At 33.9% G+C, this 57,157-nt stretch carries 63 protein-coding genes, 1 pseudogene and 1 other annotated feature (2 of these 65 running past the window's edge); of the genes and pseudogenes, 37 read left to right on the top strand and 27 right to left on the bottom strand.

The features are described 5' to 3' along the window. From FHY60_RS09195 to FHY60_RS09180, 4 genes are all read left to right on the top strand, one after another. A protein-coding gene (locus FHY60_RS09195; RefSeq protein WP_139904694.1) for a DUF2179 domain-containing protein crosses the window boundary here: on the top strand, positions 1-500 show its 3' portion. 10 nt of this gene lie to the left of the window's left edge; 500 of the gene's 510 nt are visible here — the last part of the coding sequence; its start codon lies off the left edge, out of view; the stop codon is at positions 498-500. Between the two features lie 21 nt (positions 501-521). After that, positions 522-863, top strand: coding sequence for a DUF434 domain-containing protein (locus FHY60_RS09190; protein ID WP_139904693.1), 342 nt, complete (start codon positions 522-524; stop codon positions 861-863). Positions 864-956: 93 nt separating this feature from the next. Beyond that, positions 957-1,601, top strand: a complete 645-nt coding sequence (locus FHY60_RS09185; RefSeq protein WP_139904692.1) for a hypothetical protein — start codon at positions 957-959, stop codon at positions 1,599-1,601. A 127-nt stretch (positions 1,602-1,728) separates the two neighbouring features. Then, complete coding sequence (locus FHY60_RS09180) at positions 1,729-2,898, top strand: DUF4317 domain-containing protein (RefSeq protein ID WP_139904691.1); 1,170 nt, start codon at positions 1,729-1,731, stop codon at positions 2,896-2,898. Between the two features lie 20 nt (positions 2,899-2,918). Here FHY60_RS09180 and FHY60_RS09175 read toward each other — a convergent pair. After that, a pseudogene (locus FHY60_RS09175) lies at positions 2,919-3,514 on the bottom strand (flavin reductase family protein). Positions 3,515-3,566: 52 nt separating this feature from the next. Further along, positions 3,567-4,427 carry a nitroreductase family protein gene (locus tag FHY60_RS09170; RefSeq protein WP_139904690.1) on the bottom strand — a complete coding sequence of 287 codons (861 nt, stop codon included), beginning with the start codon at positions 4,425-4,427 and terminating at the stop codon, positions 3,567-3,569. A gap of 92 nt (positions 4,428-4,519) precedes the next feature. Between FHY60_RS09170 and FHY60_RS09165 the strand changes: the two genes are divergently transcribed. Together FHY60_RS09165 and FHY60_RS09160 are read left to right on the top strand one after the other, a co-directional pair. Then, positions 4,520-4,831: a hypothetical protein gene (locus tag FHY60_RS09165; RefSeq protein WP_139904689.1), complete on the top strand. Its 312-nt coding sequence runs from the start codon at positions 4,520-4,522 to the stop codon at positions 4,829-4,831. Positions 4,832-4,939: 108 nt separating this feature from the next. Further along, a complete protein-coding gene (locus tag FHY60_RS09160) occupies positions 4,940-5,266 on the top strand; it encodes a hypothetical protein (RefSeq protein ID WP_139904688.1) in 327 nt (108 codons plus the stop codon). Between the two features lie 104 nt (positions 5,267-5,370). Here FHY60_RS09160 and FHY60_RS09155 read toward each other — a convergent pair whose 3' ends face one another. Together FHY60_RS09155 and FHY60_RS09150 are read right to left on the bottom strand one after the other, a co-directional pair. After that, the gene (locus tag FHY60_RS09155) at positions 5,371-6,399 is read right to left on the bottom strand and encodes a 3-deoxy-7-phosphoheptulonate synthase (RefSeq protein WP_139904687.1); all 1,029 of its coding nucleotides are present in this window, start codon (positions 6,397-6,399) and stop codon (positions 5,371-5,373) included. Positions 6,400-6,641: 242 nt separating this feature from the next. Continuing rightward, positions 6,642-6,833, bottom strand: a complete 192-nt coding sequence (locus tag FHY60_RS09150; RefSeq protein WP_139904686.1) for an H-type small acid-soluble spore protein — start codon at positions 6,831-6,833, stop codon at positions 6,642-6,644. A 235-nt stretch (positions 6,834-7,068) separates the two neighbouring features. Between FHY60_RS09150 and FHY60_RS09145 the strand changes: the two genes are divergently transcribed. The 5 genes from FHY60_RS09145 (at position 7,069) to FHY60_RS09125 (ending at position 12,640) form a co-directional block, all read left to right on the top strand. Continuing rightward, positions 7,069-8,016: a VgrG-related protein gene (locus FHY60_RS09145; protein ID WP_139904685.1), complete on the top strand. Its 948-nt coding sequence runs from the start codon at positions 7,069-7,071 to the stop codon at positions 8,014-8,016. After that, positions 8,003-8,329: a hypothetical protein gene (locus FHY60_RS09140; protein WP_180375383.1), complete on the top strand. Its 327-nt coding sequence runs from the start codon at positions 8,003-8,005 to the stop codon at positions 8,327-8,329. Before FHY60_RS09145 ends, FHY60_RS09140 begins: the two co-directional genes overlap by 14 nt. 209 nt (positions 8,330-8,538) lie before the next feature. Then, a complete protein-coding gene (nuoE, locus tag FHY60_RS09135) occupies positions 8,539-9,003 on the top strand; it encodes an NADH-quinone oxidoreductase subunit NuoE (protein WP_139904683.1) in 465 nt (154 codons plus the stop codon). A 13-nt stretch (positions 9,004-9,016) separates the two neighbouring features. Next, positions 9,017-10,897, top strand: coding sequence for an NADH-quinone oxidoreductase subunit NuoF (gene nuoF / locus FHY60_RS09130; protein WP_139904682.1), 1,881 nt, complete (start codon positions 9,017-9,019; stop codon positions 10,895-10,897). 12 nt (positions 10,898-10,909) lie between these two features. Continuing rightward, positions 10,910-12,640 (top strand): NADH-dependent [FeFe] hydrogenase, group A6, encoded by a 1,731-nt coding sequence (locus tag FHY60_RS09125; protein WP_139904681.1) that lies wholly within the window; start codon positions 10,910-10,912, stop codon positions 12,638-12,640. A 236-nt stretch (positions 12,641-12,876) separates the two neighbouring features. Here the strand turns inward: FHY60_RS09125 and FHY60_RS09120 are convergent, their stop codons facing one another. Continuing rightward, positions 12,877-13,794: a 2-oxo acid dehydrogenase subunit E2 gene (locus FHY60_RS09120; protein WP_139904680.1), complete on the bottom strand. Its 918-nt coding sequence runs from the start codon at positions 13,792-13,794 to the stop codon at positions 12,877-12,879. Between the two features lie 151 nt (positions 13,795-13,945). Further along, positions 13,946-14,971 (bottom strand): branched-chain amino acid aminotransferase, encoded by a 1,026-nt coding sequence (locus tag FHY60_RS09115; protein ID WP_139904679.1) that lies wholly within the window; start codon positions 14,969-14,971, stop codon positions 13,946-13,948. Positions 14,972-15,156: 185 nt separating this feature from the next. Between FHY60_RS09115 and FHY60_RS09110 the strand changes: the two genes are divergently transcribed. Beyond that, on the top strand, positions 15,157-15,654 hold the full coding sequence (locus FHY60_RS09110) for a TspO/MBR family protein (protein ID WP_139904678.1): 498 nt from the start codon (positions 15,157-15,159) through the stop codon (positions 15,652-15,654). A gap of 46 nt (positions 15,655-15,700) precedes the next feature. Here FHY60_RS09110 and FHY60_RS18310 read toward each other — a convergent pair whose 3' ends face one another. Next, entirely contained in the window at positions 15,701-16,153 is a 453-nt protein-coding gene (locus FHY60_RS18310) for a hypothetical protein (RefSeq protein WP_243122122.1), read from the bottom strand. A gap of 134 nt (positions 16,154-16,287) precedes the next feature. Here FHY60_RS18310 and FHY60_RS09100 point away from each other — a divergent pair, with 134 nt between their 5' ends. Then, complete coding sequence (locus FHY60_RS09100; protein ID WP_180375382.1) at positions 16,288-16,554, top strand: hypothetical protein; 267 nt, start codon at positions 16,288-16,290, stop codon at positions 16,552-16,554. Here FHY60_RS09100 and FHY60_RS09095 read toward each other — a convergent pair whose 3' ends face one another. Further along, a complete protein-coding gene (locus tag FHY60_RS09095; RefSeq protein WP_139904676.1) occupies positions 16,555-16,923 on the bottom strand; it encodes a L,D-transpeptidase in 369 nt (122 codons plus the stop codon). A gap of 122 nt (positions 16,924-17,045) precedes the next feature. Here FHY60_RS09095 and mnmA point away from each other — a divergent pair, with 122 nt between their 5' ends. Beyond that, positions 17,046-18,140: a tRNA 2-thiouridine(34) synthase MnmA gene (mnmA, locus tag FHY60_RS09090; protein ID WP_139904675.1), complete on the top strand. Its 1,095-nt coding sequence runs from the start codon at positions 17,046-17,048 to the stop codon at positions 18,138-18,140. A 16-nt stretch (positions 18,141-18,156) separates the two neighbouring features. Then, positions 18,157-19,851: a M3 family oligoendopeptidase gene (locus tag FHY60_RS09085; protein WP_139904674.1), complete on the top strand. Its 1,695-nt coding sequence runs from the start codon at positions 18,157-18,159 to the stop codon at positions 19,849-19,851. 134 nt (positions 19,852-19,985) lie between these two features. Here FHY60_RS09085 and FHY60_RS09080 read toward each other — a convergent pair whose 3' ends face one another. The 5 genes from FHY60_RS09080 to FHY60_RS09060 all read right to left on the bottom strand — a co-directional run bounded on the left by FHY60_RS09080 (position 19,986) and on the right by FHY60_RS09060 (position 26,306). After that, entirely contained in the window at positions 19,986-21,062 is a 1,077-nt protein-coding gene (locus tag FHY60_RS09080) for a S1C family serine protease (protein WP_163215908.1), read from the bottom strand. Between the two features lie 123 nt (positions 21,063-21,185). Further along, a complete protein-coding gene (thrS, locus tag FHY60_RS09075) occupies positions 21,186-23,123 on the bottom strand; it encodes a threonine--tRNA ligase (RefSeq protein ID WP_139906351.1) in 1,938 nt (645 codons plus the stop codon). A 65-nt stretch (positions 23,124-23,188) separates the two neighbouring features. Further along, positions 23,189-23,429, bottom strand: a binding site (T-box leader). Positions 23,430-23,499: 70 nt separating this feature from the next. After that, a complete protein-coding gene (locus FHY60_RS09070) occupies positions 23,500-24,837 on the bottom strand; it encodes an aspartate kinase (protein ID WP_139904672.1) in 1,338 nt (445 codons plus the stop codon). A gap of 80 nt (positions 24,838-24,917) precedes the next feature. Continuing rightward, complete coding sequence (locus FHY60_RS09065) at positions 24,918-25,628, bottom strand: HAD family hydrolase (protein ID WP_139904671.1); 711 nt, start codon at positions 25,626-25,628, stop codon at positions 24,918-24,920. A 126-nt stretch (positions 25,629-25,754) separates the two neighbouring features. Next, positions 25,755-26,306, bottom strand: coding sequence for a hypothetical protein (locus tag FHY60_RS09060; protein WP_139904670.1), 552 nt, complete (start codon positions 26,304-26,306; stop codon positions 25,755-25,757). 157 nt (positions 26,307-26,463) lie between these two features. On the opposite strand from FHY60_RS09060, the gene FHY60_RS17880 reads away from it, so the two are divergent. Beyond that, positions 26,464-26,640 (top strand): hypothetical protein, encoded by a 177-nt coding sequence (locus tag FHY60_RS17880; RefSeq protein ID WP_163215906.1) that lies wholly within the window; start codon positions 26,464-26,466, stop codon positions 26,638-26,640. 172 nt (positions 26,641-26,812) lie between these two features. Further along, complete coding sequence (locus FHY60_RS17875; RefSeq protein ID WP_180375381.1) at positions 26,813-26,968, top strand: hypothetical protein; 156 nt, start codon at positions 26,813-26,815, stop codon at positions 26,966-26,968. An 89-nt stretch (positions 26,969-27,057) separates the two neighbouring features. On the opposite strand, the gene asd is transcribed toward FHY60_RS17875, so the two are convergent. From asd to FHY60_RS18700, 3 genes are all read right to left on the bottom strand, one after another. Continuing rightward, positions 27,058-28,143, bottom strand: coding sequence for an aspartate-semialdehyde dehydrogenase (gene asd / locus FHY60_RS09055; RefSeq protein WP_139904669.1), 1,086 nt, complete (start codon positions 28,141-28,143; stop codon positions 27,058-27,060). Between the two features lie 155 nt (positions 28,144-28,298). Continuing rightward, the gene (locus FHY60_RS09050) at positions 28,299-29,255 is read right to left on the bottom strand and encodes a glycosyltransferase family 2 protein (protein ID WP_139904668.1); all 957 of its coding nucleotides are present in this window, start codon (positions 29,253-29,255) and stop codon (positions 28,299-28,301) included. Beyond that, the gene (locus FHY60_RS18700; RefSeq protein WP_423243588.1) at positions 29,252-29,608 is read right to left on the bottom strand and encodes a GtrA family protein; all 357 of its coding nucleotides are present in this window, start codon (positions 29,606-29,608) and stop codon (positions 29,252-29,254) included. Before FHY60_RS18700 ends, FHY60_RS09050 begins: the two co-directional genes overlap by 4 nt. Positions 29,609-29,915: 307 nt before the next feature. On the opposite strand from FHY60_RS18700, the gene FHY60_RS09040 reads away from it, so the two are divergent. Beyond that, entirely contained in the window at positions 29,916-30,167 is a 252-nt protein-coding gene (locus tag FHY60_RS09040; protein WP_139904666.1) for a hypothetical protein, read from the top strand. A gap of 97 nt (positions 30,168-30,264) precedes the next feature. On the opposite strand, the gene FHY60_RS09035 is transcribed toward FHY60_RS09040, so the two are convergent. Further along, complete coding sequence (locus tag FHY60_RS09035; RefSeq protein ID WP_139904665.1) at positions 30,265-30,882, bottom strand: superoxide dismutase; 618 nt, start codon at positions 30,880-30,882, stop codon at positions 30,265-30,267. Positions 30,883-31,420: 538 nt separating this feature from the next. Here FHY60_RS09035 and spoVAD point away from each other — a divergent pair. The 3 genes from spoVAD (at position 31,421) to FHY60_RS09020 (ending at position 33,364) form a co-directional block, all read left to right on the top strand. After that, positions 31,421-32,422, top strand: coding sequence for a stage V sporulation protein AD (gene spoVAD / locus FHY60_RS09030; protein ID WP_139904664.1), 1,002 nt, complete (start codon positions 31,421-31,423; stop codon positions 32,420-32,422). Between the two features lie 13 nt (positions 32,423-32,435). Continuing rightward, the gene (spoVAE, locus tag FHY60_RS09025) at positions 32,436-32,789 is read left to right on the top strand and encodes a stage V sporulation protein AE (RefSeq protein WP_139904663.1); all 354 of its coding nucleotides are present in this window, start codon (positions 32,436-32,438) and stop codon (positions 32,787-32,789) included. A 131-nt stretch (positions 32,790-32,920) separates the two neighbouring features. Next, positions 32,921-33,364, top strand: a complete 444-nt coding sequence (locus tag FHY60_RS09020; RefSeq protein WP_139904662.1) for a hypothetical protein — start codon at positions 32,921-32,923, stop codon at positions 33,362-33,364. A 48-nt stretch (positions 33,365-33,412) separates the two neighbouring features. Here FHY60_RS09020 and FHY60_RS09015 read toward each other — a convergent pair whose 3' ends face one another. From FHY60_RS09015 to pflB, 3 genes are all read right to left on the bottom strand, one after another. Further along, on the bottom strand, positions 33,413-33,613 hold the full coding sequence (locus tag FHY60_RS09015; protein WP_139904661.1) for an asparagine synthase: 201 nt from the start codon (positions 33,611-33,613) through the stop codon (positions 33,413-33,415). Between the two features lie 80 nt (positions 33,614-33,693). Next, positions 33,694-34,440, bottom strand: coding sequence for a pyruvate formate-lyase-activating protein (gene pflA / locus FHY60_RS09010; protein WP_139904660.1), 747 nt, complete (start codon positions 34,438-34,440; stop codon positions 33,694-33,696). 116 nt (positions 34,441-34,556) lie between these two features. After that, positions 34,557-36,782: a formate C-acetyltransferase gene (gene pflB / locus FHY60_RS09005; RefSeq protein WP_139904659.1), complete on the bottom strand. Its 2,226-nt coding sequence runs from the start codon at positions 36,780-36,782 to the stop codon at positions 34,557-34,559. 286 nt (positions 36,783-37,068) lie between these two features. On the opposite strand from pflB, the gene FHY60_RS09000 reads away from it, so the two are divergent. From FHY60_RS09000 to FHY60_RS08990, 3 genes are all read left to right on the top strand, one after another. Beyond that, positions 37,069-37,929, top strand: coding sequence for a formate/nitrite transporter family protein (locus FHY60_RS09000; protein ID WP_139904658.1), 861 nt, complete (start codon positions 37,069-37,071; stop codon positions 37,927-37,929). A gap of 108 nt (positions 37,930-38,037) precedes the next feature. Next, complete coding sequence (locus FHY60_RS08995) at positions 38,038-38,970, top strand: DUF6414 family protein (RefSeq protein WP_180375380.1); 933 nt, start codon at positions 38,038-38,040, stop codon at positions 38,968-38,970. A 98-nt stretch (positions 38,971-39,068) separates the two neighbouring features. After that, positions 39,069-39,479: a CBS domain-containing protein gene (locus tag FHY60_RS08990; RefSeq protein WP_139904656.1), complete on the top strand. Its 411-nt coding sequence runs from the start codon at positions 39,069-39,071 to the stop codon at positions 39,477-39,479. A gap of 73 nt (positions 39,480-39,552) precedes the next feature. Here the strand turns inward: FHY60_RS08990 and FHY60_RS08985 are convergent, their stop codons facing one another. Both FHY60_RS08985 and FHY60_RS08980 read right to left on the bottom strand, forming a co-directional pair. Further along, entirely contained in the window at positions 39,553-40,518 is a 966-nt protein-coding gene (locus FHY60_RS08985; RefSeq protein WP_139904655.1) for a polyprenyl synthetase family protein, read from the bottom strand. Between the two features lie 116 nt (positions 40,519-40,634). Further along, positions 40,635-42,536 carry an FAD-dependent oxidoreductase gene (locus FHY60_RS08980; RefSeq protein ID WP_139904654.1) on the bottom strand — a complete coding sequence of 634 codons (1,902 nt, stop codon included), beginning with the start codon at positions 42,534-42,536 and terminating at the stop codon, positions 40,635-40,637. A gap of 517 nt (positions 42,537-43,053) precedes the next feature. Between FHY60_RS08980 and FHY60_RS08975 the strand changes: the two genes are divergently transcribed. Next, positions 43,054-43,293, top strand: a complete 240-nt coding sequence (locus FHY60_RS08975) for a hypothetical protein (protein ID WP_139904653.1) — start codon at positions 43,054-43,056, stop codon at positions 43,291-43,293. 58 nt (positions 43,294-43,351) lie between these two features. Here the strand turns inward: FHY60_RS08975 and FHY60_RS08970 are convergent, their stop codons facing one another. Continuing rightward, positions 43,352-43,903 carry a PH domain-containing protein gene (locus tag FHY60_RS08970; protein WP_139904652.1) on the bottom strand — a complete coding sequence of 184 codons (552 nt, stop codon included), beginning with the start codon at positions 43,901-43,903 and terminating at the stop codon, positions 43,352-43,354. A gap of 192 nt (positions 43,904-44,095) precedes the next feature. On the opposite strand from FHY60_RS08970, the gene FHY60_RS17870 reads away from it, so the two are divergent. Further along, positions 44,096-44,251 (top strand): hypothetical protein, encoded by a 156-nt coding sequence (locus FHY60_RS17870; RefSeq protein WP_180375379.1) that lies wholly within the window; start codon positions 44,096-44,098, stop codon positions 44,249-44,251. 105 nt (positions 44,252-44,356) lie between these two features. Then, positions 44,357-45,598 (top strand): EAL domain-containing protein, encoded by a 1,242-nt coding sequence (locus FHY60_RS08965; protein WP_139904651.1) that lies wholly within the window; start codon positions 44,357-44,359, stop codon positions 45,596-45,598. Between the two features lie 245 nt (positions 45,599-45,843). On the opposite strand, the gene FHY60_RS08960 is transcribed toward FHY60_RS08965, so the two are convergent. Further along, positions 45,844-46,164, bottom strand: a complete 321-nt coding sequence (locus tag FHY60_RS08960; RefSeq protein ID WP_180375378.1) for a 2'-5' RNA ligase family protein — start codon at positions 46,162-46,164, stop codon at positions 45,844-45,846. A gap of 129 nt (positions 46,165-46,293) precedes the next feature. Between FHY60_RS08960 and FHY60_RS17865 the strand changes: the two genes are divergently transcribed. Together FHY60_RS17865 and FHY60_RS18480 are read left to right on the top strand one after the other, a co-directional pair. Then, positions 46,294-46,458: a hypothetical protein gene (locus FHY60_RS17865; protein WP_163215904.1), complete on the top strand. Its 165-nt coding sequence runs from the start codon at positions 46,294-46,296 to the stop codon at positions 46,456-46,458. Between the two features lie 19 nt (positions 46,459-46,477). Then, entirely contained in the window at positions 46,478-46,612 is a 135-nt protein-coding gene (locus FHY60_RS18480) for a hypothetical protein (protein WP_279230373.1), read from the top strand. A gap of 34 nt (positions 46,613-46,646) precedes the next feature. Here the strand turns inward: FHY60_RS18480 and FHY60_RS08955 are convergent, their stop codons facing one another. Further along, positions 46,647-47,960, bottom strand: coding sequence for a hypothetical protein (locus FHY60_RS08955; RefSeq protein WP_139904649.1), 1,314 nt, complete (start codon positions 47,958-47,960; stop codon positions 46,647-46,649). A gap of 301 nt (positions 47,961-48,261) precedes the next feature. Here FHY60_RS08955 and argS point away from each other — a divergent pair, with 301 nt between their 5' ends. The 6 genes from argS (at position 48,262) to FHY60_RS08925 (ending at position 54,078) form a co-directional block, all read left to right on the top strand. Then, entirely contained in the window at positions 48,262-49,953 is a 1,692-nt protein-coding gene (argS, locus tag FHY60_RS08950; RefSeq protein ID WP_139904648.1) for an arginine--tRNA ligase, read from the top strand. Positions 49,954-50,078: 125 nt separating this feature from the next. Then, positions 50,079-50,804, top strand: a complete 726-nt coding sequence (locus FHY60_RS08945) for an HAD-IB family hydrolase (RefSeq protein WP_139904647.1) — start codon at positions 50,079-50,081, stop codon at positions 50,802-50,804. Positions 50,805-50,818: 14 nt separating this feature from the next. Continuing rightward, the gene (locus FHY60_RS08940; protein WP_243122121.1) at positions 50,819-51,484 is read left to right on the top strand and encodes a ribonuclease H-like domain-containing protein; all 666 of its coding nucleotides are present in this window, start codon (positions 50,819-50,821) and stop codon (positions 51,482-51,484) included. A 213-nt stretch (positions 51,485-51,697) separates the two neighbouring features. After that, positions 51,698-52,585 carry a transporter substrate-binding domain-containing protein gene (locus tag FHY60_RS08935; protein ID WP_139904646.1) on the top strand — a complete coding sequence of 296 codons (888 nt, stop codon included), beginning with the start codon at positions 51,698-51,700 and terminating at the stop codon, positions 52,583-52,585. Positions 52,586-52,655: 70 nt separating this feature from the next. After that, entirely contained in the window at positions 52,656-53,363 is a 708-nt protein-coding gene (locus tag FHY60_RS08930) for an amino acid ABC transporter permease (protein WP_341472528.1), read from the top strand. Next, positions 53,356-54,078 (top strand): amino acid ABC transporter ATP-binding protein, encoded by a 723-nt coding sequence (locus tag FHY60_RS08925; RefSeq protein ID WP_139904645.1) that lies wholly within the window; start codon positions 53,356-53,358, stop codon positions 54,076-54,078. Before FHY60_RS08930 ends, FHY60_RS08925 begins: the two co-directional genes overlap by 8 nt. 21 nt (positions 54,079-54,099) lie before the next feature. Here the strand turns inward: FHY60_RS08925 and FHY60_RS08920 are convergent, their stop codons facing one another. After that, positions 54,100-54,987 (bottom strand): ComEC/Rec2 family competence protein, encoded by an 888-nt coding sequence (locus FHY60_RS08920; RefSeq protein WP_139904644.1) that lies wholly within the window; start codon positions 54,985-54,987, stop codon positions 54,100-54,102. A 93-nt stretch (positions 54,988-55,080) separates the two neighbouring features. On the opposite strand from FHY60_RS08920, the gene FHY60_RS08915 reads away from it, so the two are divergent. After that, positions 55,081-55,776, top strand: a complete 696-nt coding sequence (locus FHY60_RS08915) for a lysophospholipid acyltransferase family protein (protein ID WP_139904643.1) — start codon at positions 55,081-55,083, stop codon at positions 55,774-55,776. Positions 55,777-55,820: 44 nt separating this feature from the next. Here the strand turns inward: FHY60_RS08915 and FHY60_RS08910 are convergent, their stop codons facing one another. Further along, the gene (locus tag FHY60_RS08910) at positions 55,821-56,030 is read right to left on the bottom strand and encodes a DUF378 domain-containing protein (protein ID WP_139904642.1); all 210 of its coding nucleotides are present in this window, start codon (positions 56,028-56,030) and stop codon (positions 55,821-55,823) included. A 234-nt stretch (positions 56,031-56,264) separates the two neighbouring features. Between FHY60_RS08910 and FHY60_RS08905 the strand changes: the two genes are divergently transcribed. After that, a protein-coding gene (locus tag FHY60_RS08905) for a helix-turn-helix domain-containing protein (RefSeq protein ID WP_139904641.1) crosses the window boundary here: on the top strand, positions 56,265-57,157 show its 5' portion. Its footprint extends 379 nt past the window's final position; the window shows 893 of its 1,272 coding nt (coding positions 1-893); it begins with the start codon at positions 56,265-56,267; the stop codon falls past the right edge of the window.

Genomic DNA, 57,157 nt, shown 5'->3' with positions numbered 1-57,157 from the left:
ATTTATTGATATTTATCTCCAAAATATTAGAAGTGTCCCTTGGGACAATAAGAACAGTGCTGCTGACAAGGGGAGTAAAACTATGGGCTGCCATCATAGGTTTCTTCGAAGTGCTTATCTGGCTATTGGTAGTAGGTAATGTTTTGGATGGTATTAAGGAAGATCCCTTTAGGATGTTTATGTATGCACTTGGCTTTGCCAGTGGAAATTATATAGGCTCAACTATAGAGGAAAAGTTAGCCATTGGTATTGTTACAATAAACATTACCGTGCAGGAAAAAGACTCTGCTAAATTGCTTGAAATGCTGAGAGGCGCAGGTTTAGGTGTTACAACATTAGAAGCAGGTGGCATTAATGATGACAAGATGATCTTAATCACTCATACTAAAAGGAAAAGAAAAAACGAAATAATAAAAATGATTAGGAAAAGTGGTATTGACGCAATGATATCAATCAGTGATACTAGCTCCGTATATGGTGGATATGGCATAAAAAAATAATTGTAATTAAGGGGTGCTGTGATGGGAGAAGAAAGTAGATTCATTGCTAGACGAGGTTTTGCTGAAGATGACGTAAGGTGGTTTTCGCCAGAGGCAGTTACAATACTAAAAAATGTTCAAACAGATATACCATGGCTAATGGATAGGGGATATAAGCAGTCATCGGTAATTGAACTTGTAGGAGGGCATTATCAACTCTCTGCCAGACAAAGAAATGCTTTGCAGCGAGCCACTTCTTCTACCTTGGAATGTAAAATTAGAAAAGAAAAGCTGCTTTCAATGGACAAGTTACATGATTACTGCATTTATATAGATGGGTTTAACCTCATAATGATCTGGATTAAATATGCTTATGGTAACTAATGATACAGTTTTATTTTTTTCAGAATGATATAATTGTTTTGTAGAAAAATAAAAATACATTTATAGTTATTTCAGTATCTAAGGAGGACAAAGATGAGTGCATATTTGGGAAAGATACATTATTGGCTTTTTAATAAGATAAGATATTCAGAAGAATTAGAACATAAAATTGAGAGATGGGCTTTTGAAGAGGGGCTTATCTCTGCTGCGGAATGGAAGTCAGAAATTTTGGCTGAATTTGGACCAACTACCGGATCAGAGCCCCTGGAGAATATAATAGATCAAACTGATATCCATGGTTGGCTTCAGGATAAAATCAATAGATCAGAGTCCAGAATAGCTGCTTGGATTACAAATATACTTACATTATCCCGAGATTATAAAAAGCAGTTAATTGATATATTCAGTAGCGATGGATTTGAGAAGGGAACTGGGGCAAAGGATATCTATGAAATAAATTCTCCTTTTGATGCCTATAAAGTAATAAATGATTATATTTTGGAAGGAATGCCCTGTGATTCTGTAGACAGACCTTTAGTTAAAGAAGATGATAAATACAGCTGGATGTCTACAGTATGCATACATAGCCCTAACTGGCAGATTGTAGGCGGAGATATACAGCACTTCTATGATCTAAGAAAGGAATGGTTAGCTTCCTTTATTAAGGCTTTAGATAAAGGTTACAGCTTTAATGTGGAATATATTGAAGGCACTAGAATAAATACTATATCAAAATAAAAACAGCTTAAAGCTGTTTTTATTTTTTGTAAAATTGTATTAAAGTTTAAATTATGATAAATTATTATTGTACAATTTTTTATTGCGTAATTTTTGATGGAATAAATATTAAAAGGAGATAAGAGAGATGATAAAAAAAGATTTAGCTGATATGAGAAAACATATGAAACCAGAGAGTACCATGCTCCAATTTGGTGAAATCTATAATATTTATTTAAAAAAAGACAATTTAGAGATAATTCATAAAGAGGTAAAACATTTCAATGCTCTGGATGAAGAAACACAGGAACTTTACATAAAGAATTTCAAGAAGCTCTTAAGTGGTGCCTTGGACACAAAACTCTTTGAGCTTGACTTTAAAGACGTAGAAATAGAAAATCATTCCCAAGGGCTTCTTTATTCTGCTTTAGAAAGTAAGTCCAAAGAAGAGGAATTGCTATATCTAGATGAAATAGTTAATAAATTGGCTGCAAATTATAAATATGATAGCGACATTGTCATAACTTTCGTACGCGGTCAATATTGGAAGGGGGCAAAGAAAAGAAGCATTGAAGCTGATGAAGCTGTAGATGATAATGTTTTTGCCTTTAACTTTTTTATAGGCAGTATAAATAAGATTGAATATCCTAAAAAAGCATTGCAATTTGATTACATAAATAGGGAGTTTAGAACAAATTCAACTCTTGACGCAGTGATAAATTTAAAATCCCCATTGGATGGATTTATGTTCCCGTGTTTTAATAATAACTGTACAGATGTAAATCACATATTGTACTATACCGGCAGAACAAATGAGGTTAATATGGATTTTATCGAAGAAGTATTGAATTGCTCCTTAAAAATAACTGCGGCTGAAGAAAAAAGTTCCTTTAATGCCATAATCAAAGAAGTTGTCGGAGACGCTATTGCTCCAGAAACTATGCAGTCTATATATGAAAAAATCGCCTCCAAGGCGGAACAGGTAGAAGAGGGGGAAGTGCCGCTAGTTACAATAAAAGATGTTCAAAATGTTCTAGAGTATAGTGGTATAGAAGAAAAAGATATAGAAAAGCTGGAAAAAGTCTATGAAGAAACTATAGGAAGTACTAGTTTTGACTTTAAGATAGATAATATTTTACCGGATCTGAAAAGTAAGTCTGTTAAAATAGAAAGTGAAACTGCTAATATCAGTATTGCACCAAATGCACTAAGTAAAATTAAGCAAGTTAGGGACAAGCACGGCAGAAAGTGTCTTTTAATTGAATTGAATGAGGACATCGAAATCAATGGTATTAAGATAAAGGTAACTGATTTTTAAAGAAAAGAGGTAAACGAAATTTATCGTTTACCTTTTTTTGCTTTTTTAGATAACTTTTTTTGCACTGAATACCCAAATTTACCGATAGCCTTAGGCAGCAGGGGAAAGTACTCACCATGGGAATAGACAACTAAATCTGCCTGTTCCAAGTGGATTTTACCCGCCACATCAATTAAATCTTCTTCAACTCTAACACCTAAAACCTCTGCCAGGAACAAATCATGAGAACCCAGGGGTATTATGTTTTTAACTTTACACTCCATTGATACTGGACACTCTTTTATTCCTGGGGTAGCAATATTATCAGAAGGTTCTAAAGTGAAGCCCAGTTCCTCTATTTTATTAACTGTTTTTCCGGATCTAACACCACAATAGTCAACCATTTTTGTCAAGCTCCTGGAAGGGAGGTTAGCTACGAATTCACCGCTTCTTTTATGTTATTATAGGATAATCGTTCCGGTCTTATAGCTACTGAAATCATAGGTGGTCTTGTGCAAGCAGTGCCAATCCAACCTACTGTAAAGACATTAACGCATTCATTTTCATCTTTTGAGGTTATCAACACTACAGGCACAGGATTTAACATTGCACTTCCTTTAAAGCTTCTCTTTGGCATTTAACTTTTCTCCTTCTATTATATAAAATTTTTACTTGTCCTTTGTAAAAAACTATTCTTGATTCCAGCTTATGATATATTCAAAGTTATCACTGGGCAAGGACAGATTAGGATTTTTACATACCCATGAACCACATAGCCCCATCTCTGCAGCCGACAACTCAAAGTGACACATGGCGATACCCATATCAACTCTTTGTATGTCGTAACCCAATGCTTTAGAATATTCCATATCATGTTTCAAATAAAAGTGAACTTGGTTTCCTTTCTTTACTAACCTCCATGGCTGCTTATTAGAGGCAGATGGTGCAAGCCTTACCATTTCAAGTGGAATTTTAAACATTTCTGCCTTAGATTCTGAAAGAGGCCTATCAAAGCTTTCACAAAAAAATAATTCATCCCATTTCTTTCTGTTTTTTGACCCTGCTACCGCCCTAATTATAGAACCGAGAATGTGCATGGAATCATCAATATATCCTATAGGTGAAATTATTGGAATCATCTCATCCTCTCTTAAGTCTATAGCTTTAGCAAAATCACTTTTTTTAAAGGTTCCTCCTAACCAGCATGTCCCAAGGTCCAGAGAGGTAGCATATAGAATGATGGTTTCAAATTTGTAACCTAGATCTTCTAAACACATACATTCTTTATTTACAGCAGCTACAATGAAGTTTGTTGCACCTTTAATGACACCATATGTGCCAAGCTTTACATTATCATCTTTGGCAGCGGTTTGAGATTCCAAAAGCATAAAGCGAATCTCTGAATTAAAAGGCCCTTTAACTTGCTGCATAAAATTTTGTATTCTATTTCTATCCTCACTCGTTAATTGGGTCTTTTTATATGACCTAATAGATTTTCTTTTTTTAATCACATCTATTATAGGTTCTGAAAAATTAATTTTTCCATTCATTAATATAATTACCTCCCACACAAATTGGATAAAAAATCATTTACATGAAATAATATATCATATATAAACAGATTTAGAAAGGAAGTATTAGGATGGATTTATCTGAAAAACTAACCTGTCCAAAGTGTAACAGCAATAACTTAGAAGTTAAAAGAAAAGTTACATATATTTATACATATAAGATAAATAATGAAAACAGAGAATCTGGTATTGAAAGAAAGGAAGAGTTGCCCTTTCTTTTTGACAATCGGGAGAAATCAGGATCTGATGAATATGTTTTATGCGTAAACTGTGGCACAAAATATCCTATCGACTTAGAACATCAAGATGCAAAAATAAACTTTACAATTCTGAAAAAGGCCATCAGGGCAGATCATATAGAAAACCCACAGTTTCTTGTATAACATAATTTAAGTATCAAAAGCAAATTTAGAAAACTATACTACCATTACAATGAATATAATACATAGTACAGTTTAAACTATAAATATATAAAGAAAAGAGGTGGTATAGTGAAGGCTTTCGATACTCTAATAAGTGAAACACTGGAGGCAGAAAATTTAGAGGAATTAGAGGCAGCGGCGGATTTGTTTCAGTTTGGTGTGGAGAAAGGACACTATAGCAAATGGCAAGCCACAGAATTTAATAATGCCTATTGGGAAGTGAAAAACAGATGTTTAGCCTTAGAGATTTCATCTGTAATTAAGGGAAATAAATTAGATATAATAGATATTGTTTCTAAAGCACCCATGGAAGTAAAGGACGACAAGGAAAAATTAATAAATTATGTAAATGGCAGAATTAAAGCCCTTAAAGGAAAAATAAAAGGACTAAAATAGAATGAAGAAAGTGCCTTGCACTTTCTTCATTCTATTAGTGAATAATTATTAAATTACTTGTTCTATCCGGATAAATTCCGTGTATTCAGCATCTTCTGTGATGGTTATACATTCTCAGCAATATAATAAATAAGTTTTTCAGAATCTTCCCATCCTAAGCAAGGGTCTGTAATAGACTTACCATAAACCCCTCCATAAATATCCTGTTTACCTTCTACTAGGTAGCTTTCTATCATCAGGCCTTTTATCATGGTTTTAAGCTTGGAATCCCACTTTCTGCTGAAAAGCACTTCTTTGGCTATTCTTGGCTGCTCATAGTACTTCTTCATAGAATTTGAATGATTGGTATCAACAAGTATTGCTGGATTAGCTAGTCCTCTTTCTTCGTAAGCATTAACTAACTCCTGAAGATTTTCATAATGATAATTTGGTATATTTCTGCCATAAAAATCTACTGCACCTCTTAATATGGTGTGTGTTAACGGGTTACCCTTTGTAGAAACTTCATAGCCATTGTATACAAAATTGTGAGACAGTTGGGCTGCCATTACAGAATTAAGCATTACGGTGATGTCTCCAGAAGTAGGATTTTTCATACCAACAGGAATATCCATACCACTTACTGTCAACCTATGCTGTTGATTTTCCACTGATCTAGCACCTATTGCAACATAGCTTAATAAGTCCGCTAGATATGAGTAGTTCTCAGGGTATAGCATTTCATCAGCAGTTACTAAATGACCTTCTGACAAAGCTTTGATATGAAGCTTTCTTATGGCTTTAATACCCTCTTCAATATTTGGCTCCTTATTGGGGTCCGGCTGATGGACCATTCCCTTATAACCTTCTCCTGTGGTTCTTGGCTTATTAGTATAAACTCTTGGAATTATTATTAAGGTGTCCTTAACTTTTTCTTGAACCTTAGCCAGCCTTGAGATATATTCTAATACGGAGTCTTCTCTATCTGCGGAACAGGGGCCTATCACCAATATAAATTTACTGCTTTCACCAATGAATACCTGTCTTATTTCATCATCAATTTCATTCTTAATCTTTTTTAGTTCAGCACTGAGGGGTAATTCATTAATTATTTCCTCAGGAGTGGGGAGTTTTTTTATAAACTTTATATTCATAGTTCTGCCTGCCTTTCTTATAACATTTGTTGGTGTATTTATTAAATATTTGAACAATATTGACAATTTAAAATATCTTAGTAAACAGAATACTATAAAGTGCCATTATTTTCAATGATAAATATAAATGAAAATTGTATAATTATAAAGCAAAATGGACCTAATACATAGATTAGATCCATTTTGCTTATATTGAAACCTGTATATTACTGAATACTATTCTCTGCGTAATACCTATATTTTTATTTATTTGCAGACTTATTCTCAACTAGCATGTAAATAGGAACTTCCTCTTTACGATGATTTTCAATAAATGATACCACTGCTGTGTTAGTATCCTTAATGTTTTCAAGCCAAACTGGAGATCCTTGATAAAGTACCTGTATGGTATCACCGGTATTTTCTAGAATTTCTTTAGCTCGCTTAATATCCATGCATCAACACCTCCTATTTTTTTCTTATTATTTCTCATACTCGAAAACCTTATCCAACGATAATCAAAAAATTTTTTACCATAAAAATAAAGTAGTTTTTATAAGGTACATGATTTAAAAAAGGCTCCATCTTCTGCACTTTTTTATAATAATTATTGCTTTATTAGGGGATATAAATGTGCTATAATTTATTTAATTGTACACAAGAATACAAATTTCGCCAAGGAGAGTTGAAATGAACATATCTTCTTTATATAATAAATTAGCAATGTTAAGTTTAGAAAACTTAACTCCGGATAATTCTGAAAGTTCAGTGGCTGCAGAAGAAAAGCTTGCAATTTTGGCCTTTCAACAAGTTTATGAAATGATGCTTAATGGCAGCAGCAATAGCTCCTTATCAGATATGCAGAGTGAGCTTATGAATGAACTGATCAGCCAACAAGCTGATGGTAATGTACTATCCTTAGAATCTTCATTAAGTATGTTGGGTGACTTTAATATCAGTTCTAGATCTTATACAGATAGTTATATAAATTATGATATAAAAAGTAATTATTCATACAGTGCTTTTGATATCAGTAAATTGTCATCAAAGTATGAATCAAACGGAAATCCTGGTGTAATTGCAAATAATCCGGGAGACTATGGCGGTAAATCCTATGGTGCTTGGCAGTTTTCTTCCCGTACTGGATCCTTGAATTCCTTCGTAAATTATTTAAAGGATAAAAACGAAGGATATTACTATCAGTTAATCTCTGCAAGGGCTGCAGATGGAAATAGCTATGGAGTTCAGTTCGACAAAGTATGGACAACATTTGCAAAAGAAGATAGAGAAACTTTCTTAAATCTCCAAGAGTCTTTCATCAAAGAAAACTTCTATGATGCTGCGGCAGAAGGCTTAAGAGAAAAATACAATTTTGATATTTCTAACAGGTCCACAGCATTGAAGAATGTACTTTGGTCTACTGTGGTCCAACATGGAGTTAAGGGTGCTATAGGCATATTTTCCAAAACAGATTTAACTGCCGGTGACGATACTATAATATCTCAAGTTTATGATGAAAGACAAAGAGTAAATGTGCATTTCAAAAGCAGTTCAGCAAGTATAAGGAAAAGTGTTTATAATAGATTTGAAAAAGAAAGGGCAGAAGCACTAGCATTGCTTCAAAATGAAAAGGTATAAATTGCGCAGAAAGGAAAAAAAGATGAGTTTAAAGTTTTCGAGGGAATTTAAAAGAATAATAGATGAGTTGACAGAAGGTATATTGAAAATAGAAAGTTTTTATGAATTATTTGAAATGTCAGAAGAACAATGGTCTGGGTTAAATGATACAGAGCAAAAGGAATGCGCAAGAACTTTAGCAGATGACATATTTTTTGCTCTTGGAATGGACCCAATTGTTGAAGTAGCGCAAGGTTCAGTTCAATATGTTAAGGAGGAAAATGTAATAAAAGTTTCATCTAATAATAACATACTTGAGATAATACAATTATAGAGAATATTAAGCTTGCTAATACTTATGGTTTTAGCAGGCTTTTTGTTTTTTTTTGCAAATATCTTAAAATATTATAATCACCAAAATTAGCTTGTACTAAAAATATAAGTATTATTTGTTAAAATATATAAATTCATCTTGTTAAAATATTAACGCTTTGATATACTTTTATTACGTGTAAAATATAGTAGAGCAAAGGGTGAGGGAGTATGTGTAATAATTCAAAATTCAAGGAATTAGATGAATTTATACACCAGCAGGAAAACAAAGAGAGCGCTCTCATTGCGGTACTTCATAAGGCACAGGAGTTGTTTGGCTATCTAGGAGAAGAAGTACAGAATTATGTAGCGGAAAAGCTTTCTATACCTGTGTCAAAGGTGTATGGAGTAATTAGCTTTTATTCCTATTTTACAACTGAGCCAAAAGGGAAGTATGTTATCAGCATTTGTACAGGAACTGCATGCTTTGTTAAAGGATCAGGAGAAATAGTAGAGGAATTTAAGAGAAAATTGAATATCAAAGAAGGCGAGACCACAAAAGATGGATTATATACCATTGACACATTGAGATGTGTAGGAGCATGTGGCTTGGCACCAGTAATTATGGTAAACAATAGAGTGTATGGACATTTCACAAAGAAAGATATCAATAAAGTACTAGAAGAGTATAAATGATGGGGGGGATCTTATGGAAAGAGTTAATTCTTTAACAGAGTTAAATAATTTGTCGCAAAAATTTAGGGAATTTGTTGAAGCCAGAAAAAGTTCTACAGAAAATGATAACGTTTTAAACAGACATATACTGGTTTGTCAGGGTACCGGATGCAAGTCTTCGGATTCTGACAGTATAATGCATAAATTAATAGAAAATATCGAAATGGTCGGCTTATCAGATTCAGTAAAAGTTGTAATGACTGGCTGTTTTGGTTTCTGCGCCAAGGGGCCTATAGTTCATATTCTTCCAGACAATACCTTCTATGTTCAAGTCACTCCTGAGGATGCTGAAGACATTGTAAATATGCATTTAGTAAAGGGAGAAGTAGTTGACAGACTGCTATATGACGAGCCCACCTTAAATAAGAAAGTTTGCACCCAGGCTGAAATGTCCTTTTACAAAAAGCAGTCAAGGATAGCCTTAAGGAATTGTGGATTTATAAATCCTGAGGATATAAGAGAATATATAGCCTCAGACGGTTACAAGGCATTAGGAAAGGTGCTTACAACTATGAAGCCAGATGAGGTAATCAATGAAATCATCGAATCAGGCCTGAGAGGTAGAGGGGGCGGTGGCTTTCCTACGGGTACAAAGTGGTCTTTTGCAAGAGCTTATGAAAGTGATGATAAATATATTATCTGCAACGCAGATGAAGGAGACCCTGGTGCATTTATGGATAGGTCTATACTGGAGGGAGATCCTCACAGTGTAGTGGAGGCTATGGCAATTGCCGGTTATGCCATTGGAGCTCAAAAGGGGTTTGTTTATATCAGAGCGGAATATCCTCTAGCCATACACCGTTTGAAAATAGCTATTGCAGAAGCTAAAGAATATGGCTTGCTGGGTAATAATTTATTCGGAACTAATTTTAATTTTGATATAGAAATAAAATATGGCGCCGGTGCCTTTGTTTGCGGTGAAGAAACGGCGTTGATTCACTCTGTTGAAGGATGTAGGGGAGAGCCCACAAACAAACCTCCGTTCCCGGCTGAAAAAGGATTATGGAATAAGCCTACTTGCGTAAACAATGTTGAAACCTTAGCCAATATTCCTAAGATTATTATTGAAGGTGCTTCCTGGTTCAACAAATTAGGAACAGACAAATCAAAGGGAACAAAGGTATTCGCTTTGGCTGGAAAGATAAACAATGTTGGTTTAGTTGAAGTGCCAATGGGCATCACCTTGCGAGAGATAATCTATGAAATCGGCGGCGGAATCAAAGATGGTAAGAAGATTAAAGCTGTGCAAACCGGTGGCCCTTCAGGTGGGTGTATACCTGAATCTCTGCTTGATGTACCTATCGATTATGATTCTTTGACAAATATCGGCTCTATGATGGGTTCCGGTGGAATGATTGTAATGGATGAAGATAACTGTATGGTAGATATAGCTAAATTCTATATGGAATTCATTGTAGATGAATCTTGTGGAAAATGCACTCCGTGTAGAGTGGGAAGCAAGCGACTATTGGAGATATTGACCAAGATCACAGAGGGTAAGGCAACTATGATGGATTTAAAGAGACTTGAGGTACTTGCAGAAACAATTAAAGATACAGCGCTTTGTGGACTAGGTCAAACAGCAGCCAACCCAGTGCTGAGTACTATGAAGTATTTTATGGATGAGTATGAAGCACATATAAAAGAAAAGAGATGCCCTGCAGGCCAGTGTAAGCCACTGCTGAGCTATGAGATTACAGATAAGTGTGTCGGATGTACAAAGTGTTCACGTAGTTGTCCCGTTGAAGCCATTAAAGGCAAAGTAAAAGAAAAACATGTAATTATAAAAGATAAATGTATAAAATGCGGCGCATGTCTTAATGCATGTCCTGTAAAAGCAATTGTTATGGGTTAGGGAGGTGAGCGTATGATTACTGTTACAATCAATGCTAGAAAAGTTCAGATGGAAGAGGGGCAAACAATTTTAGAAGCAGCACAAAAACTGAATATTGAAATACCTACTCTATGTCATATGTATATGCAGGATGGTAAAACTGAAAATTGCAAGGGTACCTGCAGAGTCTGCGTTGTAGAGGTAGAGGGAAGAAGAAACTTAGCACCTGCTTGTTCAACTCCGGTTTCAGATGGGATGATTATTAAAACCAACTCTCCCAGAGCCATAAGTGCCAGAAGAAATATAGTAGGATTGCTGTTGTCTGACCATCCTCAAGATTGTTTAAAGTGTGAGAAAAATCTAAGGTGTGAACTTCAAAAACTTGCTGCAGATTTGGGTGTTTATGAAATTAAATATGAAGGAGAAATTTCCAGGTACCCAATTGACAAATCTTCACCTTCCATTATAAGAGATATGGATAAGTGCATACTGTGCAGACGATGTTCCACAGTTTGTAACGAAATTCAAAATGTTCATGTGCTTACACCGGTGGGTAGAGGCTTTGATACAGTAATTTCATCTTTCATGGAAAAGCCTTTTGTAGATACAAAGTGCACTTATTGTGGCCAGTGCGTCGCTGTATGTCCAACCGGAGCTCTCCGTGAAGTTTATAATTATGATGAGGTTTGGCAAGTATTAAGTGATAAAGATAAGTATGTGATCGTTCAAACCGCACCTGCCGTTAGGGCTGCTTTAGGTGAAGAATTTGGCTTACCTGCAGGTACAGATGTAACTAAAAAAATGGTAGGATCACTAAAAGCCTTAGGCTTTAAAAAAGTGTTTGATACTGACTTCGCAGCTGACTTAACAATAATGGAAGAAGCTGCAGAATTTGTAGACAGATTAAATAATGGCGGTACACTGCCGATGATTACAAGTTGCTGTCCCGCTTGGATCAACTTCCTTGAAACAAACTATGGTGACATGCTTCATTATCCGTCTAGCTGCAGATCACCACAGCAAATGTTTGGAGCTGTAGCGAAGACCTATTTAGCTGATAAGCTCAATGTTAAGCCTGAAAATTTAATAGTGGTTTCAGTTATGCCATGTGTGGCAAAAAAATATGAAGCTGATAGGGAAGAGTTTAAGAGAAATGGTATCAAAGATGTAGATATAGTTATAACTACAAGAGAGTTGGCAAAAATGATAAAGGAAGCGGGCATGGACCTTAGAAATATGCCAGAGGAAGACTTTGACAACCCCCTTGGTGAATCGACCGGTGCAGCTGTTCTCTTTGGAAACAGCGGTGGAGTAATGGAGGCTGCTCTTAGAACCGCCTACGAAGCTATAACAAATGAAGAACTGGGGAAATTAGACTTTGAAGATATTAGGGGTCTTGAGGGCATAAAAGAAACAAAGGTAAATCTCAATGGTATAGAGATTAATGCAGCTGTTGTGTCATCCCTGGGTAACGCTAAAAAGATTATGGATGAAATAAAGGAAGGTAAATGTAAATATCATTTCATAGAGATCATGGCTTGCCCTGGCGGATGTATCGATGGGGGTGGCCAGCCCTTCATAAGAGCTGACAGAGGTATTATGAAGAAAAGAATGGAAGTTATCTATAATGCCGATGCGAATATGGAGGTTAGAAAGTCTCATGAAAATCCATCCATCCAAAGAATTTATGAAGAATTTTTAGAGCACCCAAACAGCCATTTGGCCCATGAATTACTTCACACTTATTATCATAACAGACAATAAAAAAAATCCTAGCATATGCTAGGATTTTTTTTATTGTAAACTTATAATATATTTTGAAACACCAAGTGTATAATCAATTAGCTGACATACATTATCATAAGAAGAGGATAAAAAATAATAAAAATTATAAGTGCGGTTGTCGCTAATAATGCCCTTTACCATGAGTAACTGCATTAGCTAGCTCTTCTCTTTAAAAAGTAATTATAAAGCCACTGGTACATACCAAAAATTTTATATTATAGCCCATCATCCTCAACTACAACTTCCGGTGGAACTTCTAGCTTTTCAGGATGTTTTATCAAAGTTTTAAAATATTTTAGGGCTTTTACTAAATAGATTCCATCTGCCACTCTTTCATCTACTGAGCATACTATATTTAAATTTGTCTTAGTTTCTAATTCACCATTTTTGGATATTGTATTTACCTTGTTTAACTTACCCATAGTAACAAAAACAGAGGTGGTTCCCCATTCATATAAATGATGATGCAGTGCATCATGACCGATACTTCCTAAATTGGATATGTATGCTGTGGAGAAAAGGGGATCTGTCTTTATGAAACTCATTGGAAGAAAGCCCCAATCATTTAATTTTCTTATCATAAATACTGCAAAACTAATAATTGGTGAAGGTAATTTGGTTACTATTTCCATAAGCTTGTCATCATTTTTTTCCGCTCCAGACAAGCAAAGCTTTATGCTGTCATTTACCTTTTGAGCCACATCGTATAAGGTATCTTCTTTATTAAAATAAACCTTTGCATTTGTTTCTCTATATTCGCCGCCTTCCATTCTTAAAACCACAAAGGAAATTGATATGGAATTACGTGCAAATAACTTTTTTCCGGCAACGAATCGATTCAAGTGTGGATACTGCGAAAGAGTTCGAACAAAGGCTGCTATCACTATCTCAAAAGTGCCGATATTTAAAGAAGGATTTTCTCTTGTTCTCATCTTTATAAACTCTCTGGCATTATCAAATTCAATGGTCTCAGGAGAATGCACTATGCTGCCGTTTCTGTTTCTGAAAAGGTAGGGCAGTATTTGTCTCATAGGGTCTATATTTCTTAATAGTCTTCCATCTCTTCTGAAACTGATACCTGTAGCCAATTTTCTTACGAAGGTTCTTTTTGTTGTTGGAACACTAGTATTCATAATAACTTCCTCTCAAATCTTCTTAATATTATAGTATATTAAATTATTGCCAAATTAGTCATATACATTTAAATTATAATTTATTTATTAGAAAAAGTACACCAAAAATTTCAGCGCAAGGTCATTTCCCTTACGCTATTGTAAAATACTCTTATTTTATCTCATAAATCCATCCTTCTGGTGCAGGTACTTCTCCAAACTGGATACCTGTTAAAGTATTATAAAGCTCCGTAGTAACAGGTCCAACTTCTTTTTCACTGTAGAAAACATGAAATTTATCTTTGTACTGTATACCGCCTATGGGGGTAATAACTGCTGCTGTTCCACAGGCACCAGCTTCTTTGAACTCATCCAAGTTATCTATATATACGTCCCTTTCTTCTACTTCCAAATTCATATATTCTTTGGCAATATGCATTAAGGAATATTTGGTTATACTTGGCAGAATTGATGTTGAAATTGGGGTTACAAATTTATTATCTTTTGTAATTCCAAAGAAGTTAGCAGCTCCAACCTCTTCAATCTTTTTATGGGTTGCAGGGTCAAGGTATATACAGTCTGCAAATCCCTTTTTTACAGCCTCTTCATGGGGCAGCAAGCTTGCTGCATAGTTACCGCCAACTTTAACCCCGCCTGTTCCCTTTGGAGCAGCCCTGTCATAGTCAGTTACTATAAAATTGACGGGAGTAAGACCTCCTTTAAAGTAGGGCCCAACAGGGACACAGAACACACAGAACAAAAATTCCGGTGCCGGTTTAACTCCTAAATTATGCCCAACGCCGATTAAGAAAGGTCTAATATATAATGTAGCTCCTGAACCATAAGGAGGTACATAAGCTTCATTTGCTTTAACCACCTGCATAACTGCATCAATGAATCTTTCAACAGGAAATTCCGGCATTAAGAGTCTTCTACATGTAGCATTCATTCTTTCAGCATTGGCATCTGGCCTAAACAGCTGAATTTTTCCATCTTTTGTCCTATAGGCTTTTAATCCCTCAAAGCATTGTTGTCCATAGTGCAGTGCTGTAGATGCCTCACTAATGGTTAACATATTATCCTCAACAAGCCTTCCTTCATCCCATTTTCCATCCTTCCAGGTGGAGACATAGCGGAAATCTGTTTTTATGTAGCTAAAACCCAACTTGCCCCAATCGATATTTGTTGATTTTTCCATTAACATCACCGCTTTCCATAAATTCTTATATAACATTATAGCATAAATATGCTACTTGTTTGCATAAAATATATATTTTTATAACTTTTTGTTAATTAATTATTTTTTATGCAGTATATAAGATATAAATAATAAAAAATGATTATACATATATTATAGTAAAAAATATATTAGGAGATGGTAGTTTGAATAAAAAAAAGCTCTTTAATGTTACGGATTGGGGAGCACTGATAATAAGCATTATTATTGCAGAAGGATTGGGGTATATTTCAAGTGCTTTTAATAGGGGGCAAGGCCTATACTATAAGGTGCTACATAAACCAACTTTTGCACCACCGTCTTGGCTATTTGGTATAGTTTGGCCCCTTCTATACTTATTGATGGCCATTGCAGCCTATATTATATGGATAAAGAGGAAAGAGGGAAAACATGTAGGTAAGGCTTTAGTTCTTTACATATTACAACTTATTGTAAATTTCATATGGCCCTTTATATTTTTTAAGCTTAATTTATTCGGCATTGCCTTTATAGTTTTAGTGATTTTATTATTGCTAGTCATTCTGACAACTATAAGTTTCCTCAAGCACAGTAAGCTTGCGTCTATACTTATGGTTCCCTATATAATTTGGTTAGTTTATGCAGCAGTTTTAAATTATTATATTTGGCTTCTCAATGAAGCATAGTTATATAGTGCAGTATAACTAAGTGAGTTATACTGCACTTATTGTTTTAGAAGCATTGAAAACTTTCAATGTTTCTAAGGTCTATACCAAAGTAACTCCATCTTCTGCCATTCCATCTAAAGCCTGCTGCAGATCTTCTGCCAACAAAGGTGAGATATGCCCAGAAACCTGCGCCTCTTCGAGGCCAAATATATACAAATCTAAAAGTACAGGGTCTTATTGCTCCTGGGTCTACAGCCAGTACAGATGGTCCGCCGGGACCTTGAGCCTGAAGAGCTGATTTACTCGGAGTAAAGTTTGGTGGTGGAGTAGTTGGGGCATTACCGCCGCCAAGCACATTAAAGGGGAAAATGGGCGGCAAAATCTGTCGGTATGGGCATTGTGGTGGTAACTCATCAGTCTCTAGGGCATATAGTTCATTTAGGTCTTTTATCCCATCGATTTCTTCCGGTTCTTCGAATCTTAAGTTGTCATCATAAGGATAGTTGTAATATAACATCTCTACGCTCCCAAATAAGTATTTCAATATAGAATATGATAAATAGGCGATAATGTGATAATATTTATTTAGATTAAGTTTACAACATAAATGATTATTATTATAATTAAGGTATTTATGAAAGGGAGTAAATCATGTTAAGAATATGGGGTAAAATACTTAAAGACAATAGAATAATAAAAGATACTGTGGTGACCTCTGATATAGAGGGCAGCTATCAAGATAACCTGAAAGCCTGTATTGTAACCATATGCAGAGAACTTGATATAGAAAAACCCTACTGGCTTCCAAACAATCTTGAGGAATACAATAAAAGAGGCAAGGTTATATTTGATCAAAATAACTTTATAGATTTTATCAACTTCGATAAGCTTGTGCTGGAAGAACTAGATAGTAAATAATCATTCAATCTTAACAATAGTTCCAATGGGGACGGTGTTGTATAATTCTATGATGTTTTTATTGTAGGTGCGGATACAGCCATTTGATACTGCTTTACCGATTGATGAAGGATTATTGGTACCATGAATTCCATACCCTTTAATGCTTAACCCTAACCATCTAGCTCCAAAAGGTCCACCGGGATTATAGGCCTTATTAATTATTCTAAAGGTTCCTTTAGGGGTTGGTGTTGAGGGCTTTCCGATGGCTATGGGATAAGTCTTAAAAGTCTTTCCGCCCTTCAGTAAAGTTAGAGTGAAATTTTTGGTATTTACAATAATTTCGTAAGTTGCCTGAATTCTATATTGTATTTCAGGCTTGTTATACATATTAACCTCCGTTAAAATTTATGTTAATATATAGTATACGATTGTTTTTCAAATTGTGTTTAAAACAAAACTTTGCTATAAAATAATAGCCACAGGAGATTATTAGAAAGGCTGATGATAAAATGGAGAATAACAATAAAAGAATAATAGTAGGTATGTCAGGTGGAGTTGATTCCTCAGTTGCAGCACTACTTTTAAAGGAACAGGGCTACGATGTCATCGGAGTTTTTATGAAGAATTGGGATGAGAAGGATGATGAAGGGCTCTGTACTGTAGTAGAAGATTACGATGATATGAGAAGAGTGTGCGATCAAATTGGCATCAGATATTATTCAGTAAATTTCGTAAAGGAGTATTGGGATAGGGTATTTACCTATTTTTTAGAGGAATATAAGAAAGGAAGAACTCCAAATCCTGATGTAATGTGCAATAAAGAGATAAAGTTTAAGGCCTTCTTAGAGTATTCCATGAAGGTAGGAGCTTCACATATGGCTACAGGACATTATGCAAGAGTAGATTTTCATGATGGTGAATACCGATTGCTTAGGGGTTTGGATAGCAATAAGGATCAAACTTACTTTCTTTGCATGCTTTCTCAAGAAGCACTTTCCAAGACCCTATTCCCAATCGGTCATCTCAATAAAAGTGAAGTTCGAGCTATTGCTGCAAAACACAAGCTAAAAACAGCAGATAAAAAAGATAGCACCGGAGTTTGTTTTATAGGCGAAAGAAACTTTAGAAAGTTCTTAAATAATTATCTTCCTGCTAAATCAGGACTAATGAAAACAGTAGAGGGTGAAATCATTGGTAAACATGAGGGCTTAATGCACTATACCATCGGACAAAGAAAAGGTCTTGGTATTGGTGGAAGAGGTACCGGAGAACCTTGGTTTGTGGTGGATAAGGATGTGAAGAATAACATATTGTATGTGGCCCAGGGAGAAAATAACCCAATAGCCTTTACCGAGGCATTAGAGGCTTCAAGCTTAAATTGGATCAGTAAAAAGAAGCTCCCTGAAACATTCACCTGTACCGCAAAGTTTAGGTACAGACAGCCTGACCAAGGAGTAAAAGTACAGCTCAGAGAAGATAACACCTGTCTTGTTACCTTTGATGTGCCTCAAAGAGGCATTGCACCAGGTCAAGCAGTGGTATTTTATCAAGGAGAAGTATGCCTTGGAGGCGGGATAATAGAAAAAGGTATTAAAAAGCTTTAATAAGAGGTAAGAATTTATGAATTTTAATGAATTTAAATACACCAGAGTCAATATACCAGAGTTTCAACATTCAATGAAAGAAAAGCTATCAGCCTTAAAAAATTCAAAGAACTTTTCTGAATGTAGAAAATATATCTTGGAGATCAACAAATTAAGAGAAGATTTCCTAACAAATTGTGATATCGCAAAGACAAGATACAATATGAATACAGCAGACAGCTTCTATAGTGAAGAAGTAGAATATATAAATAATATTATGCCTCTTTACGAAGAACTGGTATCAGAATACTATAAGTTATTGATATCCAGCCCTTTCATAAAAGAAATTGAAAATGAGTGGGGAAATCAGTTAATACAAATTGCTAACTTAACTATAAAGACTTTCTCTCCAGAGATCATAGAAGATTTAAAGGAAGAAAACAAATTAGCCAATGAATATTCTAAACTAATGGCATCCGCTAAAATTGTATACAATAACGAAGAGTACAGTCTTTCCGGTATTGGAAAATTTACTTCAAGCCAAGACAGAGCTACTAGAAAAAGTGCCAGTGAAGCAAAATTTCGTTTCTTCATAGACAACGCTGAGAAGCTTGACGAACTCTATGACTCTCTGGTTAAAGTTAGAACTAACATTGCTCATAAATTAGGCTATAAAAATTATGTAGAACTAGGCTATGCCAGAATGCTCAGAAGTTCCTATAATGCAGATGATGTAAAAAAATTTAGGGACCAGATTACACAGTATATTGTTCCTCTTTCTATAAAACTGCGGGAAAGACAAAAAAACAGGCTTCAGTTGGAGTCACTGAAATATTATGATGAGGCCATAGTATTTTCTCAGGGAAATCCAAAGCCGATGGGCAATCAAGCTTTCATCGAGGATACTGCATTAGATGTATTTAAAGACCTGTCAGCTGAGACCGGAGAATTTTTCGCTATGATGAAAGACTCTAATTTAATGGATCTGGAAGGTAGAAAGAATAAAAGAGTTGGCGGTTACTGTACTTATTTTTATAAATATAAGGCCCCCTTTATATTTACTAACTTCAATGGAAATGCCGGGGATGTTAAAGTATTAGCTCATGAGTCAGGCCATGCTTTCCAAGCATACTTAAGCCGTGAAAGTGAAGTCTTAGAATATATTTCTCCCACATTGGAGGCCTGTGAGATTCATTCAATGAGTATGGAATACTTTATATGGCCATGGGTGGAAAAGTTCTTTGGAGAGGGCGGAAATAGATACAAGTTTGAGCACTTAAGCGGAAACATAAATAACCTATGTTATATGGCCTGTGTAGATGAGTTCCAGCATATGATCTACGAAAACCCCAATATGTCACCTGCAGAAAGAAAGAGCTTATGGCGCAGCTTAGAAATGAAATATTTACCTCATAGAGATTATGAGGATAATTGTTTTCTGGAAGAAGGAGGCTATTGGCAGCAGCAAAGACATATTTATATATATCCATTTTACTATATCGATTATGCGCTTGCTCAGATATGTGCCCTACAATTTTGGAAATCAGCAAATGACAACAGAGACAGTGCCTGGAGTAAGTATATCAAACTCTGTAAGTCTGGCGGAAGCCAATCCTTTGCTGACTTAGTAAAACTTGTAGACCTAAAGTCTCCTTTTGAAGATGACTGTATCAAAACAATTATCAGTGATATTACATGTTGGTTTGACAGTGTATCTGAAGACCATCTGTAGAGCTATAAAAATAGCCATTCCTATTATGGGATGGCTATGACTGTCCTCATTATAATAATTCCTATATGGCAACAATAATATATAACACTTCCATGCACTAACTTACTACTGCTTATTAAATATTAATCTAAGACTTATTGGGTTAAAGTCATGGTCCTTACCTGTCTATAACCATTTCTATAAAACACCACTTGAATTTTGTCTCCCTTTTTATGTTTTGCCTTTATGGCTTCAATTTCTTTTACATCTGTAACCTTTTGTCCGTCAAATTCTACTATTACATCACCGCATCTTAAGCCTGCCACACAGCTGCAGCCATCTTTTTCTACGCCGTTAACAAAAACTCCGGTTGGTATTGCTTCATACCTTCTCATTTCTTCCGTTACCTTCATAGCCATCATGCCCAGGTAGGGGAGAGGGGTAGAAAGGGCAGTAAGTCGTCCTTTCACTATATTGATGGGGATAGAAAAACCTATGCCCTCTATACCAGAAGCACCTATTTTTGCTGTATTAATACCAATTACCTCGCCCTGTGTATTTATAAGTGGACCACCGCTGTTTCCGGGATTTATAGCTGCATCCGTCTGAATAAAGGAGAGCTTTCTGTTGTCTATCATAATACCTCTGTTCACTGCACTTACAATACCGGAGGTTACAGTACCTATAAATTCCTTACCTAAAGGATTACCAATTGCAATTACCGTTTCACCCACACTCAGGGCATCAGAATCACCAAGCGGTGCTACCGCCGTAATCTCCACATTATCAGTTATTTTAATTACTGCCAAGTCTTGGCTTTCATCGTAATTAACTATTCCTGCATTAGCTTCAGTGTTATTACTGAATATGACCTTTACTGTATCCGCTCCGGAAATAACATGATAATTAGTCAGTACATAACCTTCTTCATTGATAATAAAGCCTGATCCTATGCCTTCTTCAATTTTCAAACCATCCTGCATACCATCACCAACAATACTCCTAGTGGCTACACCTACCACTGCCGGGCTTATCTTTTCTACTATATCAGGTATTAGTTGGTTATTTTGATGAACCGTATCTGAGTAGCTTAAATAATTAGTCTTAACAGGATTTATTTCAGTGTTGTTTATTTCATTTGTTGAACTCTCACAACCTGTTACAAAACTAGTATTTAAGATAAATAGAATAACAATTATTTTATGTACTAAATTATGCCTACGTATCTTCATAACTATCATCTCCCTATACTTATACTTCACTATTATTGTTTTCTAACTTATAATGAAATATAATGTTAAATTAATGAAAGCAGAAAAAAGCTAGCCTGAAATATCAGACTAGCTTTCTACTATTTATTTTTCTTTAGTTTCTATTTCTTTTACTATTCTTTCAACAAAAGCATCTAGTGCCACAGGACCTTCATCGCCATTCTTTCTGCTTCTTACAGCTATTTCGTTGTTTTGTTCTTCTTTTTCTCCTACAACTAGAAGATAGGGAACTCTTTCCATCCTAGCTTCTCTGATCTTATAGCCTATCTTCTCAGCTCTGTAGTCTGCTTCTACTCTCACGCCACGGCTTTGAAGGAGCTTTTTAACTTTATCAGTATAGTCATGATACTTTTCTGATATTGGCAGTATCTTTACCTGTACTGGTGCTAACCAAGTAGGGAAGGCACCAGCATATTTTTCTATAAGCATAGCAAGAGTTCTCTCATAACAGCCTATAGAAGTTCTGTGAATGATGATAGGTCTCTTTTTCTCTCCATCCTTATCCACATAAGTCATATTAAATCTGTCTGCCAATGCAAAGTCTATTTGAACTGTAATTATTGTATCTTCTTTTCCGTGAACATTCTTAAATTGAATATCAAGTTTTGGACCGTAGAAGGCAGCTTCGCCAACAGCTTCCTTATAGTCTATGCCAAGATTATCTAATATCTTCTTCATCTTTATCTGTGTAGCTTCCCAAGCCTCTGGATTATCTATATACTTTTCTTTGTTTTCTGGATCCCACTTAGAGAACCTATAGCTGATGTCATTTTCAATACCTAGAGTAGTCATCATAAAGTTAATTAGATCAACAACTCCTTTAAATTCCTCTTCAAGCTGATCTGGAGTAACAATTAAATGACCTTCAGAGATGGTAAACTGTCTTACTCTTATAAGTCCATGCATTTCTCCGGAAGATTCATTTCTGAAAAGGGTGGAAGTTTCAGCATATCTTAATGGCAGATCTCTGTAGCTCTTTTGTGAACTATTATATATCATAAACTGGAAAGGACAAGTCATAGGTCTTAGGGCTAATACATCCTCGTCTCTAGCCTCATCGCCTAATATAAACATACCGTCTCTGTAATGATCCCAGTGTCCGGAAATCTTATAAAGGTCGCTCTTTGCCATAAAAGGAGTCTTTGTTAAGAGATAGCCTCTCTTTTCTTCCTCATCTTCAACAAATCTCTGTAGAAGTTGAATAACCTTTGCTCCCTTAGGCATTAACAGGGGAAGACCTTGACCAATTACATCTACAGTAGTGAATAGCTCAAGTTCTCTACCAAGCTTGTTATGGTCTCTCTTCTTTGCTTCTTCTATTTTTTCTATATGTGCATCCAAGTCTGATTTCTTAGTAAAGGCAGTTCCGTAGATTCTTGTAAGCATTTTATTTTTTTCGTTACCTCTCCAGTAGGCTCCTGCAACTAAAGTGAGCTTAAAGGCCTTTACAGTCTTAGTATTCATAAGATGAGGACCGGCACATAGATCTACAAATTCACCTTGCTTGTAGAAGGAGAGAACTGCATCCTCAGGAAGATCATTGATTAACTCTACCTTATAATCTTCCTTTGCTTCTCTCATAAGGGCAAGAGCTTCTTCTCTAGGTAATTCAAATCTCTCTATTGGAAGTTCTTCTTTCACAATCTTTTTCATTTCTTCTTCTAACTTAGCAATTTCTTCAGCAGAGAAGGAGCCTTCTTTATCAAAATCATAATAGAAACCATCATCTATAGCTGGACCTATAGCCAACTTAGTTTCAGGGAAGAGTCTTTTAACTGCTTGGGCTAGGATATGAGCAGTAGTATGTCTGAAAGCCTTCTTACCGCCTTCATCTTCGAAAGTTAATATACTCAGCTCGCAATCCTTATCAACTACATATCTTAAATCAACTGCCTCGCCATTTACTAAGCCTGCACAAGCTACTCTTGCAAGACCTTCGCTTATATCTTTTGCAATTTCATATACAGATTTAGCTTCGCTGTATTCTTTTACGCTGCCATCCTTTAAAACTATTTTCATAATATCATTCCTTTCTTCTTTATTGTTGAATTTTAACAATTAAAAAAACTCCCGTCACTTTTCAAAAGAAAAGGGACGAGAGTATAATTCCCGCGGTTCCACCCAAATTGTTTAAAAGCAATGTATTGCTATACATATATTTGAAGCACTACAGTTTTAAACCACTTAAAAATTATAACGGAATTACCGGACTTTATTAGAGTCACTCAGAGGTGGTCTTCAGTAATAACACATTAAAGAATACTTTCAGCTGGTGTATTCTATCTCTGTTAATGTCTTAAAACTTACTCTTCTCATCATAGTGTTGATTATTTTTTTGTTTAACTACATTATAGCATATAATTTTTCACTGTAAAGAGCATTTTTTCGTCTGGTGGTTTTAATTTACAAAAGCAGAATAGATAGCTCTTATAGCCTTTTCAAAATCGTCAGTTTCTATTCCAACTATTATGTTAATTTCTGAAGAACCTTGATTTATCATACGGATATTTATCTGTTCCTTTGCAAGAGAAGTAAATATTGTAGCGGCTATACCTTTAGATCTGGACATTCCTCTTCCCACAGTAGCAATTAATGCCATATTGGGATAAACCTCAATGGCATCCGGTTTGCACTGTCTCTTGATTTCTTCAATTACATCATCTAATTTACTAGCAATAGATTTATCTTCCACTACTAGAGATACACTGTCAATACCCGATGGCATACACTCAAAATGTATTTCATTTTGCTCCAAAATAGCAAGTAATTTTCTGCAAAAGCCGCGCTCTATATTCATTAAATGTTTTTCTATAGCAATAACTGTAAAATCCTTTTTACCAGCGATTCCAGTTATTGTAGAAGGTTTCTCACTGCAGTTAGTATCATCAAAAATTAAGGTTCCCTTATCTTCAGGCTTATTTGTATTTTTTATATTAATCGGTATTCCAGCTTCTCTTACAGGAAATACAGATTCTTCGTGCAATACAGTAGCTCCCATATAGGACAATTCTCTAAGCTCACGGTATGTAATAGTATCTATTGGCTTAGGGTTGCTTACAATCCTAGGATCTGCCATCATAAAGCCAGATACGTCTGTCCAGTTTTCATATAGGGTAGAGGAGGTACAACGTGCAATGATTGCACCGGTAACATCAGATCCACCTCTAGAAAAAGTTTTTATACTTCCATCTGGCATAGCCCCATAAAATCCAGGAATAACGGCCCGTTCCTTACACAATAATTTTTCTTTTACTGCAGCCTGAGTTTTTACTGTGTCAAAGACGCCATGCTTGTTAAAGAAGATGATTTCAGAAGCATCAACAAACTCATAACCCAAGAGCTTTGCAAGAATAATACCATTTACATATTCTCCTCTGCTGGCAGTATAGTCTGCGGAAGCACCTGAACCTATATCTTTTTTAATCACATTCAATATAGAATCAATATCTAATTCCTTTAACTCCTTATGCTTTAAAATTAAGCATGCTACGATTTCTTTATATCTGGCAGCAATAATGTCAAATACATCGTTAAAAGGTATACCTTGTTGAACGTGAGCATGGCAAAGATAAAGTAAATCAGTTATCTTATAATCGGATGAGAACCTTTTTCCCGGGGCGGAAGGTACTACATACCTACGATTAGGATCCGACTCAATAATATTTTTTACTTTTTCAAATTGACCAGCTTCTGCTAGTGAACTTCCCCCAAATTTAGCAGTAATAATTGATTCCATAATAATAACCCCCATATCATCAAGATATATTTATAATATCAATTTTCGCATAATTATGCAATGTTGTGTAAATATTTACATCACTTGATATTAGGTAATTCTTTAACAAAATTTAAAAAATCGTCATAATCTCCCATAAAATCACTCTGTATTTCCTCATCACATCTGTGTAGCAGGTTATTAGTGATGAGATAAGTCTTGATTCCTAGCTTTGAGGCTATGAGATCCTCTTGGACATCATTTCCAACCATCAGACATTCTTCCGGTTTTTTATCAATTTGTTCCAGAACTTCTCTGTAATAATATACTTGAGGCTTACAGTAATGGTTCTGTTCAAAAGAGGATACATATATAAATTCCTCAGGCTCAAAGCCTGCCCACCTGATTCGATGATATATGGCCTTTCTTGGGAACAGGGGATTTGTAGCTATAACCATATCATATCCCTTGCTTTTTAATATTCTTACACTTTCCCTTATAGCAGGTACATCCTTAACGGATTCCTTAACCTTCTGAAAATTTGTATCATAGAAGGAATTAAATCTTTCTAGAAAACTCTCAATATTTTCTCCTACATTTTTTGTAAAATCCTCAAAGAATACTTCTTCATTTGTTTTCAATTCTGTATTCTTCACCATGGCAGCAGTAGACTTCCAAACATATTCAGTCAATTTTTCAGGTGGTAGTATATCCTTAAAAAATGAACACAGTTCACTAAAGTATATTTTCTCAAATAGCTTCATATCCATTGGCAGCAGCGTACCATCCAGATCAAACAGTATTGTATTCATCAAAAACCTCCAAATTCATAATAAGCATGTTCTAACTCAATATTTTAACATAATGATTTTATAACATCTAGTAAAATTAGGCCGGTAGATTATTTCACAATATAAGAAAATTGAGAAGCAGTAAAATTAAATAAAATATTTATAAAATTGACCATTCCTCAAAGTAAATCCATTTCTACAATAAAATTTTGCTCTGGCCAATGCATTTGTGTCGTCGGTTAAATCCGCACTTATACCGTAAATATAGGCAATGCTGCTACCAGGAGTTAAATTTATTATTATGGAATTTATGCTTGGAATAAGGTAATCTTCAAGAAAGCGTAAGCCTAGCGTGCCTCTGCCATGTCTTTTTTCTCTCCCAGAATTAATTTTAACAATTTCAATAGGCCAACCTGTGCAATTGAACTTGATGGAAAGTTCCATTTCAAAATAATCATTGCTTGAAGCATAATTACCAAAGAAGCCGTATACAAACATCCTCTTAATGTCCTTTTGCTGTTGCTGCTTTAGGTTACAAACAAATAAGATAGGTACGGATTCTTTATCAAAATATAAATGACACAGGACCTTGTCTTCCGATGATGTGGTACCTAATAATAGGTAACGTCCTAAGTCAGCTATAATATTACTGGGAAAGGTATCAAGGGTTTCCAGCAATTCTTTTGCAGAATAAAGCATTATACCACCTCTTGAGATTGATTCCAATACTACCATTTTATTCTATGTAAATGTTTTTATCAATTGGTTTCCATGAATTATTGGCATATTTTTTCATCTATGAGTTAATTTAATGGTAGATAGTAATTTAAACTCAAAAAAGGAGTGAGCTATAGCCATGCGTTCAGCAATAGTTAAAACTGCTTTTTTATGCGTGCTTTCAGCCTACAGTGTCTTTTACAAATATCCTGTAGTTATACAAACTCCTTTACTGAAAGAGGAGAAACTGATTGCAAAACACTTACCATTGGATGCAGAAAAGTTATTATATAATGGAAGAGAGTACCAATTGTAACAAATAGATGGAATTGGATCTAAAGAAATCTTTGTTCCTTATAAGGTTAAAAATATTGAAAACGCAGTCTTTTTATTAGTCATACAATAGGATGACGATGACAGTAGAAGTTTTAAACTAAAAGGGGATGGGGAGAGTATAGATAGGTTAGAATTTATAGATATCAACAGAGATGGCAAAAAAGAAATATTACTGGGAACTAAAATGGGAAAAGATTAAAGCGGGCCGGAAGAAAGATGCCTTAGACTCCATCGCAAGAGGGATCGCCTTAAATAAGGATCGTCCAACTAACCAGGAGTTTGAATCTTTAAAAAGAAGGTGTAAATAAATTTCCTGATGAGAAATTTAATACAAATGTAACTCAAATCACTTTTGAAAAATAAGACAGCCAGATTAAATCTGACTGTCTACACTTATCTATATATTCTTAGTCAAATATCCTTCTGCATAGAGTAATTCTGCAGTTAGTACTGCTCCGCCGGCAGCTCCCCTAAGGGTATTATGAGATAAGCAAACAAATTTATAATCATAAACCGTATCTTCTCTCAATCTACCTATAGAAACAGCCATTCCGTTTTCTAAGTCTCTATCAAGTTTTGTCTGAGGTCTGTTATCTTCTTCAAAATAATTTAAAAATTGCTTAGGAGCACTAGGAAGATTTAGTTCTTGTGGACGTCCACTGTATTCCTCCCACAGCTTAAGAATCTGTTCCTTTGTTGGCTTACTTTGGAATTTAACGAAGACTGCTGCCATATGACCATCAGAAACCGGTACCCTTATGCACTGAGTTGTTATTTTAGGCATAGTATTCAAGGCAATCTTATCATCTTCGATATGTCCCCATACTTTTAATGGTTCCTGCTCACTCTTTTCTTCTTCACCACTTATGAAGGGTATTACATTATCCACCATTTCCGGCCAATCCCCAAAGGTTTTACCTGCACCGGATATAGCTTGATAAGTGCATACAACAACTTCCTTTGGTCCGAATTCCTTAAGAGCATTCAAAGCAGGTACATAGCTTTGAATGGAACAATTAGGTTTTACAGCTATAAATCCTTTCTTTGTACCAAGGCGACGCTTTTGTGCTTCAATAATTCTCAAATGATCATTATTAATTTCCGGTATTATCATTGGAACGTCAGGTGTCATTCTATGAGCTGAATTATTAGAAACAACAGGAATTTCCGCTTTTGCATAGGTTTCCTCAAGTTTTTTTATTTCATCTTTTGCCATATCTACAGCGCAGAAAACAAAATCCACTTCTTTTTTTATCTCATCGATATCATATACATTCTTAACAATTATTTTTTTTACTGATTCCGGCATAGGGACATTTAACTTCCACCTATTGCTTACAGCATCCTCATAAGTTCGATTTGCAGATTTTGGACTTGCTGCAATTACAGTAATCTCAAAGTAGGGATGGTTATCAAGCAAAGTTATAAACCTTTGTCCAACAAAACCTGTACCGCCAAGAATTCCCACTTTCAACTTTTCCATAATTAATGCACCTCACTTAATCTATATTAATATAATTACTCACTTGAAAATTGTGTTAAAAACATTATACTACATCTGAAGAATAATACAAGCATCCTATGAAGAAAAATGTATATTTATGCAAAAAATCACTTATGAATTAATTTATTCTTATCTTATATAATATGCTCTGTACTTTCATCAAAATTTAACTTTTCTTTTACTATGTACAGGGGTCTACCTTTGGTTTCATCATAAATTCTTGCTATATATTCACCAACAATCCCTAAGGAAAGTAATTGAACCCCGCTGAAGAAAGCTATAGCGACCATTATTGAAGCCCAGCCACGTTCTATGTCTGTCTGTAATAACTTGCTTATGATGGTGTAAACAAAAAGTATAAAGGATAATAATACTGAAATTAATCCTAAAGTAGTTATAAGTTTTAACGGCTTAGTAGAAAATCCAATGATGCCATCTTTTGCAAACTTAATCATCTTTTTAAGCGGGTACTTAGTTTTACCGGCAAACCGTTCTTCTCTAATATATTCAATGGCAATTTGGTTAAAACCTACCCAGGATATCATCCCTCTGATGAACCTGTTTTTTTCAGGCATAGCTAGAAATACATTTGCAACCTTTCTATCAATTAAACGAAAGTCGCCGGTATTTTGGGGTATCTTTACATCCGACATTGCGTCAAGAAATTTATAAAAGTATTTAGCTGTAACTAATTTAAACCAGGTTTCGCCTTTGCGTTTCATACGTTTTGCATAGACCACTTCATAGCCATTCTCCCATAATTTAACCATATCACCTATTAGTTCAGGAGGGTCCTGTAGGTCTGCATCTATAATTACAACCGCATCACCTTTTGAAGCTTCTATACCGGCAGTAACCGCTGCTTGATGGCCAAAGTTTCTTGAGAAATTTATAACCTTGGCTCGAATATCATTTTTAGCTATCTCCCTTAGAATTTCATATGTTTTGTCCTTACTACCGTCATTTACAAATAACAGTTCATACTCAAATTCTTTTGCTTTCATAACATTCGTAAGTCTTTTATAGCATTCCTCTGCAACCTCTTCTTCATAATACATGGGAACTACTATGGATAACAAAAAATTCTTCACTTAATATTCCTCCCTTTAAATGTCCAAACTTTGTTCAATGTAAAATTGAACAGCATTGTAATTGGAATTACAATGATTTGAACAAGATATTTTTCATAATGCAACTTGTCCACGAAAATAAATAACAATATATTACTAATGGATAGGGTAATTATATTCACAATAATAAATTTATAGAATAAATCTCTAGCACTATCTTTGGATTGAAATACCCAACTTTTATTAAAAAAATAACTATTTAAGGTTCCAAGTATATATCCAGCGGTATTGGCAATAAAATAGTGAATTCCAATATAAATAAGAATACTATAGGAACTTACCGTTATTAGGGTATTTAAAACCCCAACAAACATAAACTTTATCAGCTGCTTAAACATTTTTACTGTCCTTTCAATTACTATTATATGGATAGAAAAATTATTAACAGTCCTTAACAAATGAATTATATATCATAATGTAAAATTTAAGCAATAGCAAATTTAATATTTATCTTGATATCTTCCATTCATATTTAACTTTTCTTAGAATAAAAAAGCTAGATATTAAAAGCTAAACCCAATAGATAATAAACAAAGCTTTCTAAAATAATTATGATACACTTAGTACATAATATATACAGATGAGGATTAATATTTTATAAAAACAATAGGAGATGATAGAATGCCAAAAGAATACGTTGCAGTGCTAGCAGAGGATGAGGATTCATGTGCAGTTAAAAAGGTAAGCCAAAATTCTTTTTATCAAATAAAAGACATGTTAGGTGATGGGGAAGATGCGGTTACGATTGTTGAGAGTATTGTAGAATTAAGTACTACTGAAAATAACATCTTGAAGAACGGATTGACCAAGGAAGAAGCTATCGAATATGCAGAAGATGTAAGTGATGACTATGTAGTGTTAGAAGTCTATTAAAAAAGTACGCAATGCTTTATTCAATGAGTAATTATTAATGAGTAGTGAGTAATTAAGGAAAAAAATCCAGCCTTTGGCTGGATTTCTTAAATTATAATTATTTAGTAAGGGCTTCGTTATATAGTCTGCTAACTTCCTTCCAGGAAACTATGTTCCACCATGCAGATATATATTCAGGTCTTCTATTTTGATATTTTAAGTAATATGCATGTTCCCAAACATCTAACCCAAGAATAGGGGTTAGATTATCCATAATTGGGTTGTCCTGATTAGCTGTGGAAGTAACCTTTAAATTTCCATTATCATCAACAACTAGCCAAGCCCATCCGCTTCCAAATCTAGTAGTTGCAGCTTTTGTAAACTCCTCTTTAAAAGCTTCAAAACTTCCAAAAGTTTTTACTATGTCATCGTTAAGCTTTCCTTCAGGTGCACCTTCTCCATTAGGTGTCATAATAGACCAAAATAAAGAATGGTTGTAGTTACCTCCGCCATTATTTCTCACGGCAGTTTTAATTTCTTCAGGAAGGTCTCTCAAGCCCCTTAATAAATCCTCCAGACTCTTTTCAGCTAGCTCTGGATACTTCTCTAATGCTGCATTTAGATTATTTATATAGGTAGCATGATGCTTTGTGTGATGTATAGTCATTGTATTTTCATCAATAAATGGTTCTAAATCCTTGTATTCATATTTCAATACTGGTAGTTCGTATTTCATTTAAATCACCTCAATAAATTAATTTTATATTGTTATAATATTACATTTCTAATTAAAAATCAATACCATTTGATAATTATTATCTTTTAAATTTTCTTAACTTTTTAGTATTTTGTAAATCTTTCTTTCTATTTCATATATTATTAAAATGCTGTTTGGTTGATAGTCTATTATATTTAGATTATAAGGGGTTTTAGTAATTATGAAAATTGCCATTAAACAGATTCTCATTGTCTTTATATTCATATTAACGGGTATATACGGAAGGAGAAAGATCATCATAAATAACGAAGTAAACAAGGACTGATTATTTTTTCCTTTGGATTACTTATTCATCTAATAAGCCTTTATATATCCAAATTAGCATTTAGTAAACTGGACCAAACAAAGAAAAATGTTTTGATATTTTGTGCTAAAAAATAAAAAAAGACATAAGTGTAACACAATTGAGAAATACTATTATAGAAGAAACTTATTATCGTTCACTAATATAAATTATAAAAAGTTTTAATCATAATAAAAATTAGGGGGGATAGAAATGCTACAAGGAAGGCAAACTTGGATGTTTGAAAATGAACCAAAGATAATTTCTTCCGGAGTCGTAGGTGGACCCTTTGAAGCCGCAGGTAATCTTGCCGAAGATTTTGACCTCTTTTTCGATGATATATGGCTTGAGCAAAAAAGCTTTGAACAAGCAGAGCAGAGGCTCCTGAAGGAAGCTTGTGAAATAGCTATAAAAAAGGCTGGACTAAAAAATACGGATATAAATTTTTTCATAAGCGGTGACTTGCTTAATCAAATAATTAGTTCATCCTTTACTGCCAGAAGTCTAGCAATACCTTTTATGGGCATATTCGGAGCATGTTCTAGTTCAATGGAATCCCTTGCCATAGGTTCTGCTTTAGCAAACAGCAATTTAGCTGATTACATAATTTGCGGAGCTTCCAGCCACAATGCTGCTGCTGAAAAACAATTCAGATATCCTACAGAATACGGAGGTCAAAAACCTCCTACTGCGCAATGGACCGTAACTGGTGCTGGGGTAGGCATTGTAAGCAATAGGGGAAAGGGCCCAAAAGTAACGGCTGCAACAATAGGGAAGGTAATTGATATGGGTCTAAGTGATCCATTTAATATGGGTGGGGCAATGGCTCCGGCAGCGGTTGATACAATAGAAACTCATTTTAATGAAACGCAAAGGCCCCTTGATTATTATGACCTTATTGCCACAGGTGATTTAGGTGAGGTCGGTTACACTATAGCGAGGGATCTATTTAAAAAACATAATTTTAATCTTCCATTAGATAAATATGTAGACTGTGGCTTACTGATATATAAGCCAGAACAACAAGTATTTTCTGGTGGAAGTGGTTGTGGATGTTCTGCTACTGTTACCTTTGGTCATTTTTTAAATAGAATGAAGAAAGGGGAGCTTAAAAAGATATTGGTAGTTGCAACGGGTGCCTTATTGTCGCCTTTATCTTATCAGCAAAAGGAAACAATCCCCTGCATAGCTAATGCAGTGGCAATTGAAATGTAGAAGAGGTGATAAAATGATAAAACTTTTTTGGGCTTTTTTAATAGGTGGAGGAATTTGCGTTTTAGGTCAAATTTTAATGGATGTATTTAGGTTAACGCCTGCTCACACAACTTGTACATTAGTTGTCTTGGGTGCAGTGTTGGGTGGATTAGGCTTATACGATCCACTTATCAAATTAGCCGGAGCTGGCGCAACAGTACCAATCAGTAGTTTTGGTAATTCACTTTTAAAAGGCGCAATGACAGAGGCTGAGAAAAATGGCATTATTGGAGTATTAACCGGAATTTTTGAGATTACAAGCTCTGGCATATCTGCTGCAATAATTTTTGCCTTTATAGCCTCTCTAATCTTTAAGCCAAAAGGTTAAAAAATTGAATGCTTAAATTTAGACAATCGATTTTTGAGGAATTTAATAATAATTTAGATTATGATATTATTTGGAATTATATGCTCTCAATGTTATAATATTACATGTTAATTTATTCACTGGGGGGCAATATGTTTAGATTAAAAATTATACTAAAACCTAAAAATAAGGCTTTTATAAAGGCTAATTACCGTGCAAGACTCAACAATCTCTGTCATGAATTAATAAGGTTTAACAGAAAAAGGTATGTCAATTTTATTGAAGAAAAAAATAAAAGAGATAAGCTGTTTTACTCTCCGCTGTTTTGTAAGAACTATGAGGTACTTAATGGAAAAATACTGTTTAAGGATGACATAATACTATATATTACAAGTCCATCCTACAGTACGGTGCTGGATTTAATACAGGGATTCTATTGTAAAAATACCATTAAACTTGAAAAGGCAGATTTAGAAGTGATTTCTATGGAGTTGAGCTCTGTAGGTAACACAACCAAAAAGGCTTATAAAAGAAAAAGTACTGCCTTGCCTACTTATAGTGCAATGAGCAGTGCTGAATTTGCATTGATGAGATAGAAAAAACTGTTATATTTATATAACAGTTTTTTCATTATTAATAAGTAATTATCTGGAATGTTCAATTAAATCTATGGTACCCAGCACAACATGGGCTAAGCCAAAACCAACAACACCAGCTGCGGCCATTTTGAGCATATCATTTTTTTTGCTGTGCTTCATCTTCATAGCCTTATAATCAGCAATAGCGCCAGCAGTAGTTACAATAGTTCCCAAGGCAGCTGGAATTAATCCTTCTTTTACTTTCATATTCTATGCCTCCTTTTTAATAGATTTCATTTATATTCTCCCTCAAATAAAAAAAAAGATTCCAATGAAGGAATCTTTTTTTACTCTGTTATCTTTAATTTCCCTTTATATTTATCATCTAAAAAGCTTAACAATAACTGTTCAATCTCTTTGACAGCAGTTTTAGACATAGGTTCCACATTGCTTAATCTATATTTGATTCCCATGGTTTCATACTTGTTAACTCCTAGGGTATGGTAGGGAAGTAGTTCGATTTTTTCGACATACTTTATACTATTTATTATGTCTGCAAGCTTCTTAATATGTTCATAGCCATCTGTTACTCCCGGAACTACAACATGTCTAATCCAAAGAGGAATCTGCATTCTTTGTGCCACTTTCAAAAATTTATATGCCCCTTTGTCATCCTGCCCGGTAAGTTCTTTATATCCCTCAGAGGTTACATGTTTTATGTCAAATAATATTAAATCCGTATATTTGAGAATTTCCTCATATTTACCTATCCCATATCCGGCAGTATCAATAACCGTATGAATTCCATTTTCTTTACACAATTTAAGCATTTCAATTAGAAAATCAGGCTGCATTAATGGATCTCCACCGGAAAATGTAACACCGCCTCCGGATCTGGTAAAATAGGGCTTATATCTTAATATTTTCTTCATTAACTCTTCTGAATCAGTCTCTTTTCCTCCAAAGGTTGCCCATGTATCCGGATTATGACAATATGCACAGCGTAGCTTGCAACCTTGAAAAAAAACTACAGTCCTTATTCCCGGACCGTCTACCAATCCCATGCTTTCAATGGAGTGAATCTTACCTATCATTGGGTACACCTCCTTTATCTAATGTTTGTTTATATAATTATACAATGAACCTTAAGAAATTAAAAGATAGGAAGCACACCAAAGGCAAGCTTCCTATGAAAAATTTGTCTATTAAATTACATGGTTTCGTGGAAGGTTCTGCTGATAACTTCAAGCTGTTGTTCTCTGGAAAGTCTATTAAAGTTTACAGCATAGCCTGATACTCTGATAGTTAATGTTGGATATTTTTCTGGATGTTCCATGGCATCCATCAGTGTCTCTCTCTGAAGAACATTAACATTAAGGTGGTGAGCACCTTGACCAAAGTATCCATCCAAAGTTGAAACTAAGTTATCTATTCTTTCCTCTTCGGTCTTTCCTAGTGCTTCAGGTAATATTGAGAAGGTATTAGAAACTCCATCTTCACAATATGGTGCATATGGAACCTTAGCTACGGAGTTAAGTGATGCAAGAGCACCTTCTAAGTCTCTTCCGTGCATTGGATTAGCTCCGGGTGCAAAGGCAACTCCGGCAGCTCTTCCATCAGGAGTAGCTCCAGTCTTCTTACCATAAACTACATTAGAAGTTATAGTCAATACAGATAGTGTATGCTTAGCATTTCTATATGTCGGATGCTTTTTAAGCTCGGTTGAGAATTTCTTTACAATTTCTACAGCTATATCGTCAACTCTATCATCATCATTACCGTACTTAGGGAAATCTCCTTCAATTTCAAAGTCAACAGTTATTCCGTTTTCTCTTATTGGTTTAACTTTAGCATATTTGATTGCACTTAAAGAGTCTGCTGCAACAGATAAGCCAGCAACACCAAAGGCCATAAGTCTGCCCACTTCAGTATCATGCAGTGCCATCATTCCTGCCTCATAAGCATATTTGTCATGCATGTAATGAATAACGTTCATGGTATTAACATAAAGTGCGGCAACTTTTTCAAGAACCTTGAAGAAATTAGCCTTTACTTTTTCGTAGTCAAGAATTTCGTCCTCTATCTTATCAATTCCTGTCAATACTAACTTGCCTTTCTTTTCATCAACTCCGCCATTTATTGAGTACAGCAGAGCCTTACCAAGATTACATCTTGCACCAAAGAACTGCATTTGCTTTCCTACCTGCATTGCTGATACACAGCAGGCGATAGCATAGTCATCTCCATATATAGGTCTCATTATGTCATCATTTTCATATTGAATAGAATCTGTCAATATAGACATTTCAGCACAGAACTTCTTAAAGTTTACTGGAAGCTTTTCTGACCATAAAACTGTCATATTTGGTTCCGGAGCAGGTCCTAAATTTACTAGTGTATGAAGAAATCTAAATGAGCTTTTTGTTACCAATGGTTTTCCGTTAATAGAAACACCACCGATGGATTCAGTAACCCAAGTTGGATCACCAGCGAATAGTTCGTTATATTCAGGTGTTCTTAAATGTCTAACCATTCTTAATTTAATTACGAACTGATCAATGATCTCTTGTGCTTCTGCTTCAGTGATAAGACCATTCTTCAAATCTCTTTCAATATAGATATCAATGAAGGTGCTCGTTCTACCTAAGGACATTGCAGCACCATTATTTTCTTTAACTGCAGCCAAATATCCAAAGTAAAGGAATTGAACAGCTTCTTTTGCATTTGCTGCGGGCTGAGATATATCAAAGCCATATTTAGCCGCCATGGATTTCATAGCCTGTAATGATCTTATTTGCTCACTTACTTCTTCTCTTTTTCTTATAAGCTCATCAAGAAAATCACCTTTTAATTCTTTTAAATCCTTCTTCTTTTGCTCTATAAGAAAATCAATACCGTAAAGTGCAATTCTTCTATAGTCACCTATGATTCTACCTCTTCCATAAGCATCAGGAAGTCCTGTTAACAGTCCGACACTTCTAGCTGCTCTGGTTTCCTCACTATATGCATCGAATACCCCTTGATTGTGTGTCTTTCTATATTTGGGGAAATATTCAGCTATATCCTTATCTATTTCGTATCCATAGGCTTCAAGAGACTGTTCTACCATTCTCCAGCCACCAAAAGGGTTTACGATTCTCTTTAATGGTGCATCTGTTTGGAATCCCAAAATTACTTCATTTTCTTTATCTAAGTAGCCAGCTTCGTAATTATCAATTCCTGATACTCTGTCTGTAGCAACATCAATTATACCTTTTTTGATTTCTTCTACGATTAAGGCAGAAGCTTTGTCCCAAACTTTCTTGGTTTTTTCAGTAGGAGAAACTAAAAAGCTCTTATCTCCTTCATATAGGGTATAGTTCTTCTGAATAAAATTTCTTACGTCAATTGATTCAGTCCAATTACCAAGATTAAATCCTTCCCATTGTTTAAACATGTAGTTACCTCCGCAATTTATTTTATTTGTTTAATTGATTTTATTATTTTAACTTTGGTTATAAAATTATTATTGATACAGTTTAATTATATAATAAATACAGAGGTTTGTTAATACTTTAACATAAAGTTTAAATATTCAAACAATTTTGGTTTATCTACATATCATTGACATTCAAGTTTATATGTGATATTTTTTTATGTGTGTAACACAGTAATAATTTATCAATATAACAGATAAAACATTTTAACTAATGTATCTACTATTTAAAAAAGGGGATAGGACTATGGAAAAAAGAATGCTGAAACCTGCAGAAATCTGTGATGAAATAATAGATGTATACGAGCATAAGGCTAATTATCCAATTCTAAAATCTATGATATTAGGTATATTGGCAGGAGCCTTTATTGCTTTGGGCGGTTTTGCTGCTGCGGTTTCCTCCCACAGTATAGACAATTACGGTCTATCAAAACTAGTTTCAGGTGCGGTATTTCCAGTTGGTTTGATAATGGTATTAATAGCTGGAGCTGATCTTTTTACAGGAAACATCTTACTGACAGTTCCATTCACCGAAGGTAAAATAAAGTTAAAGATGCTTTTGAAAAATTGGACAATCATCTATCTCTCCAATTTTATTGGCGCCTTATTAGTAGCACTGTTATTGTATAATGCAGGGGCATTGGATGGTAACTCTTACAAAATAGGAGGGTACGCTTTAAAGGTTGCAATTACTAAAGCCAGTATAAGCCCGATGAAGGCACTGTTTAGTGGAATACTTTGTAACTTCCTAGTTTGCTTAGCAGTTTGGTTATCTTTAGCAGCAAAAGATATAATCGGGAAAGTTTTTGCAATTTGGTTTCCAATAATGGCCTTTATCGTTGGAGGATTTGAACACTCAGTAGCCAATATGTATTATTTCTCCATAGGATTTTTAGCAAAAAATAATGTAGACTACGCAAATAGCTTGCATATAACCCAAGAAAAGTTAGATCACATAAATTTGCAGGATGTTATCTTTAATAATATGATTCCCGTTACCATAGGCAATATAATTGGTGGGGGAATACTAATAGGAATAGGCTTTTGGATAGCTTTTAAATATACTGCAAAACCGAAGAGCATCAATGTAGAGCGAAGTTCAATGTAACTTCGCTCTTTTGCTCTATTTGGATTTGATATAATAAAATAGGAGAAACTATTATAAAAGTAGAAATCAAAACATAATTATTATAATGAGCAAATTTATATAATAAATATGGAGTTGGAAATTATGCCCTTTAACAAAGCCATTATTCCTCTTTATCTGAATACAGATATGCTTAATAATTTATTTACAATAGTTATTCAAGAGTTTGTAGAAACAAAAAGTATCGGCACAAAGGATGTGTTAAATGTTCACTTAAAAACACCATTAAGTGAATTATCCTATGATCTTTTCGGGAAATATATGCAGGGAGAAATTGACATTCAAATACAAAATGAGTTTGTTAAGCAAAGAACAGAGGAAAGAATCTCTGCAACTATTGTCATTCTGAAAAAACTAAAAGACCTTCTAGCTTCTCAAGGCTTATTAAAAATCTTGATTGATACAAATAAAAATTCTAATATCGAAGTTAATGATTATGTTGAATTTTCTTGTAAACTTAACAGAAACCCATATATCGAAAACTTAATGAATACTATCAACTTATTAGAGATACAGGGAACAATAGATGCGCCACCTAATGAAATTTCTGCAGATGGGGTTAATGAGTATGGCGGCCAACTAAATTCGTTGAAAAGGAAAGAACTATTGGATTATTTAAAGACTAGTCTATCAGATCATAAAAGGGAGAGATGTATTAGATATATAGCAAATAATGTGAATGGGAGCATGAGCGCAGTAGTTCCAGTTAAGATGGGTAGTCTTTTAGATCATGAAGACTATATGCTTAGCGGCAATGTAACTATTTTTGGAAAGGTCATTAAAATCATAGAAGAAGGGGAAACAACAAACACAGAGGGATTCGATAATGAAAAATATGAATATCTTATTACTAATGATGCATTTTTCGATAATATTGATTACGATAGATTACATAACGTGAACTGTCCCTTTTTAAGAAGAAAACCTCAAACCAGGAAAATAAACAACGTAGCTGCATCGATGCCTAAATTCGAAATACTTCCAATTGCTATATATATATAAAATAGTTATAGTTTTTACAAAATAAATTTTATTAGTGTAACATTTATGATAAAATATAATTAGCATAATATGAATACTTATTTAAGAAAGGAAAACTTATGAATATTGCATTTTTTCTAACTCCTAAAAGTGACGTTATTTGCGAAAATCTAAATTCAACTATGCGACAAGCTATGGAGAGAATGGAATATCATAGTTACACTGCTGTACCATTGATTGATGATAGTGGAAGGTATGTTGGTACTCTTACTGAAGGTGACCTGTTATGGATGCTTAAGAATACTCCAGACCTAACATTTAAAAACTGCAGCAAGATTAAGATAGGGGATATACCCAGGAGAATGTTAAACAAACCGGTAACCATTAATTCTGATATTGAGAGTTTAATAAACTTAGCTGTAAATCAAAATTTTGTTCCGGTAGTAGATGACGAGGGGGTTTTTATCGGAATAATAAAAAGAAGTGATATAATTAATTATTGCTATAAAAAATTCATCAGTAAAGAGTGAGTACTGATAGACATTTTTATTGTAAAGAAATGCTATAGGGCAAAATTAAAACAAGCACTAAGTGTGCTTGTTTTTAATTTTCTCTATTTAATAGCTTATTAGTTAAACTTATAAGTACGATTTTGCTATCGCAGTCAGGAAGGGTGTTTATAAGCTTAAAAGCTTTTTCTGTATAGGTATGTGCTAATTTTCTGGTTCTTTCGAAACATCCATTCTCTGATAATATTGAAATTATTTCTTTTATATTATCATCATCAAAGTTACCTTTTGAAAGAAGTTCCATTAACCTCTCATCTTTAGTTTGAAAACCATAGATTACCGGCAAGGTATAAAGGCCTTGCTTAAGGTCACTGCAGACAGGCTTGCCAACAGTTTTTTCATCTCCAAAAAAATCTAGTAAATCATCGATAATTTGAAAAGCCATCCCGATATTGTGACCTATGTTAGTTAGTTTTCTAGTAAGCTTTTTATCACATTTTCCTTCTATAGCTCCGGTATAGAAACTCAAAGAAAACAGTTCAGCGGTTTTATAAGATATTCTTCTTAAGTACTTCTTAACTGTAACGTCACTTTTAAACCTAGACTCAAATTGGTCAATTTCACCTATACATATCCTAGCCATAGCCATGGCATCCATTTCAGTATTCTTTACCGATTCAATCTTAGAAAGCAGGTTAAAACATAAACAAAAGAGATAATCACCAACATATACTGCAAAATTCTTTCCGTATTTGTGCTGAATGGTTTCATTACCTCGCCTCAAGGTCGCTTCATCTATAACATCATCGTGGACTAATGTAGCCATATGGATCATTTCCAACACAGCAGCAAGAGTGTGAATGTCCTTACTTCTAACTTCACCAAAGCCATGTGAAATCAGTACAAAAGCAGGGCGCAAGAACTTACCACCACTAGATAATAATTCAGATAAAGCAGCTTGCATTGTTTTATTTCTAGACTTCAAATTCTTACTTATTACATTATTTACAGTGATTAACTCATTGCTTAATTGAGCATAATCATTCCAAAAATTGTTCATTGAATCACCCTTTATATTAGCCTTACCCAAATACTAGAAATTATTCTGTATAATATTATTAATGGCACTGATTTATCAAAGAATAAACCAGTGCCCAATATTTTATTAGTTAAGCTTTATTCCTTTATATATAGAGGCTTTTGTTTACCTACCCAGTAATTGCTTAGGAGTTTCTGTAACCATGGCATTACAAAATAGTCTAAACCTAAAGCTCTACCTGCACCGGCCATAAGCGCAGTGGCTCCGAAGAAGTACCATAGTATATCCCACTCAGCCATACCTGATAAGATAAAGTTTACTACTAAGAATGCTGAAGCTGCACTAGCAAGCCATGTAAATAGACCAGCAATTAATAATAAACCGATACCCATTTCAGCAACACAAACCATTCTTTGGAACCAAACTGCAACTTCTGGTGATGGTATAAGAACCTTCATTATAGCTTTAAAGAAACCTGGCATGTTCATAATTGGTTCTCCCCATGCACTAGCAGCTCCTTCAGCTGCTTGTGAAGCACTTGCTGCTGTATCTGCGGCAGCGGATGCACCACTAGTTGCATCTCCAGCAGCCTTTAGCCAATCGAAAGGCATCTTTACATTACCAGCTTTAAACCAACTGTCATCTCCCATACCAGCAGTAAACTTCCTAAGTCCTTTAGCATTTTCCCAAGTTTGCTCACCAACAAACTTTTTGAAACCTTCTAAGAACCATAGAATACCCATATAAACTCTTAGGAATACTAGCCATATTGAATGAGATTTAGCAGCTAAGTGCCCGCCAACGAAAGATCTTCTATCCTTCATATCAAAGAACTCATGAGTTAAGTACTTAATTACTAAATAGAAACCACCAACCCCAAAGAGGTAATAGAGGTTAACCATATGTTTCATTAACATTGCAAAGAAACCGGACAGCTTAATACCGTTTAAATTAGCAACAGCGTAATGGCTGCCAACAGAAACCATGAATCCATGATAATTGGATTTAAAGGCCTTTTTTTCTTTATTTTCAATAGAAGCAATTATATTGTGGGCTGCTGTTGCTGCAGTCTGTTCCGCGGCTTCTACTATTTGTGGAAGAGTCTTTGATTCTCCCTCTTCTAAGAATGCACAGTCTCCAACAACATATACATTTTCTTTATCTAAGGATTGCATAAATTCATTAGCATTTAGTCTGCCTCTATTGTTTATGGACAATCCTAGGTTAGAGTTAAAGGAATTACCTTGAACTCCGCAAGTCCAAATTAATGTATTTGATGGTATCTTTTTACCATTTTTTAATACTATTGTATCTTCTGTAACTTCTACAATAGGTGCATTAACGAGTATTTCGACACCCTTTTTATTTAAATATCTCTCAGTCTTAATAGCATTTTTCTCATCTAGGATATTAAGTATTCTGCCCATGGCCTCTATAACCATCAGCTTAACTTCTTTTTCATCAACATTGTATTCCTTGGCTAACTTCTTTTTCCATTCAACAAGTTCACCAACCATTTCTATACCGGTAAATCCAGCACCAGCTACAGCAAAGGTCAGCATAGCCTGTCTCTTTTTATCGTTTCTTTCCTTTGATGCTTTACTAAACATATCCTTGATATGAGCCTTAATTTCTAGAGCATCCTTCAAGGACCATAATGTGAATGCATTCTCTTTTACACCTGGAACACCAAAGAAGGCAGGCTCACTACCAGTACCTATGATTAAGTAATCATAAGAGTATTCAGCGTAATCAGTGATTAGCTTTTGACCATCGATATCAATTTTTGTTACTTCTTCAGTCACTATATTAACCTTTGACTTATGAAATACCTTTCTAAGATCGACTTTTACTGATTCTGGCTCAACCCTTCCTCCAGCAACTTCATGTAATTCAGTCATAAGTGTGTGATAAGGTAACTTATCTATTAATGTGATTTTAATGCTATCGTTTTTCTTATACTTTTTGCTGAGAACTTTAGCAGCATGAACACCTGCATATCCAGCACCAAGAATAACGATATTTAATGTTTTATTCATTGTTTCACCTCTCTAATAGCATACTTCATTTATATTCTATAATCTAATTTAAAATTTGTCCATAAGTAAACAGAAAATATTGTTAAAATTAAAACTATAGACAAATTTTCTTTAAGCCTTGAATTAATTTGTCATGTAAATAATGTATTGGATTATAATTTAATACATATGCAAGTCAGCAACTAGGTTTAGAAACTGTAAAATCTATATAAATCACCAGTTCATGAACTTGAAATTCATTTAGCTTTATCTTGTTTGGCTTAATAATATAACTTTACAACTATGAAAAATGTTTATTTTATCTCAATCATATGAATTATGCTTCTAACAAAATTACATTTTTCTTTCATATTTTAGTTAAATCGATAAAAAGTTAGAATAAAAATTAACAATTTCCATTACTGAAAAGTATTAATAAAAGTTTCATTTTAAGGTACCATATTAGCCCTTATTGAATAGTATATACTAGACCACAGAAAAAAGTAAGATACTTAAGTTAAAAAGGAGGTAAATATATATGAGCAGACGTCATCATAAAAAGGACTGTTGCGAACCATGCTGTGACCCATGTTGCGAACCATGCTGGGAGCCATGCTGTAAACCAATCTGTAATCCATGTCCTCAACCATTCTGCGGAGGATTCTTCGGAAATGCCGGTTTCGGTAGTGGATGTGGCACCGGATACGGAGGCTGGATTTGGATATTAATATTAATTGCACTAGCATTTTGTTTCTGCAAGCCAAAGAATTTATATTAAAAAGTGCCTTAGGGCACTTTTTTTATATAAAAAGCTGCCTATAATAGACAGCTTTCTCTTATAATAATCTGTTTTTTTGTGCAAAAGGTTTAGCTACACATGGTATCTCAATATGTCTCAATTGTGAATCTACAGTATTTACTGCAATATATTCAACATAAAGAGTACCGGTATTGAATATCCTCTGGAACAGTCCTTGTTCAATATTTACATTGATTATTTCGTTGAACTTGTTTTCATCTATAGTTCTATTCATAGGATAAGAATATGCCTTATCAACAACTTTACCACTGTTAAAATCAAATGTGGTAATCCTAAGCAGGTGGTAAAATAGGCCCAAGGTTTTAACAATACTTGAAATAATGACTAATACTATAATAATTATGATTAAATATATCAGTGCCAATATACTAACTGCTGTGATGTCTTCAAATTTTAAAAGATAATTAAAAAAGGAAGTATCAATATTGTGCTCAATTACTATATTATTTTTATAGCTTTTGCTAAAGAAAAAAATTATTATACACAGTAGAATTGTAAGCACATTTTTTACAAGATCACCTGTGATGCCTCTAAAAGAACCTTTTATTATAACTTTTCCATTTTCCATAAATAAATCTCTCCTTTTAGCTTGTCTATTTTTATTAATCCTATTCTACCAATCCATATGTAAATTAACTTGTACTACACTATAATAACATATGAATAATTTAACTGGCAATTTAAAAATGATTTTTAGAATAATAAACATTAAATTTGCCAAAATAATTATATAAATCTTAGTAGGTAATGGAGGGTTAGTATGCATAAAAGAATAAAGGAACATGAAGAAGCTATGGAAGATGCAAAACATATGTTGGATAAAGGCATTGGAATGGGTGAGATAAAAGAAAATACCGGTCTAACAGAAAAAGACATAAAAAAAGCAAAACATAAAATGAAGAGAAAATGGGAATGATCAGAGGGGATATTCCTCTCTTTTTTTTATGAATAATTTTATTGATTTATATATTTATTATAATTTATAGTATATTTATAAATATGTTTTGGATGGTGACAACCTATGGACAATATTGATATTAACACTTATAACAAAATATTAAATGCAAAATCCATAGATGTGGTATTTCAACCAATAGTATCTATTATAAGAAAGTCAATTATTGGTTTAGAAGGACTGAGTAGGGGACAAGACCCCCTAGGAAATATCATTATGCCCTTAGATTTATTTAAAATTGCCTCTCATCAGAATCAGAGGACAGCTTTAGATAGGCTGTGCAGAGATAGAGTAATGGATTGTTTTACTCAAATAGAACAAAAAAATAAAGACTTACTTTTATTTCTCAATATTGATGGTTCTGCTATAACTGAGGATGTTGTTGGTTCAGGCTTTATGCTTAATTTGGCCAGCAAATATAATTTAAAACCTGAAAATATTGTGCTAGAAATCGTTGAATACGATACCCTTGATATTAATTCCATAAGCAAATTTGTAAATAATCAAAGGAATTATGGCTTTCTTATTGCATTAGATGATGTGGGCTCCGGTCATTCAAACCTAGATAGAATAGCTATTATAAAGCCAGATATAATTAAAATCGATAGATCTATTGTACAAAATATTCATATTGACTATTATAAGCAGGAGGTCTTCAAATCACTGGTAAGCTTGTCAAAAACTCTAGGCTCACTTGTTGTAGCGGAGGGCATCGAATTGGAAGCAGAAGCTATGAAGGCCATTGAGTTGGGCTCGGACATGTTACAAGGCTATTATTTTGCCCAGCCCCAGAAGTTAGATGCCACACTTTTAAAAAGCTTTAAAACACCGATTCGAAAGCTTGCAAATCAATATTCACGCTATCTGGCAGAAAAGATTAACATTCAAAAAAAGAGGTATAAGGAGTATAGTGATATAATTAAGTTAGTGTTGGAAGATATTTCATCTGTAGATGAAAAGAAATTTAACTTCAAGTTAATTGAATTAATTGATAAATACGATATTTTTGAATGTCTTTACGTATTGGATCCCACTGGTATACAAGTAACAGATACAGTAACTCCTTTTGTCAGTGCTACAAGACATAAGGGTTTGATGTTTCATCCTGCCAAAAAGGGGGAAGATCATTCCTTAAAAAAATATTATTATTTCTTAAAGAATATGAAACTCTCAAAATATCTAACTGAACCTTATATATCATTAGCAACAGGAAACCTTTGTATAACCATGGCCTGCGTATTTAAAAATATAGACGACAAAAAATTCATACTTTGTGTAGACTTAAATCCGGACTATTTAAATATATAAATGCTATATATTGGCGAGGATAATTTTTTAAAACCTGCATATAATAATAGCACAGGATGATTTTAGCCAGAATAATAATCAAAATTTTAGTGTTTATTTAAAGCCTAGTACTTTATAAAGCTAAATATTGAATTGCTCTATTAAATCAATGTGAAAAGCATGCTTTCGTTAATTGAAAATTGATAGAGTTTCTGGCTAAAACCGCCTTTAAGGGAGAGGTAGTAGTATTTATTACTATCTCTCTTTTACTTATCATTCAGTGGATAACACTTATGTAGAATCCACTTGTCCTTATCCCATCTCATTATAGTGATATTGTCAAAGAAACATTGAAACTTAAAAGGATGCTTGATTAGGAAAGGCCAAATTTCTTCAAACTTACCATTTGGAAGTTTGGATACAATAGTACAATGAAATGCCGGTACGCCCTTTTCATTATGCTTCCAGGAAAGCCAAGATATACTACTCAGCTTTAGAAGAAAATCCCTGCAAGTTTCAATCATTTCCTTGCTTGGTTTAATGTTCATATAGACAACTCTGTCAGCAAAGTGACCATAATCCTCCATAATAAAAGGGGATTTTCTTCATCTTTATCCTCCTTTCTTTTAATTAATGTTTCACATTTTTAACATAATTATTTAAGGATAAAAAATTACCCTCTGGGGCATTTCTATTAATAGAGGGAGGTATTATTTATGGGAAAAAATAAGAATAAAATAGATAAAAAAAGCAGTGTAATAGCTGCTAAGGATTTTGACAGTTTAAATTCCACAACAGGATATAAAGACACCGGTAATGATGCTCAGGTTCATGCAAAAGCAAGAGCAATAAGAAACAATGAAAATGGTTCACATCATTAATCCACAAGGAGTTGATGAAATGAGAGTGTATAATAGCAAAAAACATAAAAAGTCCGGAAAACACGATGGCATTAAACCTGCAGATGAAAAACATATAGGTTCCCCAAAAACTCCACCCAGATTTGAAAATCATAAAGGACAGCCAACTGAATAATTAAATTTTTAGGGGCAAAAGCCCCTTTTCTTTTTCAAAGTAATAAATCTAATATATCCGTGACCTTTAAATTTTTTAATTTTCTTATTTTTGTACACTTGCTATTTAATATTGAGTTGAATTTTTTCATATAGGAAACAGGGTAGGGATAAAATTGCTGTATATTTTCAACAAACTCCTTACGAAATAACTTAGAATTACGGCTTGCAGCAAATAGTACCATTAATATGCAGTTTCGCTTTAGGGCCTGCTTTATATTTTGTATGTAGTGTTTATTTTCATTAGGAATCAGATCTACAAGGTAAGATATAAAGTTTACGAGTCTTGTTACATTGTCGTCCAAGTATTGTTTATCCATGGAATGCGTAAAAATGGTGATATTACCTTCCTTTTCGTCTGCTTTTATGTCTTGCAAATCATCTAAAAGCTGCAGTGCAATTCCCAAGCCAAAAGAAAAAATAATTTCCGGCAAATTTAATTCTCCTCTAATTAGGTAGGCATCTGTTAAAACGGAAAGGCCTCCTTTACTAAAAGAAATCTCTATGACCTTGTCTAAATCTAAAGAACTTTGGTTAGTTTGTTGTCTTAAACTTTGTGTTTGTAAGAGATGTATATACTGCAAACTTTTATACAAAACATAGTAATCTTTTCTGGAGTAAGTATCTTCTATAAATGTTACTAGTTTAAAAACCTGCTCTTCGTATGGGCTAAGGGGCAAAACCAACTCCCCGACAAGGCGGCGTTTTAACCTGCTAGAAAACAGGTGTTTTTCCTCCAGACTAAGATGTGAAGTATCCAGTAAGTTGTCAGTATAGGGATATAGCATGCTATACCCAAATACAGGCTCTGTCATCTCGATATCTATGTTGAAGGTTGCTTGTAAAAGATTCATAGTCCATGCATTCCTGAGGGCCTGAAAAATATCATTGAAGTTGAACCTTTCATCATACTTAATAGAATTATTTATAAAGTCTTTAGTAGCTATTATTAAATCATTAGGATAATCTTTACTTATGTTCAAATTTAGAAATTCGTTTGAGTTAATGAAACTTGTGGTCAGGCTTTTTATTTCATTTTTTACAGCACTATTACAAGAATCATTATCTAAGCTATGAAGGAGCTTCACTAACTTATCTAAAAAGTATTGTGTCTGAAGTCTATTTTCCTCCTTTGTCTTCTTATCGTAATGATTAAAAAAACTTATATGGAGCTTAGTGCTACTTTGATACCATATTTCCTTAAAGTATAAAAAAAGAGCTTTGTTCAATCTAGCAAAATAGTCTTCAAAGTGATTTGTCCGTAAGTTTTCATAGATATATAAAAAATCCTTTTCTAACGTTTTACTCATGGTCTTACAAGTACTCCTTTATTAATCTCAAATACTTCAGCAATATCTCAAAGAACTCAATCAGTAATACCAAAACGTCTTAAAGTTAAGGGTATTCTGTATTTGAGATATAATATCTAATCCTATCTTATTTTATAAGGTAAAATTATGCAAGGGCAAATTGACAATTACTGATTGACAATATATAATGATTTCAAATTTTTAAATTCATTTATTTCTATTTGATTTATAGAAGCATTTATGCCCGCCTTTCCCGCACCAAGAGTATTATTTATTTTATGTGTTAAGGGGGAATGTTGCTATGGATTATAAAAAGTTAATAAGTGAAGGAATTTCTCTTCATACATCTATAGTTTCAACAGCTTTAGAGCCATTAATTGAAATTCCTCCAAGGTCTGAGATGGGTGATTTCTCCTTTCCTTGTTTCCACATATCTAAACTTTTAAAAAAAAATCCATGCTCTATAGCCAATGAGTTAAAGACCAAGTTAAAGCTCCAGGCCTTTAATAAGATAGATGCAGTTGGACCTTATCTGAATTTCTATATTGATACAGTTTTGTTTATTAAAAATACCATTGAGAAAGTTCTTAGTGAAAGGGACTCTTATGGTTCATCTATGCTTGGAAATGGTAGAACAGTAGTTGTTGATTTTTCTTTCCCAAGCCTTGCCGAACCCTTCAAAGTAAATCATTTATTAGCAGCACTTATTGGAAATTCACTTACTAAAATATGTAGCTTTGCAGGCTATAATTGTGTAACCAAAAGCTCATTTGATGATATTAGCAATGCATTTGGGAAACTAATGGTAGCCTACAAAAGAGGATGGATTGATGAAAAAGTACTTTTTACAAAACTAAGCTGTGAATTACAAAGAGCATATATTAAATTTCATGACGAAGTTGAAATGCATCCGAATTTAATGGAGAAAGCCAAGGAGCATTATATAAGACTTGAGGAAGGACAAGAACCTGAACTAAGCCTATTTAATAAACTCAAAACCTTGAGTTTATTAGAATATTCCAAAATTTACGAAATGTTAAATCTAAAGATTGATTCATTGGATAAAAGAGACTTAGATTCTAACAATTTAAAAGAAGTGATAAAAAAATTAGCTGACAAAAATCTATTAAATGAAATTGCCTACGCAAAAGTTGTATTGCTGAAGGAGTATAATCTTCCCCCCTGTGTAATTAAGAGATCAGATGGGGCAATAGCTTCAACCTTAAGAGATTTGGCCGAAATAAGTTTCAGGGAAAAGTTATATGATTTTCATAGAAATATCTATGTATCAGACAACTCTAAAGCCCTATATTATAATCAGTTATTTACAACTTTAAGACTTTTGAATTCTCCCTCATGTGACAGCTGTGTTCATGTTGGTTTTGGCAGCGTAAAGTTTTTAGATAAAGAACTATCTGTTAAAAAGGAAGATCCGGACTTCATTGAGTATATTTTAAAGCAGGCTGTAGAAGATATTTTTGATAAGATCAAAGAATATGAATTCCCAAATAAGGCAGAAACAGCAAAAAAAATGGGAATCGGCGCAGTTATCTTTGCCCACTTATATAACAATAGAGAAAAGGATATTGCTATAAGTTGGAAAGAGCTGCTTAGTTTTGAAGGAGACACCGGCCCATTTGTTCAATGTACCTATTTTAGAGGCCGTACTATATCAAAAAATGCATATTATATCTCATGCTCAGAAGATTATAAGAGATTAATAACAGCGGAAGAATTGGACCTTGTTAAGTTACTTAATTATTTCCCGGAGATGATAGTTGAAAGCTTAAATAATTTAGATCCCTCAGTGGTTGCTGGATATGTACTTAAGCTGGCAAGAAAACTTGACTATTTTTTGAATCTTTATAATGTTGTTGAGCTTAAGGATGAACAGTTAAAAATAGCAAGGTTTAAACTGGTAGAGGCTGCTTGCCAAGTGTTAGAAAATGGTCTACACCTACTGGGAATAGAAATCTTTGAAAAAATTAAGTAGAAGCTGGCGAAATACCAGCTTTTTGTTATAGATTAAAGAAGCCTGTCATTTAATAATATTTAGTATTAAATTAATTAATCTTACACTATAATAGTATAAAAGCATTTTACAAGGAGGTTGCTAGGATGACTTGTGCAGCATTTTTTGACATTGATGGTACTTTGTACAGGGAAGGCTTAATTGCTGAGATATTTAAAAAGTTGGTTAAATATGAAATTATAGTACCAGAAAAGTGGTATAATGAAGTTAGGCCAATATATCAAAAGTGGGATAAACGACAGGGAAACTATGATAATTACTTACTTAAAATGGCAGAAATTTATATTGACGCCGTTAAAGGTCTTCATAAATCGCAAATTGATTTTATAGCACGTAAGGTTGTAGAACAAAAGGGGGATAGAGTATACACCTTTACCAGGGATAGAATTGTTTGGCATAAGCAGCAAGGTCACAAGGTTATTACCATATCCGGAAGTCCAATTGAGCTGGTTCGTGAAATGTCTCTGAAGCATGGATTTGATGATTATTGTGGCGCAGTATATTTGATGAATGAAGAGAACATATACACAGGTGAAGTTATACCTATGTGGGATAGTCTTAGTAAAAGTAAAGCAATAGATTATTTTGTTACAAAATATAATCTGGACTTAAATCAATGCTATGCGTACGGAGATACGGCAGGAGACTTTTCAATGTTCAAGAAAGTAAACTATCCTATATGTGTCAATCCCACAAGAGAGCTATTAAAGAAGGTGTTAGATGACCCTGATATATGTGAAAAGGCTCAAGTAGTTGTGGAAAGAAAGGATGTTGTCTATAATTTAACATCTAAGGATATACATATATTTTAGAAAAGAGTGATAAAGTGATTATAAGAGAGAATATAATAAAAGTACCGGTTTTAGATAAGGCCTTCATGTTCAGTCAAGAGGGTTTGGATGATCTATTAAGCCATGCACTGTTCTTTGATTTAGAGCATTACGTCTATAAAAGGCCAATATGTATCGGTGTATTTGGCTGTTGCTATTACAATAAATCTGACAGTGCTCTTAAGGTTACCCAGTATATGATAGAAAAAAAAGCTGACGCAAGTATTATAGTTAAAATGGCAAAAAACTATTTTGAAAAGGCATTACAAGAAAATAAAACTAATATTGTTACCTTTTCAGGAAACAACGACTTTACAGTAATAAATTACTTATTGAATAAGTACAGAGTAAAGTTGGATTTTGATAGATTTAAAAAGATAGATATACAGAATCTTTTCAAAAAATATACGGGTGTTTGCACCGGCCTCAAAATTATTGAAAAACAGTTCAATATAACTAGGGAGAACATGAGCATCAGTGGTACCAATCTGGCAAAAACCTTCAGTAAAATAATGAAGGATGACACCTATATTAACAGAATGCCAAAGGAAAAAATAGAAAAAATTCTGCTATATAACCAACAGGACGTTGTGAGTCTTTATGAAATATTGGCAAACTGGAATAAATACATCAATACAGAAAACAGAGAAGAAACATGTTAAATATTTCCAAGGAAATGTTTAACATGTTTCTTTTAAATGCACAATTTTCTGAATTCGTGCGCATAAATATTCATTCATGAATGCATATACATAAACGTATAGCAAAAATTATAAGATTTTATACAGTTTTTCAAAAGAATTTTATAAACCTGGTTGCATACTTATTAATTTGGTTGTATAATATTTCGCATAAGGGGAAAAGGAGTGTTAAAAATGAAGAAAATTTTTACTAAAAGTTTAATAATAACTTTAGCAATTTCAACTATTGTACTAGTTGGCGGATGTACTAAAAAGTCTACTGGAAATGAATCAGATACAAGCAATAAAACAGCTACTGAATCTACAGAAAACAATAAGGAGACTGTTAACACCAACGATAGTGAAAGTACTGAAGCAAAGACAAAACTTGTTTTGGGTACCAGTGCAGATTATCCACCATATGAATTTTTTGCTACCGTAGATGGAAAGGAAACCATTGTTGGTTTCGATATTGATATAGCAAAAGAAATTGCTAAGGATATGGGGATGGAGCTGGAGATAAAAGATATTACCTTTGAAGGTTTATTAGGGGCATTGGCCTCTGATAAGGTAGATATTGTAATTGCAGGTATGACACCTACTGAAAAAAGAAAAGAATCTGCCGACTTCTCTAAGATATATTACAATGCTACCCACGGCGTTGTAATGAAGAAAGAAGCTGCAACCCAAGTTAAATCACTAGGTGATTTAAATGGCAAAGTTATCGGAGTACAGCAAGGATCAATTCAAGCAGATATGGTACATGAAAAAGTTACCAATGCAAAGGAAATAAAAGAAGTTCCCAAAATCACAGATTTAATACTAATGCTTCAAACTGGTAAGGTAGATGCAGTAGTTATGGAAAAGCCTGTTGCAGAATCTTACTCAAAGACAAATAGCAGCATTGCTTTAACTTCTATAGAAGTTTCTGATGAAGCTGGTGGTTCAGCAGTGGCCATAAAAAAGGGAAATATAGAGTTGGTTAAGAAAGTGGATGAAACCATAGATAGATTACTTAAAGAAGGGAAGATTGATGAATTTCTCATAGAAGCAAATAAGTTAGCAGATGAGCAAAAGAAATAAATTATTATCTAACTCCTGACATAAACTAAGGTCAGGAGTTTATTATGTTAAATATATCGAGGTGAATAAAATGAGCTTTATTGTGGACTTTTTTTCTTTTATAAAAAAATATTACCCTTACTATTTAGAAGGTGCAAAGAATACAATTTTAATTGCATTATTTACAGTTATTTTAGGTACATTATTGGGTACATTGCTTGCATTGATGAGATTATCAAAAAAGAAAACCTTAAGAGCTATTGCATCATCATATATCGAATTTATCAGAGGTACACCGGTCTACGTACAAATCTTGGTAATATATTACGGACTTTCTACTATTGGAATAAGCTTTCCAGAAGTTGAGTTTTTAAATCCTATAATCGGTATGAATTTTTCTGATTTTATGTCTTGCGTAATCACACTTTCAATAAACAGTGCTGCATATGTTGCAGAAATTATTCGAGCCGGTATTCAAGCTGTTGACAAAGGGCAAATGGAAGCCGCCAGATCATTGGGTATGAAACACGGATTAGCCATGAGAGAAATCATCATTCCTCAAGCAGTAAAGAATATACTTCCTGCCTTAGGAAATGAGTTTGTAACCGTTATTAAGGAATCCTCAATTGTATCTGTTATTGGTATTGGGGACCTTATGAAAAAGGCTACCAATATATCAGGAAAGACTTATATGGTATTTTTGCCTTACTTAGTTGTAGCCATTGTGTACTTTATTATAACCTTTAGTTTATCAAAGTTAATTTCTAGATTTGAAAGGAGAATGAAGAATAGTGATTAACATTAAAGACCTCCATAAGAAATTTGGAAAACTACATGTTTTAAAGGGTGTAAATTGCCATATTAAAAAAGGAGAAGTAGTAGTTATAATTGGGCCCAGTGGCTCAGGCAAAAGTACCCTGTTAAGATGTATGAACCTTTTAGAAGAACCTACAGAAGGAGAAATTGAGTTCGAAGGTAATATAATAACAAATAAAAAAGTTAATATAGATAAACTCAGAGAAAAGATGGGAATGGTTTTTCAGCAGTTCAATCTGTTCCCTCATAAAACAGTTTTGCAAAATATAACTTTAGCACCAATAAAAGTTAAAAATATGAGTCAAGCCGATGCAGAAACAATCGCATATAAGCTTCTAAGAAAAATCGGATTAGAAGAAAAGGCTAATGCATATCCGGCGCAGCTTTCAGGTGGACAAAAGCAAAGAATTGCTATAGCCAGAGCCTTGGCCATGGAGCCGGACGTAATGTTGTTTGATGAACCAACCTCAGCTTTAGACCCGGAAATGGTTGGTGAAGTATTAAATGTAATGAAAGAACTAGCATCTGAAGGCATGACAATGGTAGTGGTAACTCATGAAATGGGTTTTGCTAGAGAAGTAGGGGATAGAGTGATATTTATGGACGACGGGAACATAGTAGAGGAAGGTTCTCCAGAAGCTATTTTTGTTAATCCCCAGAATCAAAGAACAATAGAATTTTTAAGTAAAGTACTTTAAAGTAAATTTAAATGGACCAGGTTATTTAGCCTGGTCCATTGTTGTGGTTGTTATATTGTTACCATCACTTGAAATAATTATAGTACCAAGAAGATCTGTCCTATATATGCCAACCTTTGCATTCTCCAGTTTATTTATGGTTTCTTTATGAGGATGTTTATATCTATTATTTTTACCACAAGAAATAATCGCATATTCTGGAGAAACAACACGTAAAAAATCATCAGAAGTTGATGAAGAACTGCCATGATGTCCGATCTTTATAACATCTGTATCTATATCCACCTTATCTCTTAAAAGCTGGGCTTCTACTAAATTCTCAGCATCACCCATAAATAGCATCGATATATTTTTATAAGTTAACTTAGTAACAACTGAGTAATTATTGACTTCTTCATAATTTTCTTCTATTGGGGCTAAAAAATTAAGTATAATATCCTCGCCAAGGTTTAAAGCAATATCATCCAAAGCAACATTAATCTTAAGTCCCTTACTTTTAAGAGCCTTTACCATGCTAATAAATGTATCCGTATCCTTAGTAAGTTTAGGTGCATACAAAATTCCAATATTAAAGTTTTTAATAACTTCATCCATACCGCCGATATGGTCTTCATCTGGATGTGTAGCTATGACATAATCAATATTTTCTACATTATTGCCTTTTAAATACGGCAATAGCTTATGTGAGGCACTGTTAGGTCCTGCATCTATAAGTACATTAAAACCATTCACCTGTAGCAATGTTGAGTCTCCTTGTCCTACATCTATAAAATGTACTCTAAGAATATCATTTTTTTCTATGGAATTATTTGTTTCCATATTATCATTTGTGCTATAATTGCAAGAGGTAAAAAATCTCCAAAATATTAAGACCAAAATTATAAATTTTAGGAACAATCTTCTTTTCATATACAATGCCTCCATAAGCTTATATAAAGTAAGTTTTTCTTACTATTATTGGTAATTATAAGTAATTTTATACATTGAAGGGTGGTTGTGAAAATGAGCAAAGTAATTAAGATTGCCAAGATATTTAATTTCATGGCTGTTGCCAGATTAAAACTCTTGAAAGCAAAAAATATAGATAGTAAGGAAGAAATATATTATAAAGAAGTTAAAAGATGGGCTGAGTATACCATGAAAACACTTGGTGTTAAGATACAAACCGAGGGTATAAATAATGTTCCAGTCGGAAATTGCCTCTTTGTAGCAAATCACCAGAGTTATGTTGACATCCCCCTCATTTTATCGCAGATTGATAAGCCTATAGGCTTTATAGCAAAAAAGCAATTAAAGAAAGTTCCTCTCATGAGTTTTTGGATGAAGAAAATTCACTGTGTGTTCTTAGACAGAGACAGCCTTCGAGACGCCATAGACTCCATTAATCAGGGGGTTAAAAACTTAAAAAGCCATAGTTCCATGGTGATTTTTCCAGAAGGAACAAGAAGTAGAAGTGACAAAATCGGAGAATTTAAGAAGGGGAGCATGAAGTTAGCTTTAAAAGCTTCTGTACCAATTATTCCTATTACAATTTGTGGGAGCTATAAGGCTTATGAGGAATTTAATACCGTAAAGCCTGCCAATGTCAGATTAGTTATTGGAAAACCATTATATACCGATGCCCTGAGTAAAGAGGAAAAGATTAACCTGTCAGAACATGTTAAGTCAATAATTCAAGCTAATTATGCAGAAATTTAGGACAATTTTAGAAAATAAAAACCTCCCTAGGGAGGTTTTTATTCTTATCTTGTACCAGAAGTTTCTCTATCTCTTGCAAAGAAAGATATTGCATAAAGACCAGCTATACCAACCAAGGCATAAATTATTCTGCTTAGTCCTGTCATATCTCCAAATAATGTTGCTACTAAGTCAAACTGAAAGAATCCAATTAGTCCCCAGTTGATAGCGCCAATTATAACTAATAAAAGAGCAATTGCATCTAAGGCTTTCATAATCATAACATCTCCTTTGAATAGAATTTATGTATTTATTTTTAGCAGAATACAAAAAATTATGTGGGATTTAAAAATTTATTATAGTTTTTAAATTTATATATTAATAAATTTTTAACAAATATAAGTATAAAGGGCTTTATCATAAAATTATTTTTATTTTTTCGGAATATATAGTAAAATATATTATTATAGGATGTTTTTATAGTAGCTTTTATTTGAGGGGGAATGAGAATGGATCGAATAGACAGCGGAAATATGGTAAAATTATATAGAAATTTGTTAAAAATTTCGCAAAAAGAGGCTGCCGGTACTAGGATGTCTCACAGCATGGTAAGCCTAATAGAAAGCGGTAAAATCCAATTAACCACTGTAACAGCTATGATCCTTGCAGATAATTTTAATAAGATTGCAGCTAGTAAAGGTATTGAATTAAACCTCAGTTTAAAGGATCTTTTAAGTAACGATAGTTATTATATAAAAGAAAACATCAGAAATGCCTACCATGAGGCACTAAAAGGAGATAGTTCTGCTGAAGACTTTAATGCTATTTTTGAAAAAGCAAAGGAAAATAATTGCTTTGACATAATGGGAGACATAAAACTAACCTTGGGAAGATTCTATGAACAGGAAGAGGATTTTAATGCAGCAATAAAGTGTTACAACCTGGCCAGTGAATACTATAGATTAATCGAAGACTATCCCAGTGAAATTAAAGCCTTAATCTTTCAAACAAGATGTTATAATAGAGTAAAGAGATATGATATGGCTGAAGATTGTATTGGAAGGGCAATGAATGATATATTGTCCAAACACAAGGATGATAATCTTATCTTTATGGCAAACATGGAATTCCTAGATACACTTATTCATACCAATAGAAATCCAGAGGCTCTTAAACTAATAGAAAAGTTATTAAAGAGTAAAAAACTCAACACGTCACAGAAAAAGAATTTAATAATCCTAAAATCTAATATTTACTTTGAAGAGAGGAGATTTTCATCGGTAATATCACTTCTAAAAAAGCTTTTAATGAATGATTCATCGGAGGATTACTTAATCCTACACAAACTATCTTTGGCTTATTTTGTCACTCAACAAGAAGAAGAAGGTCTTATTTATCAAGA

The organism is Clostridium thermarum, assembly GCF_006351925.1.
GTDB lineage: Bacteria > Bacillota > Clostridia > Clostridiales > Clostridiaceae > Clostridium_AU > Clostridium_AU thermarum.
This window is presented reverse-complemented; position numbering and strand designations above follow the sequence as displayed.

What these genes read in the sequence shown, in the direction of transcription:
- FHY60_RS08970 (WP_139904652.1), bottom strand. Translation starts at nt 43,903, where the DNA reads ATGGAAAATGGAAAAGTTATAATAAAAGGTTCTTTTAGAGGCATCACA.
- FHY60_RS09180 (WP_139904691.1), top strand. Translation starts at nt 1,729, where the DNA reads ATGATAAAAAAAGATTTAGCTGATATGAGAAAACATATGAAACCAGAG.
- FHY60_RS08985 (WP_139904655.1), bottom strand. Translation starts at nt 40,518, where the DNA reads ATGAACAATTTTTGGAATGATTATGCTCAATTAAGCAATGAGTTAATC.
- FHY60_RS08980 (WP_139904654.1), bottom strand. Translation starts at nt 42,536, where the DNA reads ATGAATAAAACATTAAATATCGTTATTCTTGGTGCTGGATATGCAGGT.
- FHY60_RS09020 (WP_139904662.1), top strand. Translation starts at nt 32,921, where the DNA reads ATGTTTAGATTAAAAATTATACTAAAACCTAAAAATAAGGCTTTTATA.
- FHY60_RS09035 (WP_139904665.1), bottom strand. Translation starts at nt 30,882, where the DNA reads ATGAAATACGAACTACCAGTATTGAAATATGAATACAAGGATTTAGAA.
- FHY60_RS09150 (WP_139904686.1), bottom strand. Translation starts at nt 6,833, where the DNA reads ATGGATATTAAGCGAGCTAAAGAAATTCTAGAAAATACCGGTGATACC.
- FHY60_RS09185 (WP_139904692.1), top strand. Translation starts at nt 957, where the DNA reads ATGAGTGCATATTTGGGAAAGATACATTATTGGCTTTTTAATAAGATA.
- FHY60_RS09040 (WP_139904666.1), top strand. Translation starts at nt 29,916, where the DNA reads ATGCCAAAAGAATACGTTGCAGTGCTAGCAGAGGATGAGGATTCATGT.
- FHY60_RS08975 (WP_139904653.1), top strand. Translation starts at nt 43,054, where the DNA reads ATGAGCAGACGTCATCATAAAAAGGACTGTTGCGAACCATGCTGTGAC.
- nuoE (WP_139904683.1), top strand. Translation starts at nt 8,539, where the DNA reads ATGTGTAATAATTCAAAATTCAAGGAATTAGATGAATTTATACACCAG.
- FHY60_RS08965 (WP_139904651.1), top strand. Translation starts at nt 44,357, where the DNA reads ATGGACAATATTGATATTAACACTTATAACAAAATATTAAATGCAAAA.
- asd (WP_139904669.1), bottom strand. Translation starts at nt 28,143, where the DNA reads ATGGAAAAGTTGAAAGTGGGAATTCTTGGCGGTACAGGTTTTGTTGGA.
- FHY60_RS08935 (WP_139904646.1), top strand. Translation starts at nt 51,698, where the DNA reads ATGAAGAAAATTTTTACTAAAAGTTTAATAATAACTTTAGCAATTTCA.
- argS (WP_139904648.1), top strand. Translation starts at nt 48,262, where the DNA reads ATGGATTATAAAAAGTTAATAAGTGAAGGAATTTCTCTTCATACATCT.
- FHY60_RS08995 (WP_180375380.1), top strand. Translation starts at nt 38,038, where the DNA reads ATGGAGTTGGAAATTATGCCCTTTAACAAAGCCATTATTCCTCTTTAT.
- FHY60_RS09125 (WP_139904681.1), top strand. Translation starts at nt 10,910, where the DNA reads ATGATTACTGTTACAATCAATGCTAGAAAAGTTCAGATGGAAGAGGGG.
- FHY60_RS09100 (WP_180375382.1), top strand. Translation starts at nt 16,288, where the DNA reads ATGTTAAGAATATGGGGTAAAATACTTAAAGACAATAGAATAATAAAA.
- FHY60_RS09060 (WP_139904670.1), bottom strand. Translation starts at nt 26,306, where the DNA reads ATGCTTTATTCTGCAAAAGAATTGCTGGAAACCCTTGATACCTTTCCC.
- FHY60_RS09000 (WP_139904658.1), top strand. Translation starts at nt 37,069, where the DNA reads ATGGAAAAAAGAATGCTGAAACCTGCAGAAATCTGTGATGAAATAATA.
- FHY60_RS18700 (WP_423243588.1), bottom strand. Translation starts at nt 29,608, where the DNA reads ATGTTTGTTGGGGTTTTAAATACCCTAATAACGGTAAGTTCCTATAGT.
- pflB (WP_139904659.1), bottom strand. Translation starts at nt 36,782, where the DNA reads ATGTTTAAACAATGGGAAGGATTTAATCTTGGTAATTGGACTGAATCA.
- FHY60_RS09070 (WP_139904672.1), bottom strand. Translation starts at nt 24,837, where the DNA reads ATGGAATCAATTATTACTGCTAAATTTGGGGGAAGTTCACTAGCAGAA.
- FHY60_RS17875 (WP_180375381.1), top strand. Translation starts at nt 26,813, where the DNA reads ATGGCAAAAAAGAAATATTACTGGGAACTAAAATGGGAAAAGATTAAA.
- FHY60_RS09080 (WP_163215908.1), bottom strand. Translation starts at nt 21,062, where the DNA reads ATGAAGATACGTAGGCATAATTTAGTACATAAAATAATTGTTATTCTA.
- FHY60_RS09165 (WP_139904689.1), top strand. Translation starts at nt 4,520, where the DNA reads ATGGATTTATCTGAAAAACTAACCTGTCCAAAGTGTAACAGCAATAAC.
- spoVAE (WP_139904663.1), top strand. Translation starts at nt 32,436, where the DNA reads ATGATAAAACTTTTTTGGGCTTTTTTAATAGGTGGAGGAATTTGCGTT.
- FHY60_RS17865 (WP_163215904.1), top strand. Translation starts at nt 46,294, where the DNA reads ATGGGAAAAAATAAGAATAAAATAGATAAAAAAAGCAGTGTAATAGCT.
- FHY60_RS09015 (WP_139904661.1), bottom strand. Translation starts at nt 33,613, where the DNA reads ATGAAAGTAAAAGAAGGATTAATTCCAGCTGCCTTGGGAACTATTGTA.
- spoVAD (WP_139904664.1), top strand. Translation starts at nt 31,421, where the DNA reads ATGCTACAAGGAAGGCAAACTTGGATGTTTGAAAATGAACCAAAGATA.
- FHY60_RS09145 (WP_139904685.1), top strand. Translation starts at nt 7,069, where the DNA reads ATGAACATATCTTCTTTATATAATAAATTAGCAATGTTAAGTTTAGAA.
- FHY60_RS09065 (WP_139904671.1), bottom strand. Translation starts at nt 25,628, where the DNA reads ATGAATACAATACTGTTTGATCTGGATGGTACGCTGCTGCCAATGGAT.
- mnmA (WP_139904675.1), top strand. Translation starts at nt 17,046, where the DNA reads ATGGAGAATAACAATAAAAGAATAATAGTAGGTATGTCAGGTGGAGTT.
- FHY60_RS08930 (WP_341472528.1), top strand. Translation starts at nt 52,656, where the DNA reads ATGAGCTTTATTGTGGACTTTTTTTCTTTTATAAAAAAATATTACCCT.
- FHY60_RS09140 (WP_180375383.1), top strand. Translation starts at nt 8,003, where the DNA reads ATGAAAAGGTATAAATTGCGCAGAAAGGAAAAAAAGATGAGTTTAAAG.
- FHY60_RS18310 (WP_243122122.1), bottom strand. Translation starts at nt 16,153, where the DNA reads ATGTTATATTACAACTATCCTTATGATGACAACTTAAGATTCGAAGAA.
- FHY60_RS09170 (WP_139904690.1), bottom strand. Translation starts at nt 4,427, where the DNA reads ATGAATGGAAAAATTAATTTTTCAGAACCTATAATAGATGTGATTAAA.
- FHY60_RS08910 (WP_139904642.1), bottom strand. Translation starts at nt 56,030, where the DNA reads ATGAAAGCCTTAGATGCAATTGCTCTTTTATTAGTTATAATTGGCGCT.
- FHY60_RS08920 (WP_139904644.1), bottom strand. Translation starts at nt 54,987, where the DNA reads ATGAAAAGAAGATTGTTCCTAAAATTTATAATTTTGGTCTTAATATTT.
- FHY60_RS17880 (WP_163215906.1), top strand. Translation starts at nt 26,464, where the DNA reads ATGCGTTCAGCAATAGTTAAAACTGCTTTTTTATGCGTGCTTTCAGCC.
- FHY60_RS09095 (WP_139904676.1), bottom strand. Translation starts at nt 16,923, where the DNA reads ATGTATAACAAGCCTGAAATACAATATAGAATTCAGGCAACTTACGAA.
- FHY60_RS08915 (WP_139904643.1), top strand. Translation starts at nt 55,081, where the DNA reads ATGAGCAAAGTAATTAAGATTGCCAAGATATTTAATTTCATGGCTGTT.
- FHY60_RS09155 (WP_139904687.1), bottom strand. Translation starts at nt 6,399, where the DNA reads ATGAATATAAAGTTTATAAAAAAACTCCCCACTCCTGAGGAAATAATT.
- FHY60_RS18480 (WP_279230373.1), top strand. Translation starts at nt 46,478, where the DNA reads ATGAGAGTGTATAATAGCAAAAAACATAAAAAGTCCGGAAAACACGAT.
- FHY60_RS08990 (WP_139904656.1), top strand. Translation starts at nt 39,069, where the DNA reads ATGAATATTGCATTTTTTCTAACTCCTAAAAGTGACGTTATTTGCGAA.
- FHY60_RS08960 (WP_180375378.1), bottom strand. Translation starts at nt 46,164, where the DNA reads ATGGAGGATTATGGTCACTTTGCTGACAGAGTTGTCTATATGAACATT.
- FHY60_RS08955 (WP_139904649.1), bottom strand. Translation starts at nt 47,960, where the DNA reads ATGAGTAAAACGTTAGAAAAGGATTTTTTATATATCTATGAAAACTTA.
- FHY60_RS08945 (WP_139904647.1), top strand. Translation starts at nt 50,079, where the DNA reads ATGACTTGTGCAGCATTTTTTGACATTGATGGTACTTTGTACAGGGAA.
- FHY60_RS17870 (WP_180375379.1), top strand. Translation starts at nt 44,096, where the DNA reads ATGCATAAAAGAATAAAGGAACATGAAGAAGCTATGGAAGATGCAAAA.
- nuoF (WP_139904682.1), top strand. Translation starts at nt 9,017, where the DNA reads ATGGAAAGAGTTAATTCTTTAACAGAGTTAAATAATTTGTCGCAAAAA.
- FHY60_RS09190 (WP_139904693.1), top strand. Translation starts at nt 522, where the DNA reads ATGGGAGAAGAAAGTAGATTCATTGCTAGACGAGGTTTTGCTGAAGAT.
- FHY60_RS09120 (WP_139904680.1), bottom strand. Translation starts at nt 13,794, where the DNA reads ATGAATACTAGTGTTCCAACAACAAAAAGAACCTTCGTAAGAAAATTG.
- pflA (WP_139904660.1), bottom strand. Translation starts at nt 34,440, where the DNA reads ATGATAGGTAAGATTCACTCCATTGAAAGCATGGGATTGGTAGACGGT.
- FHY60_RS09115 (WP_139904679.1), bottom strand. Translation starts at nt 14,971, where the DNA reads ATGGAAAAATCAACAAATATCGATTGGGGCAAGTTGGGTTTTAGCTAC.
- FHY60_RS09085 (WP_139904674.1), top strand. Translation starts at nt 18,157, where the DNA reads ATGAATTTTAATGAATTTAAATACACCAGAGTCAATATACCAGAGTTT.